The organism is Pseudaeromonas pectinilytica (assembly GCF_054780855.1).
The window spans coordinates 1-50,032 of sequence record NZ_BAAGVN010000019.1 but is presented as its reverse complement, the minus strand read 5'-3'; the positions used below and the strand labels follow the sequence as shown (position 1 = coordinate 50,032).

The window sequence follows — 50,032 nt, the reverse complement described above, 5'->3', positions numbered from 1 at the left end:
GACTTTGGCGCAGAGCTGAAAGAGTGTGACGGAGAAGCAGACCACGTTCACATGCTGATAGAGTACGGGCCGACCGTGCAGTTCTCTGTGCTGGTCAACTCATTGAAGGCCGTCACATCAAGGCGACTGCGTAATGGATTTTTGGACTTGAGGGGGGCTTACAGCAAGCCCGTGCTTTGGTCTCGCTCCTACTTTGCAAGCTCTTGCGGCGGGGCGCCGTTGGATGTGATTAAGCAATACATTCAAAACCAGCGGGGCTGACGCCCCGACGAAATTCCCCTCCCACCTACGTCGGTGGGAGCCCCCTTTCGTCAAAAAAGGTGGTGAACCAACAGCCCAGACTCCTGCAGCAAGCGGCACTGGATCTCTGGGTACTGGATCAGGGAGCTCAGACTCAGGGACCATTTACCGCTCTAGATCCCGGTTATCAACAGCAGTTATGGCAGCAACTTCGGGAGTCTTACCGGCTCGACGCAGAAGCCCGCTGGCGCATCGCACTGGACAGTGTGGCGGTGCCCGCCGCCCACACCAAGGAGCAAGTGCTGCAGCAATTAGCGCTCTTTACTCACCCGGAACAACCGCTGTCACAGTTGCTGCAGCGATTGACCCAGGAGATGACATACCCGGCACCACTTCAGCCTGTGGCATCCAAAGTCACCCCAACCGCGCCGCCAGAGTCGCTGATCTCACCAGAGCATCTTCCGCCCCCGCCAGCAGTTCCCACATGGCAATCCTTGCTCGCATTCGGCCAGCCCCAGGAACAGCGACCCTCTCGACTGGCCGAGTTGGAACAAGAACTGCGCAATCTGGAGCGCTATTTACAGCCCCTGCTGAATGCCGATGATCAAGGAGCGAGCGCATTAGCCGCCTTGCAAACCGGGGCTACACCATCGGTATTGACACAGTTTCAACAACAGGCTGTCAGTCTGCCTGCGCCGCTCGACCACTGGTTCACGGCCTGGGCACAGCAAGCCGAACACCTGTTGCATCAAGAGGCGCTACAGGCGCTGGAGCAGCAATGGCAATCCCAGGTGCTCGCCGAATATGAACAACGACTCGCCAACCGTTATCCCTTTGCAACCACAGATGCAGCAGATGTTGCCCTGGCCGATATGGAGCACTTCTTTGCGCCACAAGGCACCTTCGATCGTTTCTATCAGCAACAGCTAGCCCCTTGGCTGGCGCGCACGGGCTATGAACCGCTGCCCAGCCATCAGCAACTGACGGCAACGAAAACCGGAGAGAGCACGGATCCCTATACCGAGCTGTTGGCATCCGTCGCCCAAGTTGAGCAAATTCGACGGCTGTTATTCAACCCGGAGGGCAAACTGGAAATGAGCTTCTGGCTGCAACCCTTGCAACTATCGGCCAATAAACGGCGCAGTATTCTGGATCTGGAAGGGCAACTACTCGATTACAACCATGACGCCGGGCTGCGAACTCACCTCATCTGGCCAAATGATCCCGAGGGAACGAGTGTCAGCAAGCTGACGCTGATCCCGACCGAACGGCAACGCTCACCGCGCAGCATCCGTGCACTAGGACCCTGGGCCTTGTTTCGTTTGTTGGAGCAAGCGCAAGAAGCGTCACCTTCAGACGCAGGGGGGAGCACGGGAACCGGAATGGACGAGATGATGACCGGCTCCGACGCCGGAAACAACAGCAGTCGTGAACTAACCTTCACCGTTGATGGTGGGCAAATGCACTATCGGCTGAGCACCGAAGCCGCACCTCTGGATATGACGCTATTTCGTCACTTCCGGCTACCGGAAACCCTGAACCCGCAGCCGTGATGGATGATGTTGCCCGATGATTATTCAAGAGCCGCATCCAGCCAGATCTCAGCAACGACCCTTCTTGGCCTGTCCGGGGGGGCAAAAGCTGCCAGAACCCGAGTGGCCATCATCCACGCTGATGCGGGTATCCCCCACCTCGATATCCGCCCGACGGACTCGAACCGGGTCATCGGAAGCACAGCCGCTGATCACCACCATCAAGATGGCACAGGCTAAGAATTGAAGCGTATTCATACTACCCCCAGAAACAACAAGGCGACTCCGGAAGGAGTCGCCTTGAGTATAACCAATCAGTCGACACTCAGACTGAAAGGAGGGATCAGCGCTTCTTGGCCTTGGCGTTTGGCAGGTCGGTGATCGAGCCTTCAAACACTTCGGCAGCCAGACCGACCGACTCATGCAAGGTCGGGTGGGCATGGATGGTCAGCGCGATATCTTCGGCATCGGCACCCATTTCGATGGCCAGGCCGATTTCACCCAACAACTCACCACCATTGGTGCCGACAATCGCACCACCGATCACTCGACCGGAGGACTTGTCGAAAATCAGCTTGGTCATGCCGTCGGCACAATCCGAGGCGATGGCGCGACCAGAAGCCGCCCACGGGAACACGGAGGTCTCGTAGTTGATGCCTTGTTGCTTGGCTTCTTTCTCGGTCAGACCCACCCACGCAATTTCTGGTTCGGTATAGGCGATGGAAGGGATCACCTTGGGATCGAAGTAATGCTTCTTGCCGGCGATAACTTCGGCCGCCACATGCCCTTCATGCACCCCCTTGTGTGCCAGCATCGGCTGACCGACGATATCTCCGATCGCGAAGATGTGCGCCACATTGGTCCGCAGTTGCTTGTCGACCTCGATGAAACCCCGTTCGGTCACGGCAACACCGGCCTTCTCGGCATCCAGCATCTTGCCGTTCGGCACCCGACCAACCGCGACCAGCACGCTGTCATAGCGAACGGGTTCCGCCGGTGCATGCTTGCCTTCAAAGGAGACATACAGGCCATCGGCCCGGGCTTCAACGGCCGTCACCTTGGTTTCCAGCATCAGGTTGAACTTGCCCTCAATCCGCTTGGTGTAAACCTTGACTACGTCCTTATCGGCCGCCGGGACCAGTTGATCGGCAAACTCGACCACGTCGATCTCGGCACCCAGTGCTGAATAGACGGTGCCCATTTCCAAACCGATAATGCCGCCACCCAGGACCAGTAACTTGCCAGGAACGGTTTTGAGCTCCAGCGCATCGGTCGAGTCCCAAACGCGGGGATCATCATGGGGAATAAACGGCAACTTCACCGGACGGGAACCGGCAGCGATGATGGCGTTGTCGAAATTGACCACCGTCTTGCTACCGTCAGTGGCAGTCACTTCCAGGCTATGGGCGGCGGTAAACTTGGCTACGCCATTGACGACCTGCACCTTGCGCTGTTTGGCCATACCGGCCAGACCACCCGTCAGCTTGCCAACGACCTTTTCCTTCCACAGACGGATCTTGTCGATATCAGTATGTGGCTCACCGAAGACGATACCGTGGGCCGCCAGGGCCTTGGCTTCTTCAATCACCTTGGCCACATGCAACAGGGCCTTGGAGGGGATACAACCAACGTTCAGACAGACACCACCCAGGGTGCTGTAACGTTCGATCAATACGGTGTCGAGCCCCAGGTCGGCACAGCGAAAGGCTGCGGAATAACCGGCAGGGCCTGCGCCCACCACCACCACCTGAGTTTTAATTGGATTGCTCATCATGACCTCTTTTCACATGGGTTGCCGAGCTGAACGCCTGTTCTACCCGGCAAGCATACAGTCAGTTTGCTTGGTACGCGAAGCAAAGGGGCAGGCTCATGCCTGCCCGGTCACAGTTACAGCACCAGACGGCGAATATCCGCCAGTGCCCCACTCAGTGTGGTGATGAAGCGGGCGCCATCGGCACCATCAATCACCCGGTGGTCATAGGAGAGCGCCAGCGGCAGTGTCAGACGCGGCTCGAACTCCTTACCATTCCACTTCGGTTTGAAGTCGGACTTGGAGACCCCGAGGATCGCCACTTCCGGTGCATTGACGATCGGCGTGAAGCTGGTACCGCCGATGCCACCTAGGCTGGAGATGGTGAAGCAACCACCCTGCATGTCGGACGCGGTCAGCTTGCCGTTACGCGCCTTCTTGGAGATCTCGGCCAGGTCTTGCGACAGCTCGTAGATCCCCTTCTTGTTGACGTCGCGCACCACAGGAACTACCAGACCGTTTGGCGTATCAACCGCCACACCGATATGGATGTACTTCTTCATGATGAGCTTGCTGCCATCTTCGGACAGGGAGCTGCAGAAGCGCGGATGGGCTTCCAGCGCCTTGGCCGCGGCCTTCAGGATGAACACCAGCGGTGTGATCTTGAAGCCCAGTTGCTGCTTGTCGGCGATGACGTTCTGTTCCTTGCGGAAGGCTTCCAGATCGGTGATATCGGTCTCGTCAAACTGGGTCACATGAGGGATCATCACCCAGTTGCGATGCAGGTTCGGGCCGGAAATCTTCTGGATCCGGGTCAGTTCGATCTCTTCGACAGCACCGAACTTGGCGAAGTCCACCTTCGGCCATGGCAGTACGCCCAGACCCGAGCCGGATGCCGCACCAGCAGCCGGAGCCGATTCGGCACGCTTGATGGCATCCTTGACGTAGGACTGCACATCTTCCTTCTGGATCCGGCCCTTACGGCCTGATCCCTTGACCTTGGCCAGGTTGACGCCAAATTCCCGCGCCAGACGACGCACCGCCGGGGAGGCGTGCACATAGGCATCATTGGCCACAAAGTCACCCTTCTCTTCGGCCTTGGCGGCAACCACAGGCGCTGGCGCTGCAGTAGCGACAGGGGCCGAGGCCGGGGCCGCAGCAACCGGAGCAGCAGCCACGACAGACGCTGCACCTGCGACTTCGAAGGTCATGATGAGGGAGCCGGTGGCGACCTTATCACCAATGGCGACCTGGATAGCCTTCACAGTACCAGCAAACGGAGCTGGAACTTCCATGGAGGCCTTATCACCCTCCACGGTCAGCAGGGACTGGTCTGCCGTGACCACATCGCCAACCTTGACCAGAATTTCGGTTACAGCGACTTCATCGCCGCCGATATCCGGAACCTTGACCGCCTGCTCGGCACTGACTGCAGGAGCTGGCGCTGGCGCGGCAGCAACGGGTGCTGCAACGGCGGCGGTCGCGGCACCCGCAACTTCGAACACCATGATCAGAGAGCCGGTAGCGACCTTATCACCGGTCGCAACCTGAATGGATTTCACCGTGCCTGCAAACGGCGCCGGGACTTCCATCGAGGCCTTATCACCTTCCACCGTCAGCAGGGATTGGTCCGCCGAGACCACATCGCCAACTTTGACCAGAATTTCGGTCACCGCGACTTCATCACCACCGATATCCGGAACATGTACATCCTGCAGTGCCGCCACAGTCGGAGCAGCAACAGCCAGAGCTGCGGCTGCAGCCACCGGAGCTGGAGCGGAAGCAGCCGCAGCGGCCGCCTCGAATTCCATGATCAGGGTGCCGGTATTCACCTTGTCACCCACCGCAATCTTGATGGCTTTGACCACCCCCGCTTGCGGGGATGGTACTTCCATGGAAGCCTTGTCGCCTTCCACGGTCAGCAGGGATTGATCCGCATCCACGGTATCCCCGACCTTGACCAGGATCTCGGTTACCGCGACCTCGTCACCGCCGATATCCGGCACATAAATTTCGATAGACATTCCCATCCCCTTACGCGTACAGCGGGTTGATCTTGTCGGCATCGATGCCGAACTTGGCGATGGCTTGTGCCACCAGCGCGGCATCGATCCGGCCCAGCTTGGCCAGTTCGGTCAGAGCCGCGACCACGATATAGCCTTCGTTCACTTCAAAGTGACGACGCAGGTTCTCACGGCTGTCGGAACGACCGAAACCGTCAGTCCCCAGCACGCGGTAGCTGTCGGCCGGCACAAAGGCCCGGACCTGATCGCCGTACACCTTCATGTAGTCGGTCGCAGCAATAGCCGGAGCCTTGCCCAGTACCTGGGCAATGTACGGCACGCGAGGCTGGCTCTGCGGGTGCAACATGTTCCAGCGATCGGCGTCCTGACCATCACGGGCCAGTTCGTTGAAGCTGGTGACGCTGAACACATCGGAGCCGATACCATACTCGTCGCTCAGGATCACGGCGGCGCGGCGTGCGTAGTTGAGGATGGAACCACAACCCAACAGCTGGACGCTCAGCTCTTGGCCCGCAGTCTTGCTCTTGTCACCAGCCACGGTTTCCAGCTTGTAGATACCCTTGCGAATACCCTCTTCGGCACCGGCAGGCATCGCCGGGTGGACATAGTTTTCGTTCAGAGTGGTGATGTAGTAGTAGATGTTTTCCGGCTGGTCGCCATACATGCGACGCAGACCATCCTGAATGATGACCGCAACTTCATAGGCAAATGACGGATCGTAGCTGACGCAGTTCGGGATGGTGCCCGCCAGGATGTGGCTATGGCCATCTTCGTGCTGCAGACCTTCACCGTTCAGCGTGGTACGACCGGAGGTCGCGCCCAGCAGGAAGCCGCGGGCCTGTTGGTCACCTGCCGCCCAGCACATATCACCGACCCGTTGGAAACCGAACATCGAGTAGTAGATGTAGAACGGAATCATAGGGCAGTCGTTGGTGCTGTAGGAGGTCGCAGCAGCCAGCCAGGAGGACATGGCCCCCAGTTCGTTGATACCGTCTTGCAGGATCTGGCCCTTCTTGTCTTCCTTGTAGTAGGAGACGATGTCACGGTCTTGCGGGGTATATTGCTGACCATGCGGGCTGTAAATACCGATCTGGCGGAACAGGCCTTCCATACCGAAGGTACGGGCCTCATCGGCCAGGATCGGAACTATGCGTTGACCGACTGACTTGTCCTTGAGCAGCACGTTCAGGGAGCGGACAAACGCCATGGTGGTAGAAATTTCGCGGTTCTGTTCACCCAGCAGCGCATCAAAGGCTGACAGCTCGGGGATATCCAGCTGCACCGTGGTCTGTGGCAGACGGCTCGGCAGATAACCCTTCAGAGCCTTACGGCGTTCATGCAGATAGTTCCACTCGGCAGAGCCCTGTTCAAATGACAGGTATGGCAGCTCTTCGAGTTGCTCATCGGCCACCGGCACCTGGAAGCGATCGCGCAGATGACGCACGGAGTCCAGCTCCATCTTCTTCACCTGGTGAGCGATATTCTTGCCTTCGGCCGCTTCGCCCATGCCATAACCCTTGATGGTCTTGGCCAGAATAACCACGGGCTTGCCGGTGGTCTCGTTGGCCTTTTTGAAGGCCGCGTAGACTTTACGTGGGTCATGACCACCACGGTTCAGACTGAAGATCTGCTCATCAGTCCAGTCGGCAACCAGGGCTGCAGTTTCCGGATACTTACCGAAGAAGTGTTCGCGAACATAGGCACCATTCTTCGACTTGAAGGTCTGGTAATCGCCATCCACGGTTTCATTCATCAGTTGCAACAGCTTGCCGGAGGTATCCTTCTGCAACAGCTCATCCCACTTGCTGCCCCAGATCACCTTGATCACTTCCCAGCCTGCGCCACGGAACAGACCTTCCAACTCGTGAATGACCTTGCCGTTACCGACCACAGGACCATCCAGACGCTGCAGGTTGCAGTTGATCACGAAGATCAGGTTGTCCAGCTTCTCGCGGACCGCAACGGTAATGGCGCCCTTGGATTCCGGCTCATCCATTTCCCCGTCGCCGAGGAAGGCATACACCTTCTGTTCCGAGCAATCTTTCAGACCGCGGTCAGTCAGGTACTTGAGGAAGCGCGCCTGATAGATGGAACCAATAGGACCCAGACCCATGGAAACAGTCGGGAACTGCCAGAAGGTCGGCATCAGCTTCGGATGAGGATAGGAGGAGAGCCCCTGGCCATCCACTTCCTGACGGAAGCTATCCAGCTGGGTTTCGGTCAGACGACCTTCCACAAACGCACGAGCATAGACACCCGGAGAGATGTGGCCCTGGAAGTACACCAGATCGCCGCCATCCTTCTCGTTGCGGGCACGGAAGAAGTGGTTGAAGGCAACTTCATACACGGTGGCAGAAGAGGCGAAGGAGGACATGTGTCCACCCAGATCCAGCCCCTTCTTCGACGCCCGCAGCACTATCATGACCGCATTCCAGCGGATAATGGCGCGGATACGGCGCTCCAGCTCCTTGTCGCCCGGATAGGCCGGCTCATCGCTGGTGGCAATGGTGTTGATGTAGTCGGTGAGGATGCTGCCACCCTTGCCGGCCGCGGCCAGATCGACACCGGCCTTGCGGGCCTGCTCGGCCAACTGGTCGATGATGAAGCGAGCGCGCTCCGGACCTTCTTCACGCAGCAGTGACTCAAGGGCTTGAAGCCACTCACGGGTCTCTACCGGATCCACATCGTTTCTGAGGAGTTCAGACATGGCTGTTTCCTATCTCGTTAACGGCAATAGCTGTTTTGAATGACGATATGGGCACACTCGTGGTCAGCTCGGGCGCATCCGAACCTGGCGCGTTTGCCGCTGGGTTCGCAAATCTTCCCGCTGAATATCCAGCAAGGTGTCCTCGATAAAGGCGAGATGCTCATGACAGGCATCCCGCGCCTGTTCCGGTTGCCCGGCCAAGATCGCCGCAATCAGGTCAGACCTATGGCGGCGGATCCGGTTAACTACGCCCGGGCGCTGGTTCAACACCTCGATGTTGCGCAGAATATTGCGCTCCAGCAAAGTACGTAACGCTCGGATCAGATGGAGCAATACGGCATTATGGGAAGCCTCCATCATCACCAGATAAAAATCTGTGACCGCTTCGGCTTCACCGGCCAAGTCCGCTTGCTGCTGGGCTGCCTCAATATTGGCTTGCGCGACGCGGATACGTTCGAAGTCCACTTCGGTACCACGCAACGCCGCGTAATAGGCGGCAACCCCTTCCAGCACATGACGAAACTCTAGCAGATCAAATTGCGACTCCGGGTTGTTCAACAGCAGCTCGAACAAGGGGTCGGTCAGACCACGGTTCAACTCCTGCTGCACATAGGTGCCGCCCCCCTGCCGCCGATAGAGTAATCCCCGAGCCTCCAGGCGCTGTATGGCCTCACGCAGCGACGGACGGGATACTTGAAACTGCACCGCGAGCTCACGCTCCGGCAGCAGTTTTTGTCCGGGTTGCAGGCTGCCATCCACTATCATCTGCTCGAGTTCAGCAACGATAGCATCTGCCAGTTTGGGGGCTTGGTTCTTGCGAATGGGCATTATGGGCTGCTAATTGGTATTACCAATACATCTATATGCAACGAAAATTAGCAACTTCATTAACAAATGTCCATACAAAAAATGATCTCGGTCAACGGAATCATCCAGTTGAAGGCAAAGAGAGGATTTTTATAGTCTGACCAAGAGAGTGGCGTTGCGGGTATTACCCGACCACAAACGACAGAGCAGGGTTGAAATAGTCGCCGAGGGAGGAAGCCTCAAGCCGAGGCTAACAGTTGCCGATAATAAGCCCAATCAAAACCCGCCCCCGGATCCGTCTTGCGCCCCGGCGCTATATCGCTGTGACCAACGATCCGCTCCGGCGTCAGATCGGGATAATGCTGTAGCAACACCTGAGTCACCGCCACCAGAGTCTTGTATTGTTCGGGGGTATAGCCGCTGTCATCGGTACCTTCCAGCTCGATACCGATGGAAAAATCGTTGCAGGCCGGACGCCCGGCAAAACTGGAAACGCCGGCATGCCAGGCGCGGGCAGAAAACGGCACATACTGCACCAGTTCACCATCCCGGCGAATAAGGCAGTGAGCCGAGACCTGCAAACCGGCGATCGTGGCAAAATAGGGGTGAGCCTGAGGATCCAGTCGCCCTGAAAACAGATCATCAATCCAGGGGCCGCCGAACTCGCCCGGCGGCAAGCTGATGCCATGAATCACCAGCAGTGACACTTCATCCTCCGGTCGTGGATTCTGATGCGGGGAACAGAGGTGTCGAGCCGAAACCAGCCAACCATTCTTTATGCCAAGATTTTGAGTCATCATGTCGCAGCCTTATCCGCCATTTGTTTTGCAGAAAAATAGAAATAAGAACAGTAACTGAAGGATTTCCAACAGTTTTTCGTTACAACTCACCCACTAAGCTATCAGCTCAATCCTTCTGAATCACACAGTCCATGGGTAAAATATTCAACCGAAAAAATCAGCTCGACGCACGTCAACGTCTCCGGTGTCAAATGCCTACACCGGAGCAAATTCTTTGGCACTATCTCAAAAGAGAACAGCTTGGCGTGAAATTTCGAAGACAACACGGAATCGGCCGCTACATTGTGGATTTCTACTGTCCCGAGAAGCGGTTGGTCGTCGAAGTGGATGGCGATAGTCACTTTGCCCCTGACTCACGAAACTACGATCATTCTCGGGATGAATACCTGATGACTTTGGGGATCAGCGTATTACGTTTTACCAATCTGCAGGTCATGCAACAAACCCAGAGCGTACTTGAAGGCATCAAACAAGTGTTGGATGCCTCAATAACCCCACCCCGACCCTCCCCTTGAAAAAAGGGGAGGGAGAAAAGCAACGGCTCAAGCTAAGAGCGAAAAATCTTGCTCTCTCTTTCAAGCGGAGCTGCTCTTGCTCCTCCCCCTTTTTTTCAAGGGGGAGGCTGGGAGGGGGTTGCTCTGACTGGGAGGTCGATAGGCTTCATGCTATCCTTGCCGCTATTCGATTGCCAAGCGCCAGAGCCGTTTTGCCTTCTTGCTCCGGCCACTTGATACAGGACTCATCATGCTGCAACAGGATATTCAACGCGCCGTACGTCACGCCCTGGAAGAAGATCTGGGCGGTATTCTGGATGCCGGTGCCGACATCACAGCCCAACTCATCCCCGCCAGCAAACAGAGCAGCGCCACCGTGATCACCCGGGAGCCAGGGGTATTTTGCGGTGTCGCCTGGGTCAACGAGGTGTTTGCCCAACTCGGCGGCGAAGTGCAGGTGGAGTGGCTGGTCAAGGACGGCGAGACCGTTGCGCCGAATCAGGCGTTGTTCCGGCTGCATGGCCCGGCACGCATCCTGCTCACCGGTGAGCGCACCGCACTGAACTTCGTACAGAGCCTCTCCGGCGTGGCCACCCTGGTTGCCCGCTATATGCAGGAGCTGGCCGGGACCCGCTGTAAACTGCTGGATACCCGCAAGACGGTACCGGGTCTGCGCACGGCACTGAAATATGCCGTCACCTGTGGGGGTGGCACCAATCATCGTATGGGGCTTCATGATGCTTATCTCATCAAGGAGAACCATATTCTGGCCTGTGGGGGTATTGCCGAGGCCGTGCAAACTGCACGACAGCTCAATCCTGGCAAACGGGTAGAAGTCGAGGTCGAAGATCTCGACGAACTGCAACAAGCGTTGGCTGCCCAAGCCGACATCATAATGCTGGATAATTTCGAAGTGCCCATGATGGAGCAGGCGGTGGCTATTACCCAGGGTCGCGCCAAGCTGGAGGTCTCCGGCAACGTCAACCTGCACACCATCCGCCGCTTCGCGCAAACCGGTGTGGATTTTATCTCGGTCGGCGCCCTGACCAAACATGTTCATGCCCTGGATCTGTCGATGCGCTTTGCCGCGGAATAGCTCTAGAGCCAACCCCACCCCTGCCCTCCCCTTGAAAAAAGGGGAGGGAGCAAAGCTCTTACTCCTCCCCCTTTCTTTTCCAAGGGGGAGGTTGGGAGGGGGTTCTGGCTTTTAGAGCGTAAAGCTAACCCCGCCCCTGCCCTCCCCTTGAAAAAAGGGGAGGGAGAAAAGCTNCCCCTGCCCTCCCCTTGAAAAAAGGGGAGGGAGAAAAGCTCTTGCTCCTCCCCCTTTCTTTTCCAAGGGGGAGGTTGGGAGGGGGTTCTGGCTTTTAGAGCGTAAAGCTAACCCCACCCCTGCCCTCCCCTTGAAAAAAGGGGAGGGAGAAAAGCTCTTGCTCCTCCCCCTTTCTTTTCCAAGGGGGAGGTTGGGAGGGGGTCTGAATGCAACCATTTCATTTTTATTGCCTTTTCTGACAAAAAATCTTATTGCGTTAAGTCTCCATAGACCTTTCTTTGCTCGCCAACCCTCGTGGCTACTGCTATTTTCGTTTTTTTGCGCTTTACTCTTTGTGATGCCTCACAGTTTTGGCTTATCAGCCATCCCATGGCGCGGTAAGGGATATACCCAAGCACGCAAATGGAGCTATTATCGGCGCTGTGGTGGCATGACCACCTCGTGTTAGGAACTACAAACGTAAGGAAACCTGAAATGAAAAAGCAAACTGGTTTTACCCTGATTGAATTGATGATCGTTGTGGCCATCGTCGCTATCTTGGCTGCGATTGCCCTGCCGGCTTATCAAGATTACACCGCCAAAGCCAAAGCAACAGCAACACTCAGAATGGCTGACTCCGCAAAGACCGCAGTGGCCGTATGTTTCCAAACAACGTCTACTCTTACTGGTTGTACTGAAGGCTCAAACAATGTACCTACTATTGGGACAGAAAAAGGCACCGCCGGAAGTAAAGCTGGGCTCTTGTCAATTACTGATGGAAAAATTCAGATCGCTACTCAGTTAGGTTCTGTATGGGGCACGGTATTGCTCTCTCCAGTATCAGGAGCAACGAACCTGACTTGGGCTATCACCGCTGACAAAGCATGTTCAAAATATATCGATAAGTGCACTCCATAATAAATTAGCTTTATGGGGCTGGGATTTTATGCCCAGCCCTTCTGACTAACCGAATTTCCTCTTTAATTTGGTAATACCCTTCGATATGACAGCCTCACCTAACAGTGGTCTTGCCCTTAGTCTGGTCTCTTCTGCACTATTGAGTGATGAAGAGTCCCGCAAATATAGTGCCGAGGCCAAGCAGCAGCGCAAACCTCTGGTCACCTTTCTGGTGGAGAATAAAATTCTGGCCAGCGCCGCGCTGGCGGAGTTTTGCGAGCAAGAGTATGGAATACCTCTACTGGATCTGGACGCCTTTGATTTAGGCGAGATCCCGCAGAAGTATCTCAATAGCAAGCTCATCGACAAGCACCACGCCCTGCCCATCTATACCCAGGGGCATACCCTGTATGTCGCCATGTCGGACCCGACCAATGTTTCGGCGCTGGAGGATTTCGGCTTCAGCTTCGGTCTGCATACCGAGGCGCTGCTGGTCGACGAACTCAAGTTGCAGAAGGCCATCATCAAACTGACAGAGGGGGTCAGCGAGGCACTGGGGGTGGATAACCTCAACGACAGCGATATGGATGGGTTGGAGGTTTCTGATTCAGAAGCTCAACTGAACAGTAGAAATACAGATGACGATAGCGATGATGATGCACCCATTGTTAAATATATTAACAAGGTGCTACTGGATGCCATCAAGCGCGGCGCCTCGGATTTGCACTTCGAGCCCTACGAAACCAAGTACCGCATCCGCTTTCGCATCGACGGTATCTTGCACGAGATTGCCAGTCCACCGGTGAATCTCTCCAGCCGCTTCTCGGCGCGACTGAAAGTCATGTCACGACTGGATATTGCCGAGCGGCGTCTGCCGCAAGATGGCCGCATCAAGCTGAAAATTTCCAAGACCAAGGCCATGGACTTGCGGGTCAACTCCCTACCCACCATGTGGGGGGAGAAGATAGTGCTGCGGATCCTCGACTCCTCGGCGGCACGTTTGAATATCGATCAGCTCGGTTATGAGCCCCAGCAAAAAGAGACCTACCTCAAGGCTCTGGCCAAACCCCAAGGCATGATACTTGTCACCGGCCCCACCGGCTCGGGGAAAACGGTCTCCCTCTATACGGGCCTCAATCTCCTCAATACTGCAGAGCGCAATATCTCCACCGCCGAAGATCCGGTGGAAATCAACCTGATGGGTATCAATCAGGTACAGGTTAATCCCAAGGCAGGTCTCACTTTTGCCAGTGCCCTGCGCGCCTTCTTGCGGCAGGATCCGGATGTGGTCATGGTCGGTGAAATCCGCGATCTGGAAACTGCCGAAATCGCCATCAAGGCGGCGCAAACCGGTCACTTGGTACTATCCACTCTGCATACCAATTCGGCAGCCGAAACCCTAACCCGGATGATGAATATGGGCGTTCCGGCGTTTAATATCGCCTCCTCCGTGACGCTGATCATGGCCCAGCGCCTGGCCCGACGTTTGTGCGATAAGTGCAAGGCGCCGGAAGTGATCCCCGCCCATGAGCTGTTAGCCCTGGGCTACTCCCAGCAACAGCTGGATGCCGGATTGCAGTTGTATAAACCCGTAGGGTGCCCGGAGTGTTCCGGTGGCTACAAGGGCCGGGTCGGTATCTACGAGATGATGTCCATGTCCGAGGCCATCGCCAATCTCATCATGGAAGGTGGCAACTCCTTGCAGATCGCCTCCCTGGCGCAGAAAGAGGGGATGCGTACCCTGCGCCAATCCGGACTCGATAAGGCACGGCTGGGCATCACCAGCTTGGCCGAAATCAATCGGGTCACCAGCGGCTAGGTTCACCATGCGGATCTAGCCCCGAATCAATCGCCCTATCGATTAAGCGCCATTTAGAGACAAGGAAGCACCATGGCAGTCACCCCAAGTAGTCGCGACAAGATCGAAGCCAAGAAGTTCTACCCCTATGTCTGGCAGGGCATCAATCGCAAGGGACAAAAAATCTCCGGCGAGATGCAGGGCGAAAACCCCAATCAGGTCAAGGCCGAACTGCGCAAGCAGGGGGTCAATGTCAGCAAGATCAACCGCAAGAGCCAGTCGCTGTTCTCCAAGTATTCCGGCGCCATCAAACCGATGGATATCGCCATGATCTCCCGGCAGATCACCACCATGCTCTCGGCCGGTGTGCCCCTGGTGCAGACCCTGCGTCTGCTGGCCAGCAGCCATGAGAAGACCAGTATGCGCGATCTGCTCAGTGGCATCTGCGCCGAGGTAGAGAGTGGTATTCCGCTCTCCCAGGCGCTAAAAAAACACCCGCGCCATTTCGATGATCTCTACTGCGATCTGGTCGCCGCCGGTGAGCAATCCGGCGCCCTGGAGCAAATCTATGATCGTATCGCTACCTACCGCGAGAAGGCCGAGGCGCTCAAATCCAAGATCAAAAAGGCCATGATGTATCCGGCCGCAGTCCTGGGGATTGCCATCATAGTCACCTCGATCCTGCTTCTGTTTGTGGTGCCGCAGTTTGAAGATATTTTCAAGAGCTTCGGTGCCGAACTACCCGCCTTCACCCAGATGGTGATCGCGCTCTCCCGCTTCTTGCAACACTCCTGGTATTTCATCGCAGGTGGCGTAATACTGGCCGTCTTCCTGTTTGTGCGTGCCCATCGCAACTCGCAAACCGTGCGCGATAAGACCGACAAGGCGCTGCTGAAATTGCCAATTATCGGCATGATCTTGCACAAAGCTTGTATGGCACGCTTTGCCAGCACCCTCTCCACCACCTTTGCTGCCGGTATTCCACTGGTGGATGCCATGGTCTCGGCAGCCGGCGCCTCCGGCAATGCCCTCTATCGGGATGCGGTGATGGCAGTGCGCAACGAAGTGATGGCCGGGATGCAGATGCATATCGCCATGCGCACCGTGGAGGTGTTTCCGGATATGGTCACCCAGATGGTGATGATCGGTGAGGAGTCCGGTAGCATTGACGATATGCTGACCAAGATCGCCGGTATCTACTCCCAGCAAGTGGACGATGCCGTGGATGGCCTCGCCACTCTGATCGAGCCGCTGATCATGGTGGTCTTGGGGGTGCTGGTCGGTGGTCTGGTGGTCGCCATGTATCTGCCCATCTTTAAGCTGGGTAGCGTCATCAAGTAACAGCATCTTTTATGCATCTGGGGCACACGCTGTGGGCCCCTTTTTATTGAGAATTCCCATGCCGTCATTCCACGATCTGGCCTTAGTGGCTGCACAATTCCCCGCCCTCTATCTGGTAACTCTAACCCTGCTCGGGCTACTGGTCGGCAGCTTTTTGAATGTGGTGATCCATCGCCTGCCCATCATGATGGAACGTAGCTGGCAACAGGAGTACCGAGATTATTTTGACGAATCTTCTTCCGATGAGGAGCAATCGACTGCGGCGCCAGAGCGCTTTAATCTGATGGTTCCACGCTCGGCCTGCCCCCATTGCGGCCATGCCATCACGGCGCTGGAGAATATCCCCATCCTGAGCTGGCTGATGCTACGGGGCCGCTGCCGGGGCTGTCAGGCTCGAATTTCTGCTCGCTATCCTCTGGTGGAGTTGTGCACCGGCTTGGCGACTCTGGCTATTGCCTGGCATTTCCCGCTCGGCTGGCCGTTACTCGGCGCCCTGCTGCTGACCTGGACCCTGATCGCCTTGACGTTTATCGATCTGGACAAGATGCTGCTGCCGGATCAACTGACACTCCCCCTGCTCTGGCTGGGTCTGCTGCTCAATATCAGTGGCCATTTTGTCAGTCTGCAAGATGCGGTGTTGGGTGCGATGTTCGGTTACCTAGTGCTTTGGAGCCTGTACTGGAGCTTCAAACTACTGACCGGTAAGGAAGGCATGGGATATGGTGACTTCAAGCTCCTTGCCGCCCTTGGCGCTTGGCTGGGCTGGCAAGCGCTGCCGCTGATCCTGATCCTCTCCTCGTTAGTCGGCGCCATAGTTGGCATCACGCTGCTACTACTGCGTCGTCACCAACAAGGCAATCCCATCCCCTTTGGTCCTTATCTGGCCATGGCGGGCTGGATCGCCTTGCTCTGGGGTAACGACATTACAACCTGGTATTTGCAGAGCCTGCTATGAGGTGTCATCACCGTGAGTAACTGGATCCTCGGGCTGACTGGCGGTATCGGCAGCGGCAAAACCACGGTCGCAAACCTGTTTGCTGCCGAAGGCGTAACCGTAGTGGATGCCGACGCGATTGCCCGAGAACTCGTGGCGCCAGGCCAAACCGCGCTACAGCAGATCGCGGCACACTTTGGGTCCGAGGTCCTCAATGCCGCAGGCGAGCTGGATCGAGCCACTCTGCGTCGCCTTATTTTTGCCGACGCGCAACACAAGCAGTGGCTGAACCAATTGCTGCACCCCCTGATCCGCCAAACTCTGCTGCAGCGCTGCCAGGAGGCGAGCGGCGACTACGTGATCCTGATGGCTCCCCTGTTGTTTGAAAATGGTCTGGATCAGGCCGTCCAGCGCACCCTGTGCATTGATGTCAGCGAGCAGACCCAGATTGCCCGCACCTGTCAGCGGGATGGCAATAGCTCCGAGCTGGTTCAGGCCATCATGGACTCTCAGCTGAGCAGAGCCGAGCGCCTGCAGCGCAGCGATGACCGGATTGACAACGAAGGCAATGACTTCGATGCCTTGCGAGAGCGAGTCAGACAGCTACATATCACCTATTTATCGTTATCTGCTCAACATCCGCAGTGAATGCCATTACACTCTGCGCATCCGAGATAAGAGTCCAAGCCTAATGCTCACCTACGAATTTCCGCTGAATGAAAAGAGTCGTACCTATCTACGATTCGATGCCCTGTTCCAACAATTGAAAAACTGCCAACAACTGGAACAGTCGACCCAGTCGTTCAATTTTTTCAAGGCGCTATTTGATTTCATCGAGCTGTCCGAGCGCTGCGATATCCGCACCGATCTGATGAAAGATCTGGAAAAACAGCGGCAAAAACTGGAAAGCTGGAGCCAGTTGCCCGAGGTGGACCTGAGCAAACTGGCCAGCCTGCAGAGCGAATTAGCAACATTGATTTACGAGTTACCCCGCTCGGTTCGCGCCGGTAGCCGTTTCAAGGAAGACAAATTCCTCTGTGCCATCCGGCAACGCTTTTCCATCCCTGGCGGCCTCTGCCCCTTCGATGTGCCGATCCTGCATCATTGGCTGGGTCTTCCCCTGGAAAAACGTCTGCGAGATAGCCAGGCCTGGGTTCAAGAGCTGGATCTGCTGATGCGCGCCACAGAGCGCCTGCTCCAGCTTTGGCGCGATAGCGGCAGCTTTAGCGCTCAAGTTGCGCGGAATGGTTTTTATCAAGCCAATGCAGAAGGTACCGAGCTGATCCGGCTGCGTGTCGATCCGTCCCAGGGTCATTATCCGACCATGAGTGGCCACAAGAGCCGTTTCGCCGTGCGTTTCCTGCCGTTAGGAGAACTGGAAACCGGCGATATTGAATTTCAGCTGGCCTGCTGTTAGGAGAATGAATATGGTCACCGTAGTCCAATGCCCAACTTGTGGCAAAGCCGTCAGCTGGAATGAGGAAAGCCCGTTTCGCCCCTTTTGCAGCAAGCGTTGCCAACTCATCGATCTCGGGGAGTGGGCTAATGAGGAGAAGCGGATCCCGGCACAAAACCAGGATCCGGATGGCAGCAATAGTGCTTTTGAAGATGAGTACGAAGACTAGGCAAAGAGCCAACCCCACCCCTACCCTTGAAAAAGAAAGCGGAGGGAGTAAAAGCGCCCCCTCACACGAGCAGGGCAGGTCCCCTGACAAGAGGTCGCTTGTCTCCTCTCCCTTTTCAAGGGGAGGCAGGGAGGGGGTCGCTCTTTACAGCCCCATCACTCGTTCGGTGATTGGGCGGTTCGCTTCCGGAAACTCATATTCCAGCAATGACTGCCGATCGACCCATAGTGCGGGTTGACCTTCACGGCCATAAGGTTGGCCGCTAAATGCGGTCACCCGCCAGACATCCAGCAACACCGACTTGTCCGGATAATCGTGTTCAATTTGCAGCAGAGGCTCACTCTGCTGCACCTCGATACCTATCTCCTCGGCTAATTCACGAGCCAAAGCGGCAGGCATGGTTTCACCCGCTTCAACTTTACCGCCAGGAAACTCCCATTTCCCCGCCTGATGCTGCCCATCCGAGCGGCGGCAGATAAACACCTGCCCAGCCGTGTTTTCGACGACCCCGACTGCAACCCAGATCCGTTTCTTTTCCATATCGCCTCACTTTGACTCATAAAAAAGGCGGCCTAAGCCGCCTTTTCCAAACATGCCAATCAGTTAGCTCAATTGGCCATGACACTGTTTGTATTTTTTACCGGAACCACAAGGACAAGGATCATTCCGCCCCACCTTGTCACCACGCACGAAGGGAGTCTGCACCGCAGCAGGGCTGGCAGGCTCGCTTTCGCCCTCTTCATTCAGTGCCGCCGCATCGGCATGAGTGTAGGTGCGCGGGGCTGCCTCAGCACGTCTACGCTGCTCTTCCAACGCATCCACGTCTCGCTCCTGAACCTGAACCCGGCAGATGATAGAGACAACTTCCAGCTTCAAGGTTTCCAGCATCTGGGTGAAGAGCTCGAATGACTCGCGCTTGTACTCCTGTTTCGGATTCTTCTGCGCATAACCGCGCAGATGGATACCCTGCCGCAGATGATCCATGGCCGCCAGATGCTCCTTCCACAGGTTGTCCAGCGTCTGCATCATCACTGACTTCTCGAACTGGTTCATCACCTCATCGCCGACCAGAGCTTTCTTGGCGTTGTATAAGGTTTCAGCTTCCTGGACGATACGCTCGCGCAGCAGCTCTTCATACAATTTGTCATCTTCCGCCAGCCACTGGGTAATCGGCAGAGACAAATTGAAATCCGCTTGCAGGCGCTGCTCCAGCCCTGGAATATCCCAAGTTTCGTCCAGTGAGTGCGGTGTGATGTACTCATCAATCACGCCATCGATGACGTCGGCGCGGATCGCATTGATGGTTTCACTGATGTCGGCCGTATCGAGCAATTCGTTGCGTTGTTCGTAGACCACCTTGCGCTGATCGTTGGCCACATCATCAAATTCCAGCAGATTCTTACGGATATCGAAGTTACGAGCTTCGACCTTGCGCTGGGCATTTTCGATGGCCTTGGTCACCCAAGGATGTTCGATCGCCTCTCCATATTCCATGCCCAGCTTTTTCATCATGCCGGTCACGCGATCGGAGGCGAAAATACGCATCAGAGTATCTTCCATGGACAGGTAGAAACGGGAAGAGCCCGGATCGCCCTGACGACCGGAACGGCCACGGAGCTGATTATCGATACGCCGGGATTCGTGACGTTCAGTACCTATGATATGCAAACCGCCGGCGGCGATAACCTCATCATGGCGCTTCTGCCATTCCGCCTTGGCTGATTCGATCTGCTCGGGAGTAGGGTTGTCGAGCTTATCCAATTCAGCCTGCCAATTACCACCCAGTACGATATCGGTACCCCGACCGGCCATGTTGGTGGCGATGGTGACAGCCCCCGGACGACCGGCTTGAGCCACGATATCGGCTTCCATCGCATGGAATTTGGCATTCAACACCTGGTGCTTGATCCCTTGCTTGTTCAGCACCGAAGAAATCAGCTCCGAGTTTTCGATGGAGATGGTACCCACCAGCACCGGACGCCCTTCGGCAACCCGATCCTTGATGTCCTGCACTATGGCCGCATATTTTTCTTCGGCCGTCAGATAGACCAGATCACCGGAGTCTTTACGCACCATGGGGCGATTCGTCGGCAGCACTACGGTATTGAGGCCGTAAATTTGCTGAAACTCAAAAGCTTCGGTATCCGCAGTCCCGGTCATACCGGCCAATTTGTCATACAAACGGAAGTAATTCTGGAAGGTGATCGAGGCCATAGTCTGGTTCTCGTTCTGGATCTTCACCCCTTCCTTGGCTTCAATCGCCTGATGCAGACCTTCCGACCAGCGACGACCGGTCATGGTACGGCCGGTATGTTCATCGACGATGACGATCTCACCATCCTTGACGATGTAATCCACATCGCGTTCGAATAGGGTATGAGCCCGCAGGGCCGCATTGACATGATGCAACAGGGTTATGTTGGCCGCCGAGAACAGAGAGTCCTCAGCCGACAGCAGCCCATTTTGCTTCAACAACTCTTCCACATAGATCTGACCATTTTCGGTCAACAGCGCCTGACGAGCCTTCTCATCAACCGTATAGTGCTCCTCGCCACGATACTCCTCGCTATCTTCCTTCTCTTGCTTCTGCAGCAAGGGGATCAGCTTGTTGACCTTGATATACAGCTCGGAGCTATCCTCGGCGGCACCAGAAATAATCAGCGGAGTCCGGGCTTCATCGATCAACACCGAATCCACTTCATCGACCAATGCGTAGTACAGCGGACGCTGAACACGCTGTTCTGGTGAGAACGCCATGTTGTCACGCAGGTAATCGAATCCAAATTCGTTGTTGGTGCCGTAGGTAACATCGGCCGCATAGGCTTGATGCTTCTCAGGCGGGCTCATGCCGGGCAGATTACAACCCACGGTCAAACCAAGGAATTCCAGCAATGGACGATTCCATTCGGCGTCCCGTTTCGCCAGATAGTCGTTCACGGTGACTATATGTACGCCCCGACCGGTCAAAGCATTCAGGTAAGCAGGCAGGGTCGCAGTCAGCGTCTTTCCTTCACCGGTTTTCATTTCTGCAATCTGGTTGTTATTCAACACCATGCCGCCCATCAACTGGACGTCAAAATGACGCATGCCGAATACCCGTTTGGAGGCTTCGCGAACGGTCGCAAAGGCTTCCGGCAGCAGTTGCTCCAGCTCTTCGCCCTGCTCGATACGGGCGCGGAATTCGACGGTCTTCGCCTTCAACTCAGCGTCACTCAACGCTTCGAATTGAGGCTCCATGGCATTAATCTGCTTGACGATTTTGCGCAGTTTTTTCAGCGTGCGGTCATTGCTGCTACCAACAATGCGGGTCAGTAAATTTGTAATCATCTCGAACCAACTCTCTGGTTGTACTCTTCTTATTTCATCACAGGATGAAACAGGCCACTCAACAGAACACACGTCCTGACTCAGGACTCATGTATTGCCAAACCAAGAACCAAACTCTGGAAAATAATCAGCTCGCCGTTTTGAACACTTCGCAAGGGTATGGGGTCATTGCGTAAGGATAATCGGGCAAAACGGTGGTTATCTTAACCCATCCCCTGCGGTCAGCTTGCTTCCCCTAGACCATCAATACACGGAAAGCAAACCGATATCACACAACCAAGAGGATATGGTGACATCCGACTCATTATTCAAGTCCACGCCCCATAATAGCGGCGTCGGAAAAACCGAGTCCGACGCCGAGGGTAGCATATCTGGACCGTCGAGTCGTCAGTTGCAAAAAGCCCAAAGAAAAAGGCACCGGGGAGAGAGTCGGTGCCTTTTTACAAAAACGATATGACGCAGCTGATTTACGCGGTAACCCACTGCCCATCGAGGAAGGGGATGGGCGAGGTAACAGCGACATCTTCAAAGGTCACCATTTCCCAGGCTTCGGCATCAGCCAGCATGGTGCGCAACAACTGGTTATTCACCGCATGACCTGTCTTGAAGGCACTGAATTCGCCCAGAATACTGTGATTGCACATATACAGGTCACCCACAGCATCCAGCAGCTTGTGCTTGACGAATTCATCGTCATAACGCAGGCCCTCTTCATTCAGCACTCGATATTCATCCAGTACGACGGCATTTTCCAGACTGCCACCCAACGCCAGATTCTTGGAGTGCATGAACTCGACATCCTTCATAAAGCAGAAGGTACGAGCGCGACTCAGCTCTTTGGCAAAAGCTGCGCCGCTGAACTCCATGCTCAAAGCCTGCTTGCGCGGATCAAATACCGGATGCTGGAAGTCGATGCGCAAATTCATGCGGAAACCGCCAGCATAAGGACGCAATTCTGCCCACTTGTCGCCATCTTCGACCCGCACCGTCTTTTTGATGCGAACAAAGCGCTTCGGCGCATTGAGCTCTTCAATGCCAGCCGATTGCAGCAAGTAGATGAACGGATGGGAGCTACCATCCATCACGGGTAACTCGGGCGCATCGACTTCGACAATCAGATTATCGATACCCAATGCGGCCAAGGCAGCTGACAAATGCTCAACTGTGGAGATCCGGACCCCTTGTTCATTGACCAAGGCCGTACACAGCACTGTATCACGCACCGCAGACGCTTCTGCTTTGATGGTGACAGCAGGCTCAAGGTCGCTGCGCACATAAAGGATACCGGTATTAGCTGGTGCCGGGCGGAAGGCTACAGAAACCTTGCGTCCAGAGTGCAGACCAACGCCAGTAGCTTGTACGCTTTTCTTGAGAGTACGTTGTTTAATCATCAATTCACCTCGATCAGCCGGGTGGTCGGACCAACCCTTCGCATGCATATTAACATACGAGTTGCGCAAATGCTAATCACGTCACATTCCTGACGCATTCCGCAATTAATCTGCTTGTTTGCGCAGAAAAGCAGGAATGTCCAGATAGTCCGGCTCGGCACGGGCTTGTACCGGCTCGGCATTGACAGCTTTTGGCCGCTCATCGTACTGAGGCATAGGATTATCCTGCATCAGGGAGCGTAACGGACGCTCACTCTTCTGGGCATTCTTCACCAGCGTGATTTCCGGCTTGCGATCCTGGCCAATACCGGTCGCAACCACGGTCACACGCAGCTCATCCTGCATGTTTGGATCGATTACGGCACCCACCACCACAGTCGCATTCTCAGAGGCAAACGCCTTGACGGCATTACCCACAATTTCGAACTCTTCCATGGTCACATCCATACCAGCGGTGATGTTGACCAGAATGCCGCGAGCGCCGGCCAGATCGACATCTTCCAACAGCGGACTAGAGATCGCCTTCTCGGCTGCTTCTTCCGCCCGATCGTCACCGCGTGCATGACCGGTACCCATCATGGCGGTACCCATTTCCCGCATAACAGTGCGCACGTCAGCAAAGTCGACGTTGATCAGACCCGGACGGGTGATCAGCTCGGCGATCCCTTGTACGGCACCCAGCAACACATCGTTGGCCGCCTTGAATGCTTCGAGCAGGCTGACGCCCTTGCCCAGAACCTTCAGCAACTTGTCGTTCGGGATTGTGATCAGCGAGTCAACATGCTTGGAGAGCTCTTCGATCCCTTGCAGGGCATAGCTCATCCGCTTCTTGCCTTCAAAGTTGAAGGGCTTGGTCACGACAGCAACCGTCAGGATACCCAACTCCTTGGCGACTTCGGCCACCACAGGAGCGGCACCAGTTCCAGTACCACCACCCATACCAGCAGCAATGAACACCATGTCTGAGCCTTCCAGCATCTGGCGGATATCGTCACGGTTCTCCAGAGCGGCTTCGCGACCGATCTCTGGGTTTGCACCAGCACCCAGGCCCTTGGTGATATTGCCACCAATTTGCACTGTGGTTTCGGCGCCGGAATTGCGCAACGCCTGAGCATCGGTATTGATGGCAATAAAATGCACACCTTCGATGCTTTCACGCACCATGTGCTCAACAGCATTACCACCACCACCACCGACACCAATTACTTTGATGACGGCATCATCACCCTGGCTTCCTACCGGTTCAAAAGTAAACATGATTCTCTCTCCGCACTATTTGCTTACTCGCAAAATCTAAAACTCGCCGCGTAGCCAATTGCTGACCCGCTGGAACAAGCCACCAACGCTCGCTTTGACGTTACTATCCCTGCTTCCTTTGGACTGGTGAAGCTTGCCATATTGCAACAGACCCACGGCGGTCGAGAAGACCGGCGCCTGTACATAGTCCGTCAGGCCACGAATGTTTTCGGGTTCACCGACACGCACCTGGCACTGGAAAATCTGTTCGGCACATTCGACTATGCCCTCAATCTGCGCGGCACCGCCAGTCAAGACCACACCGGCAGCCAACTGGTGTTTGACGCCCTGCATCCGTAACTCATTTTGCATTCTGGATATTTCATCCTGCACCAACCCCAGCAACTCGCTGTAACGGGGCTCGATCACCTCCGCCAGCGTCTGCCGTTGCAGGCTGCGCGCAGGTCGGCCACCGACGCTCGGCACTTCGATGGTATCTTCTTTACTGACCAGACGACCTAGGGCACTACCGTACCGCACCTTGATGGCTTCTGCATCAACTGGCGGTGTCCCGAAGGCATAAGCAATGTCACTGGTCACAGTATTACCCGCGTAAGGGATCACCTTGCTGTAACGCAGGGCGCCACCGGTAAACATGGCGATATCCATGGTGCCGCCGCCCATATCAACGACACAGACACCTAGCTCCTTCTCATCCGGAGTCAAAACCGCATAGCTGGACGCCAACGCCGAGAAAATCAGCTGATCCACACGCAAGCCGACCCGCTCGACACATTTCTCGATGTTCTTGACCATGTCGTTGTGACAGGTGATTAGATGAACCTTGGCCCCCATCCGCACCCCGGACAAACCAATCGGGTTTTTAATCCCCTCCTGGTAGTCAATGGAGTACTCCTGCGGCAACACGTGCAACACGCGATGCTCTTCCGGCAGGCGTACCGATTTGGCGGTATGGATGACGTTATCGACATCTTCCTGGCTCACCTCTTCATCGGAGATGGGGACCATGCCCTTCTCGTTACGGCACTCGATGTGACGCCCGGAGACCCCGAGAAATACCGATGAGATATGGCAGTCCGCCATCATCTCCGCTTCATCAACCGCCCGCTGCAGTGACTTGACCACTGATTCCAGATCATTGACCCCGCCTTTATCCATGCCGCGCGCCGAGTGAGTACCCAAGCCGATAATATTGATCTCGCCATCCGGCAAAACCTCTCCCACTAATACGGCAACCTTAGTGGTGCCGATATCAAGTCCGACTATCAGGTTTCTGTCCGCGGTCTTGGTCATTGCCAGTCCCTTCAATTGGTTTCCAACCTACAGCAATTCCAGTGTCGTAGCGCATGTCCAGATAGGCGATTTGATCTCGCATCTCCAGCAAGGGATAGACATCGATAAAGCGCTGTAGACGCGCTCTTGCATCACCCCGCCCGAGTATCAATCTGGGCCCCCCCTTGACCTGCAACTCCCAGGAGTGGCGTTTGGTCAGATTGAGAGACTCGATATGATAGCCGTTCAGAGCCAAAATTCGTTCAGAACTCTTATATTCATCCCAGATCCGCTCGGCCATATCATCCGGGCCCGAAAGCTTCACCAGTGGACGCTTCAAACGCTCTAACGGCGCTTTGAAAATTCCGCCCTTGTCACTGAGCAACCGATCCTCACCCCATAACGCCAAGGGCGATTGCTCCACCACATAGACGTACAACAGAGCAGGCCAGCGTTTCCGGATCGAGGCCTGGTCTACCCAGGGCAAGTCTTCAATCCGCTGCTGGATCTGATTTACATCCAGCTTGAAAAAATTACTGACCGCAGGCTCGTCGCGCAGCGCCGAACGTACATCCTCGACCGTGACATAATCCAGCTTGCCCTGGACCACTAAGCCACTGACCGGGATCCGGTCCTCTTCAAAAAACCAGCGTTTTAAATCGGTGACCGCCGAGCTCAAGCCAAAAATAACGGCCACAAAAAACAACACGCCAAACAAAAACTCACCGCGGGTACGCATGACTGTTCCACTCATCTTGCTGCGCCTACCCCTGCCCAAGCCATTGTCGATGCCGCTTATTTGTTACGAGATGCTGCATCGCTAAAAATCAAGTGCGCCATTATATCGGCCGACCACGTCCGGTCAAAACACCACATGTAAAAACCGGGCCGAACATCAGTCATTTTGTTTCATTTGTTGCACATTGAGCTGCAAATCCGCCAAGGTACGGGCCAGAGCCCCGACATTGCCTGCCCCCTGAGTCAATACCAAATCGCCTTCAGCCAACAATCCGGCCAGCACCCCGGGAACTTCGGCGGTGGTCGCCACAAACACCGGATCCAGTTGACCGCGCTGACGAATGGAGCGACACAGAGCCCGACTGTCAGCGCCCGGGATCGGCTCTTCACCGGCGGCATACACATCCAGCAAGATCAGCACATCCACCTTCGACAACACTTCAGCGAAATCTTCGTACAGATCCCGAGTCCGGGTGTAGCGGTGCGGTTGGAAAATCATCACCAGACGCCGTTCCGGCCAGCCGGCGCGTACCGCATTGATGGTGACCCGGACCTCGCTGGGATGATGGCCATAATCGTCCACCAGCATCACCTGTCCCTGACCGGTGGCAAACTCTCCATAGTGCTGGAAGCGACGACCAACCCCCTCAAAGCGAGATAACGCTGCGGTGATGGCCTCATCGTCAATACCATCCTCGGTTGCGACGGCAATCGCCGCTGCCGCATTCAGGGCATTATGGCGACCCGGCAAATTCAGGGTAACCGCCAACAAGGAGCCATCCTGGCGTCGAACCTTGAAGCTACTGCGGTTGTGATCCTGCACGAAATCCAGAACCTGGACATCCGCATCATCGCTATAGCCATAGGTAATGGTGGCGCGACCAATATCGGGCAGCAATCCGCGGATCACCGGATCATCGATGCACACCACAGCTAGACCATAAAACGGCAGGTTATGCAGGAACTCGATGAAAGTTGCCTTGAGCTTGTTGAAGTCACCACCATAGGTATCCATATGGTCGGCTTCGATATTGGTCACGATGGAAACCATCGGCTGCAGATGCAAGAAGGAGGCATCGCTCTCGTCAGCCTCGGCAATCAGATAACGGCTGGATCCCAGACGGGCGTTGGTTCCCGCGCTATTTAGCAAACCGCCGATCACAAACGTCGGATCCCGATCCGCTTCGGCATAGATACTGGAGACCAGACTGGTGGTGGTCGTCTTGCCATGGGTACCGGCGATCGCGATCCCGTGGCGGTAGCGCATCAGTTCAGCCAGCATCTCGGCCCGACGCACCACCGGAATGCGCAGCTCACGAGCGGCAACCACTTCCGGGTTGTCGCTCTTGATGGCGGTCGACACTACCACCACGCTCGCGCCAGCTACATGGCTGGCTTCATGACCGATAAAGATAGTAGCGCCCAACTGATTCAGTCGCTGGGTCACCGCATTGTTGGCGATGTCCGAGCCAGAAATCTGGTAGCCTTCGTTGGCCAGAACTTCGGCAATACCGCCCATACCGGCGCCGCCAATACCGATAAAATGAATACGGCGCACCCGGCGCATTTCCGGGATCATGGTACGTAGTTTTGCCAGTTCAACCTTTGTCATGCTCTTCTCTCATTATTTGACTAGTTGTCTACACACGGCAGCAACCCGCTCCGTGGCATTCAATATGGCAACGCGGCGAGCCGCTTGTGCCATACCGACTAATTGTTCCCGGTGCCGGTTCAGTTCTTCGACCTTGTGTGCCAGTCGGGTTGGCGTCAGCTCCCGTTGCGGCAACAACAAGGCCGCACCTTCGCGGGTCAGACTCTCGGCATTGCGGGTCTGGTGATCATCCACCGCATGGGGCAGCGGCACAAAAATAGCAGGTATGGCTGCTGCGGCCACCTCCGCCACGGTCAAGGCCCCCGCCCGGCAGATAATCAAATCCGCCCACTGATAGGCTTGCGCCATATCGGTAATAAACTCACTCACCTCGACATCGCCGACGCCGAGATCGCGATAACGCATCTCGACTGCGTCAACATTGCCCTTGCCGGTCTGATGACGAATTCGGACCTGATCGACAACAGCCAACGCCTGGGGCACCACCTCATTGAGTACCCGGGCGCCGAGACTACCACCGATAATCAAGACCTGCAGCGGTTGTTGATGATCCGAGAGCTTCAAGGGTTGCTCCGCCAGAGCCACGACTTCGGCGCGCACCGGATTTCCCACCACATCCCCCGCTATCTGGCGTCCGAAAGCCCCCGGAAAACCCATCAGCACACGGCTGGCTAGACGAGACAACAGTCGGTTGGTCATGCCTGCGGCCGCATTCTGCTCATGCAGCACCAACGGAATGCCAGCCAGCCAGGCAGCAATGCCGCCAGGACCAGCCGCAAATCCGCCCATTCCCAACACCAGATCCGGTTGTAGGGACTTGATTACCCGACGAGCTTGCCAGATGGATTTGAGAATACGCCAAGGTGCCATGCACAGGCGTCGCAGGCCATTACCTCGCACGCCTTGGATATCGATAAACGAGATCGGATAACCATGAGCCGGTACGAGCTGCGCTTCCATACGATCGGCTGTTCCCAACCAGTGGATCTGCCACCCTTCAGCCTGCAGCTGATGGGCTACCGCCAATCCCGGGAAGACATGCCCTCCAGTACCGCCCGCCATAATCAGCAGTGTTTTGCTCATACGGCTCCCTTTTGTAACACTTGTACCCGATCCCGCCGCATCTCGAAATCAATGCGCAGTAACAGGGCGACGGCAATGCTCATCGCAATCAGACTGGAGCCACCGTAGCTGACCAGCGGCAAGGTCAATCCTTTGGTCGGCAGCATGCCAGCCGCAGCCCCAACGTTAATCACGGTCTGAAAACCAAACCAGATGCCAATCCCGCAGCCAACATAGCCCTCAAAGAACTTCTTCTCTTGCAGGGCTATGTAACCAATCTGCAAGGCTTTGAACACCAGAGCCAGTTGCAATGCCAGTACGATCAGTACTCCGAGATAACCCAGCTCTTCACCCAAAATGGCAAATACGAAGTCGGTATGCGCTTCCGGCAAATACTCGAGCTTCTGCACCGAATTCCCCAGCCCTTGGCCGAAGAAACCACCGCGACCGAAAGCCATCAAGGATTGCGTCAACTGATAGCCACTGCCAAAGGGATCGGCCCAAGGGTCCATGAACGAGGTCACCCGCCGCATCCGATAGGGTTCAAACAGGATCAGCATGACCAGCGCTGCCACTCCCATGAGGATCATCAAGGCAAACTGGATCACCCGGGCTCCCGCCAGAAACAACAGTCCCAGCGTGGTCACAAACAGCACCACCACAGAGCCCAAATCCGGTTGAGCCAACAGCAACAACGCCATGCAGAACACCAGCGCCAGGGGTTTAACGAAACCGGTAAAGCGTCCGCGGACTTCGTCAATGCGACGCACCAGATAGCCGGAGAGGTAGGTGATGAGCACCAGCTTGGCGGTTTCAGCCGGTTGCAAATTAAAGGGCCCCAATGGCAACCAGCGCTTGGCACCATTCACGCTGTGTCCAGCCACCAGCACCAGGAGCAACATCAGGATGGAGAAAATCAACAACTGGCCACCCCATTGCTGCCAATAACGAACTGGCACATACAGGGTTCCAACACCACACAGCAAACAGAGCACCAGGAAGATCAGATGCCGTTTGACGAAGAAAAATGCATCATTCTGCAACGACACCCCTTCGGTGATCGACGCAGACGCCACCATGACCAAACCGACACTCATCAGACTGAAGGCCAGTACCAACAATTGTCGATCGTAAATCGACTGCCGTTCCGGCACCAGCCATCGCCAGATCCAGGCGAACATCTGACTCATAGCGCCTCCACCAGAGCCGTGAAGCACTCGCCACGTTGCTCGAAATTTTTGAACATATCCAGACTGGCGCAGGCAGGAGCCAGCAACACCCAATCACCGGGCTGCGTCACGGCCTGGGCACGGGCCACCGCCGCGGCCAAATCCGCCACACGCTCGGTCTGCGGACCAAGAGCACACAGCAGATCAGCATCCTGACCAAAACAGAGCATCAGATCGATGCCGTGACCAAGCAGCGCTTGCAGCGGCGCAAAATCCTGTCCCTTGCCCTGACCACCAGCGATGAGGATCAAGCGACCCTGCACGGCCTCCGCCAGGCCTGCGACTGCCGCCAAGGTGGAGCCGACATTGGTGGCCTTGGAATCGTTGATCCAGCGCACACCCTGATATTCACGAACAAACTGGCAGCGATGGGGCAGGCCGCTGAAGCGACGCAGCACCGCCAGTTGCGCGGCGCGCGGTACAGCCACAGCATCACACAGCGCCATGGCCGCCAGTGCATTCATCTGGTTATGGGCACCGACAATATTCAATTCCGCGACTGGCAGTTGAGGCTCACCCTCTACCGCCAGCCAGAGTGCCCCCTGATGCTGGACTCGGCCATACGAGGCCGCATCCAGCCCGAAACTTTGCCACACGCTTCCCGTTTGAGGCTGGGTAGCATGGTCGTCCCGGTTGACCAGGATGTGCTGTGCTCCGGCATATATCCGTTGCTTGGCCGCCAGGTAGCCCGCCATGCCGTCATACCGATCCAGGTGGTCTTCGCTGAGATTGAGGATGGTCGCAGCGGCCGCACGCAGAGAATGAGTAGTTTCCAACTGGAAGCTGGAAAATTCGAGCACATACAGATCGCAAGGCTCCAGTAACAGATCCAGCGCGGGAGTGCCGATATTGCCGCCCACCCCTACGTTGATCCCGGCCTCGACCGCCATCTCCCCTACCAGAGTCGTAACGGTACTCTTACCATTGGAGCCGGTGATCGCGACTATGGGCGCCCGGGCATCGCGGACAAACAGCTCGATGTCACCGATAATCTCGACACCTGCAGCGGCCGCCGCCTGGAGCGCCGGAGTCGCCAGCGCGATCCCGGGGCTGGCGATGATGAGCTCGGCCTGAGTCAGCAATGCCACATCCAGTTCGCCACAACGCAACTCGACACCAGCAGGCAACTCCTGACGTCCCGGTGGATTGGCACGGGTATCCAGCACCATAGGAGTGATCCCCTGGCGCAGAAAGTAATGCACACACGAAAGACCCGTTTTACCCAGTCCGAGAATGACCACCTTGCTCATCTGCGTTTGTTACCTCAGTTTCAGGGTCACCAGACCCAGCAGAACCAGAACCAGCGTAATGATCCAGAAACGCACAATCACTCGCGGCTCTGGCCAGCCTTTCAATTCATAGTGGTGATGGATCGGAGCCATGCGGAAAATGCGCTGTCCGCGCAGCTTGTAGGAGCCAACCTGCAGGATCACCGATAGGGTCTCCATCACAAACACCCCACCCATGATCACCAGCAAGAACTCCTGACGAATCAAGACGGCGATCACCCCCAGCACACCGCCCAGGGCCAGCGAACCCACGTCGCCCATGAACACCTGTGCCGGATAGGTGTTAAACCAGAGGAAACCCAACCCGGCACCGACGATGGCGGTACAGACGATTACCAGTTCGGAGGCATTGGCGATGTAGGGAATATGCAGATATTCAGCAAAATTGACGTTGCCGGTCGGCCAGGCGACCAGAGCCAAGCCCGCAGCCACCATCACAGTCGGCATGATAGCCAGACCATCGAGACCATCAGTCAGATTCACTGCATTGGACGAGCCGACAATCACCAGATAGCACAGCGGGATGAACAGCAGCCCCAGCTCCGGCATGAAATTCTTGAAGAACGGCAGCACCAGCGTGGTCTGGGCATCACTGCCCGCTGAAGCGTAGAGATAGATACCGACCGCGAGCGCGACCAAGGATTGCCAGAAGTACTTCCAGCGCGCAATCAATCCCTTGGTGTCCTTGCGCACCACTTTGCGGTAATCATCGACAAAACCGATGGCACCATAACCGACGAGCACAAACAGCACGACCCAGACATAGGGGTTGCTGAGTTTGGCCCACAGCAGCACCGAGATCAGGATCGAGGCCAGGATCATCAAGCCACCCATGGTTGGCGTGCCGCGCTTGCTGAAATGGGACTCGGGGCCATCGTTACGCACCACCTGCCCAATCTGCAGCAGTTGCAGGCGGCGGATCAGATGCGGTCCCATCCACAGGGCAACACCCAGCGCGGTCAGGATCGCCATGATGGCGCGGAAGGTCAGATACGAGACCACATGAAACAGCGAAATATAGGGCGTCAGATACTCCGCCAGCCAGACTAACATGCCTGCTCCTTAATGTTTTTCACGAACTCAATCACCTCTTCCATGCGTGCACTGCGCGCGCCCTTGGCCAGCAAGGTAATCGCCGGATGTTGTAGCAACAACTCGCCGAGGGCCGCCAACAGCGCTGCTTTATCCGCAAAGTGCTGTCCCCCTGCCTCGGCAGAGGTCAAAGCCGACAACTTGCCCACTGTGTAGACGGCATCCAATTTCGCCTGCCGCGCATGTTCGCCAATCCGGCGATGCTGAGCCTCGGCCTCGAGCCCCAGCTCGCCCATATCGCCAAACACCAGCACCCGATAATCTGGCATGGCAGCCAGAGTGTCGATGGCAGCCAGGACCGATTCCGCACTGGCGTTGTAGGTATCATCAATCAGAGTGATCCCAGGCAGATGATGGACACACAAGCGCCCCTTGACCGGCTGCATCGCCTCCAGCCCCCGCTTGATCACGGTTAGCCTGACGCCCAGAGATTCGGTGGCCGCGGCGGCTGCCAGCGCGTTCGCGATATTGTGACGTCCCGGGATCGGTAGCCGCACATCCATCTCGCCCTGCGGGCTGACCAGAGTAAAACTACAGCAGCCGGAGGCATCGGTGCTGATATCCCGCGCCAAAAAATCCGCGCGGCGGTTATTCAGACCAAAGCTGAGCAGATTAGGCTCCAGATCGGCACACCAGTGGCTATAAAACTCACTATCGGCATTGACGATGGCCATGCCGCGATCATCCAGGCCATTGAAGATTTCTGACTTGGCCAGGGCCACGCCTTGCAAAGAGCCAAACCCTTCGAGATGAGCCGCGGCGACGTTGTTAATCAACGCCACATCGGGTTTCACCAAAGAGGTGGTCCAGGAAATTTCTCCCGGATGGTTGGCACCCAGCTCCAGCACGGCATACTGGTGCTCCGGTGTCAGACGCAGCAAGGTCAACGGCACACCAATTTCATTGTTCAAATTGCCCTGGGTCGCGAGCACAGGACCGCACTGACCCAGGATCGCCGCACACATCTCTTTGACCGTGGTCTTGCCACAGCTGCCGGTAATAGCGATCACCTTAGGGATTAACCGATTGCGCACCATGGCACCGAGCTGGCCCAGGGCGTAACGGGTATCGGCCACCAGCAGTTGCGGACAATCCAACGCCAGCGGCTCACTGACCAGCAGAGCTGCCGCCCCATCAGCCACCGCTTGAGGACAGAAATCATGGCCATCGAAACGTTCGCCCTGCAGGGCAACGAACAAGCAACCCGAGCTCACCTGCCGGCTGTCGGTGGTAACCGCAGTTATGGTGGCGTCATCCCCTTGGAGAGTAGCCCCCAGTGTCTTGGCGATATCCTGTAATGACAGCGGGATCATGCCTGCTCCTTCAATAATCGTGCGACCGTATCTCGATCGCTATACATCAATTTTTGCTTACCGATGATCTGGTAATCCTCATGGCCTTTGCCCGCCACTAGGATTAAATCACCGGCCTGCGCCTGCTCCAATGCTCGCTGGATAGCCAGAGGCCGCTGATGTTCGACCAGCAGACGTTCCGGATGCTGCAGGCCAGCCTGCATGTCGGCGATAATCAGCGCCGGATCTTCGGTCCGGGGATTGTCATCGGTCAGGATCGCCACATCCGCCAAGCGCTCGGCGATAGCCGCCATCATGGGGCGCTTGCCCCGATCCCGATCGCCGCCACAACCGACCAGGCAGAACAGGCGCCCGCGACAATGTAGCCGCGCCGCCTCCAGGGCTTTTTCCAGACCATCCGGGGTATGGGCGTAATCGACTACCACCAGAGGTTGCTCGCCCCCCCCGAAGCACTCCATCCGGCCGGTGACCGGTAGCAGTCTTCCCGCGACGGCCAACAGCGTCTTGATGTCGTATCCCAGAACCAGCAGACACGCCAGCGCCGCCAGGGCATTGGCCACATTGAAGCGGCCCAGCAAGGGCGCGGATAATACTCCGTTTCCCCACGAGGATCGAATCTCGGCCGAAAAGCCCCGGTCATGAAAGGTCAACGCCATGGCTTCAATGAAACGACCACCCCGAGGTGCGGATCCTGCCGTCAGGCTATAGGTCACCGCCTCCGGGATCTCGCTCAGCCACTGCTGCGCTACTTCGTCATCGGCATTGAGCACACAATCCTGTGCCGGCAGTCCACGAAACAGGCTGCGCTTGGCGGTCGCATAGGCCGCCATGGTGCCGTGATAGTCGAGATGGTCCCGACTGAGATTGGTAAACGCCGCCACCGCAAAGGGCAACGCTGCCACACGATGTTGCACCAAACCGTGAGAAGAGACTTCCATGGCCACCAGATCTGCGCCCTGAGCCAGTTGATGTGCGAGCTCTTGCTGGATAGCCACAGCGCTGGCGGTGGTATTTTCACAGGGTGCCAGTTGGCCAAACAGACCATTGCCTATGGTTCCCATCACACCGGCCACTCCGCCCAACAAGCTGCGCCAATTGGCGATCAGCTGGGTGGTGGTGCTCTTGCCATTGGTTCCCGTTACCCCGACCAGTTGCAGTTGCTGGGCGGGCTCACCGTAGAAACGCCCAGCCAAAGCCGACAAGTGAGAAGCCAATTCTGGAACCGGAATGCACGGAATGTCACAGGGGGGCAACGAGAAGGTCGCATCAGGCTGATACAACACGGCAGCGGCGCCTAAGGCAACCGCTGCCGGAATATAGTCACGGCCATCGACCGCATGTCCTTTGAGGGCGATAAACAGGTCGCCGGGCTGAACGGCCCGGCTATCGAGTTGCATCTGCCGCAGCGGGAGACTGTCTGCCAGTATTCCGAGCGGAGCAAGCAAGGCATCAAGTGTGAGGGACAACTTTAACCTCCTGACGAGCCAGGCTAATTTGGGGTTTATTGGGGTCTATGGTCTGGGGGGCATCCGGGGGCACGTTATACAACTGCAAGGCGCCGCTCATCACTTCCGCGAAGGTAGGCCCAGCCACCATGCCACCATAATAGGCGCCCGCTTGCGGCTCGTTGATGATGACGACCATAGCAAACCGGGGATTGGAGACCGGCGCAAAACCGGCAAAAGTACCGACGTAATCCTTGCCATATCCACCAGCTATCGCCACCTTGGCGGTCCCTGTCTTACCGGCAACCCGATAACCTGGAACTTCCGCCTTGGTGCCGGTACCGCCATGCTCTACCACCGACTCCAGTTGCAGCATCACCGCCTCGGCATCCTTGCGGGATACCACTTGCTCGCCCTGCGGCGCCTCATTGACCTTGAGGATGGAAATCGGCTTGCGAATGCCCTTATTGGCCAGAGTGGCGTAGGCCGAAGCCAACTGCAGCGGCGTAATGCGCAGCCCGTAGCCAAAGCCTAAAGTGGCGCGTTCAATCTCGGACCAGCGACGCCGGACTGGCAGCATACCGGAACTTTCGCCCATCAGACCGGTTCCGGAATCCACACCCAGACCAAACTGCGTCAAGGTATCCACGATCTGCTGCGGTGGCATCCGCAAAGCAATATGCGCCATGCCGATGTTGGAAGAAAACTTGAGAATATCACCCAGATTGCCCTGTGCCATGCGATGGCTATCGGTGACTCGTTTGCCACCGATATTGAACGGGCGAGTATCGAACACTTCGCTCCAGTTGGTGATGCCATGCTCCAGCGCACTGACTGCCACCAGCGGTTTGAGGGTCGACCCTGGCTCGTAGGTATCGGTCACCGTTCGGTTACGCGCACGAAAGCCTTGATATTGGCCGCGATTGTTCGGGTTGTAGGAGGGAGTATTGACCATGGCCAGCACCTCTCCGGTGGTGACGTCCAGCAACACCAAGGAGCCAGAAGTGGCCTTGTTGACCTCGGTCGCATACTTGAGCGAACTATAGGCCAGAGACTGGAGGCGCTGGTCGATACTCAGCACCAGGTTATTGGCTTTCTTGCCTTCCTTGACGATCCCGATGTTCTCAATGACTCGGCCTTGGCGATCCTTGCGGACCTTGCGCTCAGCCGGCACGCTGGAGAGCCACTCATTGAAACTGCGTTCGACCCCTTCAATGCCGGAACCGTCAATATTGGTCATGCCGACAATGTGGGCGCTGATTTCGCCCGCCGGATAGTAACGACGGGATTCCCGACGCAGATAGACGCCGCCCAGTTTCAGCTTGCTGACATACTCCGCCACGGCCGGAGTGATCTGCCGCTGCAAATACACAAAACGACGCCGGGGATCGGCGATCCGCGACGTCAGCTCTTTGACATCGATCCCCAGCACCTCGGCTAATGCCTGCCAAGCCCGGGTGTTATCCAGACTGCCGCTTTCATGTACCGCCTTGGGATCGGCCCAGACCGCTTGTACCGGCACCGAAACCGCCAACTGCTCGCCATTACGGTCGGTCACCATGCCACGTCCGCTTTCGTCCGCCGTGGTCCGCAATGAACGCAGATCACCCTCCAGACGCAGGCGATCCGGATCCACAATCTGGATCCAGCCGGTACGGACAACCAAACCGGCAAAACCCAGCAAAATAAATGCAATCACCGTCAGAAACCGCCATTGCGGTAAGCTGTGATCCGGCTTTTTGGCTTTACGTTTTACACTCATGGCTGGTTGATGATCTGTTCCTTAAGCGGCGACGGACGCGCCATTTGCAACTTGCTCTTGGCGATATCACTCACTCGGGAGTGCTCCGCCAACGCATTTTGCTCCAGTAGCAAGTGGCGCCATTCAATATCCAGTTTGTCCCGCTCATCCTGAAGTTGGTTCAGAGTGATCGTGAGCAAACGGGTCTCGTTGGTCACCACTATGGTGGTCATGGCCGATGCGATGATCGACAGCACCAGAATCACCTGAAATTTATGTCGTCCCAGATCCCGCAGGATTTCCAGTGCCAGATTGATACGGGTATCCATCCCTACTCCTGCAACCGCTCCGCCACTCGCAACACGGCACTACGAGAACGAGGATTCCCGTCAATCTCGGCGTCGCTGGGCTTCATGGCTTTGCCAATACTCTTCATGGTCCGGCCGACGGCCAGTTGAGCCTCGGTCAACGGCAGCCCTCGCGGTATCTCAGGACCTTTTTCCTGTTTACGAATGAACTGTTTGACCAAACGATCCTCGAGAGAGTGAAAGCTGATGATTGCCAGCCGTCCCGCGGGAGCCAAAACGGTCAGCGCTCCCTCCATCGCTCGTTCCACCTCTTCCAGCTCGGAATTGATATAGATACGAATGGCCTGAAAACTACGGGTGGCCGGATGCTTGTTCTTCTCTTTGTTGGGGATCAGCCGGGCAATCAGCTCTGCCAGTTGCCGGGTGCGCGTAAATGGCTTCTCCACCCGATCATGGACAATGGCGCGGCCGATCTTCTTGGCGAAACGTTCCTCGCCGAACTCCTTGAGCACCCAGGCGATATCGTCGGCCTCAGCCTTGGCTAGCCAGTCGGCGGCACTGATACCGGAGGTCGGATCCATGCGCATATCGAGTGGACCATCCTTCTGGAAACTGAAGCCGCGTTCGGCATCATCCAGCTGTGGTGAGGAGACCCCTAAATCCAGCAGCAGACCGTCGATCTTGCCCACGAGATCCCGCTCGGCCAGATAACCGACCAGTCCTGAGAAAGCGCCCGGGATCATCTCGAAACGGGGATCGTCAATCCGCTGCGCTTCGGCAATCGCTAATGGATCCCGGTCGATGGCCAATAAGCGCCCATTCGGACCTAACTTCGACAAAATAAGACGCGAATGACCACCTCGGCCAAAGGTGCCATCGACATAGATACCGTCCGGTTTGATCGCCAACGCATCAACCGCTTCATGCAACATGACGGTCACATGGCTAAAAGTCTGTTCCATGGTTACAGTGAGAAATCCCGTAAATTGTCTGATTGGGACCAGTCGGCCGCAGGCAGGGACTCAAGATCCGCATCTACCTGTGCCAACCAGCCTGCTTCGCTCCAGATCTCGAACTTGTTCAATTGCCCGACCAGCATCACCTGCTTATCCAGCGCGGCATGTTGGCGCAATGGGGCTGGAACCAGAAAACGGCCATTACCATCCAGTTCGCATTCGCTGGCATACCCCAGCAACAAGCGTTGTAACCGCCGTTCCAGCGGGTTCACATTCGAAAGAGCCTTGAGCTTTTTTTCAATCTCCTCCCATTCCGTTAATGGATAGAGGAGCAGACAGGGATGACTAATATCGATGGTGCAAACCAGCTGGTTTTGGCATTCGTCACGCAGCCATTCACGATATCGGGTTGGCAGAGCCAAACGACCTTTAGTATCGAGAGTGATGGCGTGAGCCCCGCGTAGCATAAGATGCCTTCCTGCTGATCTACTTTATTCCACAATAAACCACTTTTCCCCACGCAAGAGTGTAAGGATGCCCCCCCGGCTTTGCAAGGGAGCAAATGGCTGCAAGCCGCGATATTACTGGCGTTCCACCGAGTAAATCGCTAAAAGGCGCTTATTTTTCAGGTAAATGGCAAGCGGCAAGCAATGCCGGGAAATGCGAGAGAACTCACGAATTCTTTACATGGCCATCACCAGCTTTCCTGGATACCGCACTCAATCTGTGATTCGGCATGCTGGAAAGCCACAGTGGGACTCGTAAGGCCCATCGCGAAGCATAAAAAAACCCGGAATACGCGTCGCGTAATCCGGGTTTCCTGTTCAAGAGGGGAGTCGGCCGGTAAGCCGGGTTCTGTGCCGCTTGCGCGGTAGCAGTCATTCCTCTAGGCCAGCAATCGCTCACTGGCTCAAGCAACCTACCCGCCCCCAACGCGGGCCGCGCCAATGGGGGCCTATTTGGTCTTGCTCCGGGTGGAGTTTACCGTGCCACGAACTGTTGCCAGTCGCGCGGTGCGCTCTTACCGCACCCTTTCACCCTTACCTGATCCCTGACGGGCCATCGGCGGTTTGCTCTCTGTTGCACTAGTCGTAGGCTCACGCCTCCCAGGCGTTACCTGGCACCCTGCCCTATGGAGCCCGGACTTTCCTCTCCCCTGTCCGTCTACCCGAAGGTACAACGACAAGGCAGCGACTGCCCTGGCCAACTCCGGCGCGGATTATAGGGCTTATGTCCCTTCAGAGTAAACAGAAGCCTGCTCTAATCCCAGTTTATACAGCGCGTTCTTCTTCACTCCGTGGATCTCGGCGGTTAACGCCGCAGCCCGCTTCAGTGGCAGCTCCTTCTGTAACAGCGCCAGCGTACGCAGCACTTCGCTGGGAATGGCATCCGGATCCGGCTTGGCGCCTGCGATCATCAGCACTATCTCTCCCCGGCAGCGGTTGCTGTCCGCAGCCAACCACTCGACCATGGCCGGAGCCGGCAGCGACTGAAAACTCTCGAAGGTTTTGGTCAACTCACGCGCCACCACGATTTGTCGTTCGCCATAGAGTCGAGCCAGAGCCTGCACTGTCTCGAGCAAGCGGCGCGGTGATTCATAGAAGATCAAGGTCCGGGTCTCATCCTGCAATTGGGTCAGCCGATCATCCCGGGCCTTTTCCTTGGCTGGCAGAAAGCCTTCGAAGGTGAAACGATCGGTGGGTAAACCGGAAGCACTCAAGGCGGTGATCGCAGCACAAGCGCCCGGAAGTGGAATAACCCGGACACCCGCCTCACGGCAGCGGGTCACCAGGTGATAGCCTGGATCACTGATAAGTGGCGTTCCGGCGTCAGAAATCAACGCCACAGACTGCCCTTGCTGGACCCTGGCAATCAAGGCATCTGCACGTTGCTGTTCATTGTGATCGTGCAACGCAAGCAGATTAGCTTTAATCTGCAAGTGGTTGAGCAACACGGAAGAATGACGAGTATCTTCTGCTGCTACCACATCGACCATGGCCAGCACTTCGATGGCCCGCTGGGTGATGTCAGCCAAATTACCAATCGGGGTCGGTACTATGTAAAGAGAGGGGGGCGATTGCATGGCTTCTCCTCGCCGAACAATTGTGTCGGAAAAATGGCCCGATTACACTATGTCGCACACCACATTGCGGTCGGGGAATAATTTTGTATCGGTTCAATAAGCCATTTAGCGTATCACAGTTCCTGTCTCTGGTTCTGCTCAGCCTGTTGTTGAGCGCCTGTGCCAGCACGCCGGACAACTCCAGTAACGCGCCCACAGTGCCACCGTCCGCTTTTTCACGTCTCGAACATAAGCCGGATTGGTACTTGCAACAATTAGCCCAAGCGGATGCCGCCTATCGTTTCACTTGGGAAACACTGGCTGCTCGCAGCCTGATCGCGGCGGGCGATTTGCAACAGGCCTCCGCACTCTCCCAGCAGTTGGCTAAAGAAGCATTTACGCCCAAGCAAAAGCACGAACAGCGCATCGTACAAGCGATGATCCTGCAACAGCAGGGCAAGAGCGGCGAAGCGCTGGCACAAATCGCCGATATCGATCTGCGCCCCTTGTCCGATGATGCCACGGCCAGTTACTACAAGTTGCAGGCCAGCTTGCTCAGCCAAACAGCAAACCCGTTGAGTGCTTTGCCAGCCTATATCGCCTTGAACAATTACCTGTCGACTGCGGAGCAAAAAACTAACAACGAGACGATCTGGAGCCTGTTGCAAGCCCAAGATACCGCCCGTTTACAACAAGCCATGGCCGAGCCAGCACCAAAAGTACAAACCGGCTGGTTAGCACTGGCGGTGTTGCAACGTACCTTAGGCAATCAGCCGCAACAGTTTGCCACCCAGTACGCCCGTTGGCATGCCGAGTATCCGGATCACCCCGGCAGTCAGCTGTATCAAAAAGAGCAAACAACCAACGAGACAGCAACCACAGCCCTTGCTTCCGGCATGCCCAAACAAGTTGCCATTCTGATCCCACTCTCCGGTAATCTGGCCGCTCAGGGGGATGCCCTGCGCAACGGCATGCTCACCGCCTATAAAGAAGCCGGATTGCAAGGTGACTTACGCTTTTACGACAGCGCCAGCCAACCCATAGCTGCCCTGTACCAACAGGCCGTGAAAGAGGGTGCCGAGTTCATTGTCGGCCCTCTGCTTAAGGATCAGGTCGAGGCCTTGATCGCGTTGAAACCGCAAGTCCCCCTGCTCGCACTCAACGAAACGGATGGAAAATCCACCACCGACACCAACTTCTATTTTTCACTGTCACCCGCGGCGGATGCTGCAGAAGCGGCCGAAAAACTTCGTCAGGATGGTAAACGCCTGCCGCTGTTGATTGTGCCGCAAGGGGCCCAGGGACAACGCGTCGTTGATGGCTTCACTAATCAATGGCAGCCACAAACCGGCGGTGCGCCACTGGTGGCCCGTTTTACCGACCGCCAAAGTCTGGAAGCCATTTTGCGCCAGGCGATGGGGGTAGGAGCCAGCCAGCAGCGGATTGATGCTTTGCAAAAGAGTATTGGCCAGAAGGTGTTTGCCCAGGCATTCAACCGCCAGGATGTCGATGCTATCTATATCTACGCCTCCCCTCTGGAAGCCGGGATCATTAAATCGTTTATCGATATCTCCCAAAGCCCCTTTGCCCCTCCGCCAACCTATTACCTAGGCGCCAAGGGTAATCCGGGGCTGAATAATCCCGGAGTTGCCCAGAATGTACTGGGTATGCAGCTGGGCGATATGCCCTGGATGCTGGACTCCAGCTCGCCCCTGCGCGACAAGGTGCTCACCTTGTGGCCCCAAGCCAATAACGACCTGCTGCGATTCTTTGCCATGGGCTACGACAGCATCAGTTTGTTACCACATCTTGCCGAGCTCCGTGCCGCAACGGGGCAACAGCGCGAGGGATTAACCGGTGCCTTGAGCATCAACGAACAGGGCGTTGTACGCCGTCAGCTGCACTGGATCCGCATCGAAAAGAGCGAGCCAAGCCATGAGGTTGCGAAACCTGTTGCCGCGCCTGCGGCTCAATAACCCGAAAGGACAACAGTTTGAAGATCTGGCCCTGCACTTTCTCGACCAGCAGGGCCTAATACTCATCGCCAAAAACTTTCGCTGCCGTAGCGGAGAGATAGACCTCATAATGCGGGATGCTCACTACCTGGTCTTCGTCGAGGTTCGGTATCGTGCCTCACGTAGCCATGGTGGCGCCGCAGCCTCCATCACTCGGAGCAAACAGCGAAAACTGTGGCTTACCGCCCAAACATTCTTGCTGCAACAAGGATTAAACGAGTCAAATCAGGCATGCCGTTTCGATGTTGTGGCCTTCGATGGCAGTGATGCCTGCCAGTGGTACAAAAATGCTATTCAGGGGACCTAGAGTTGGATCGTATCAAAGAGAACTTCACCGAGAGTATTCAGACCAAGATCGCAGCCGCCGAAGCCCTGTCGGATGATATCCAGACTGCGGCCCAGATGCTGACCATCTGTCTGTTGAACGGCAACAAGATCCTGGCCTGCGGCAATGGCCCAGCCGCTGCACTCAGCCAATTGTTTGTCAGTCAATTGGTGCATCGTTTTGAGACCGAGCGCCCTTCGCTCCCGGCGCTGGCACTCTCCGCAGATAGTATCCTTCTCAGCGGAGTGGCAGCGGATAGCGGCTTTGCCGATGTATATGCCAAGCAGATACGCGCCCTCGGTCAACGTGGCGACATCATGTTGGTCTTGGCGGGTGATGGCCGGGAAAAGGCATTAGTGAAAGCCGCCGAGGCAGCCTTGAGCCGTGATATGACCATCATTGCCCTGACCGGCAGCGACGGTGGAGAAATCGCCGGTCTGTTGGGCCCCAGTGATGTGGAGATACGGGTTCCATCGGCCAACATGGCCCGCATCCTGGAAGTGAATCTGCTCTGTTTGCAATGCCTGTGTGATCTCATCGATCGCACCCTGTTCCCACAATGATGTGATTGGAGAGACACGCATGAAAAATCGACTGCTACTGGTAACCGTAGCCAGCCTGTCCTTGTTGCAAGGGTGTGCGGGAGTTTTTGTGGCGGGCGCCGCCACGACAGCATCCATCGCCAATGATCGCCGGACCGTCGGCTCGGTCATCGACGACCAGAATATTGAGCTTAAAGCCGCAAATACAATCGCCTCACGAAAGGATATGGATAAAGCAAGCCGCATCAGTGCGGTCAGCGTGAATGGCAAGGTGTTGTTGGTCGGACAAACGCCCTATGGCCAATTCAGCCGCGATGCTGAACAACTGGTTGCCAAAATCGATGGTGTCCGTCATGTGTACAATGAATTACGGATCCGTAAGCCCGTCAGTTTTGGCATTCAGAGCCAGGATTCCTGGATCACCTCCAAGATCAAGTCGGAAATGTTGACCACCAAAGGGATCGATAGCACCCACTTCAAGGTGGTGACCGAGAATAGCGAAGTCTTCCTGATGGGATTGGTAACGCGGGATGAGGCTGAAAAAGCAGTCAATCTGGCACGCCATGTCTCTGGTGTGCAGAAGGTAATCAAGGTCTTTGAATATATCCAGAATGGCAGCAAGAGCGGTTCGAGTCAGAGTTCAAGCAGCAGCTCTGTACCGGCCAACAACCCCGATGCGAGTACGGGGGGAGATGTCCAGTTGGGCAGCGCCGCCGATGAAGTTATTCAATACTAATTTAGAGATGACGGAAGTAAAAAACGCGCCCAAAGGGCGCGTTTTTATTTGTTCGTAGCCAAAGATAGAGCCATCAACTGATTCATTTGACAATACGTAGGCTGGGACGGCCTGACGGTTTCGGCGGTTCAGGTTCATCATCTGGAACTTGAATACTGACCGATTGCTCCGTTGCATCGCTCGCCAACCAAGCCTCATAGGCAGGCTCAGGCGGGAAAAAAGTGCCAAGCCCGTTTTCGCGAGCATGAATAGCAATGATAGCCGCCATCGGGATGTAAACCTGAAACGGCACACCACCAAAACGAGCATTGAAACTCAATGACTCTTTACCCATTGCAAATGACATCACAGCTTGTGGCGCTATGTTCAAAACAATCTGTCCATCCTGCACAAATTGCCGTGGCACCTGCACATGCGGCACTTCACTGTTCACCAGCAAGTGCGGCGTCATATCGTTATCGAGCAACCAATCGTAGAAAGCTCGTAACAGATAGGGACGACTGGGTGTCATCTGATGTTCCATGCTCAGAATCCATTACGTAGTTCGCGTTCAACTTCGGTCAGGGACGCCTGGAACGACTCCCGCTCAAACAGACGTGTCATGTAGTTCTTGAGCTCTTTGGCGCCCTTGCCCGTCAATTCGATGCCCAGCTGCGGTAAACGCCACAACAGCGGAGCCATAAAACAGTCGACCTGGCTGAACTCTTCACTCATAAAATAAGGATATTCGACAAAGATAGGAGCAATGGCTAGCAAGCTTTCACGGAGCTCTTTACGCGCCGATTCAGCCTCGCCACCATTCGCCATGATCTTATCCACTAGCGAGTACCAATCCAGTTCAATACGATGCATCATCAAACGACTATTGCCACGCGCCACCGGATAAACAGGCATCAACGGAGGATGCGGGAAACGCTCATCCAAATACTCCATGATGATCCGTGAGGTATACAGCACCAAATCACGATCAACCAGAGTCGGAACTGAGGCGTAGGGGTTTAACTCCAGCAATTCTTCCGGCAAGTTAGCCATGTCTACGTGGCAGATATCGACACTGACGCCTTTTTCGGCCAGCACAATACGAACTTGGTGGCTAAACATGTCGTTAGCCCCAGAGAATAGAGTCATGATAGAGCGTTTATTGGCAGCAAAAGCCATCGACCCCTCCATTTACAAGCAGAGAAAAGCAATGAAGGAATAGACCTTCATCGCCAGAAAGTTAGTTAGTCCCACCCGATACATCAGGAACCAGATTGCATCATGCAGCAATGCGTTGCTTTCAAGGCCGACCCAAAATTCAGGGCCAGTAAAGAGTCAGAAATTGACGCTTGAATCGAGCTTACGCTGCAGAATAGGTGAGCAAGTGTACCAGATCTCGGCCCGCTTGAGCAGAATCTTCAGCATTAAATTCATAGTCGACATGCCCATGGCTTCGATTGACAGCATCGGAGATGCGTATCGTCGATTAATGAGGATAATTTTGAAGACTGAAGACCACAGAACCTATCGGTTATAAGCCGCGCGAGGGGTAAATCGGAGGCATGAAAAAGCCCCGGCATGCCGAGGCTTTTAAATACCCAAGACGGATTAACGCTTGGAGTACTGCGGACGCTTACGAGCCTTGTGCAGACCGACTTTCTTACGTTCAACCTTACGGGCATCACGAGTAACAAAGCCAGCTTTGCGCAGGATTGGACGCAAGCTTTCATCGTATTCCATCAGCGCGCGAGTGATACCATGACGGATCGCCCCCGCTTGACCGGAAATACCACCACCAGCGACGGTGATGAACATATCCAGCTTATCAGTCATCTCGACCAGTTCCAACGGCTGACGAACTACCATGCGGGCAGTCGGACGGCCGAAGTACTCTTCCAGAGAGCGTTTGTTGATAACAATGTTACCTTTGCCTGGCTTTACGAACACGCGAGCGGTAGAGCTTTTGCGACGGCCAGTACCGTAGTATTGATTTTCTGCCATTTGCCAGATCCCGAATTAGATGTCCAAAACTTGAGGTTGTTGAGCAGCATGGTTGTGCTCGCCACCAGCGTAAACTTTCAGCTTACGGAACATGGCGCGACCCAGCGGGCCCTTCGGCAGCATGCCTTTAACAGCAGCTTCGATAACCATCTCAGGCTTGCGGTCGATCAACTTCTCGAAGCTGATGGACTTGATACCACCCGGGAAACCGGAGTGAGAGTAGTACATCTTGTCGGAAGCTTTTTTGCCGGTAACGGCAACCTTCTCGGCATTGATCACGACGATGTAATCGCCAGTATCTACGTGAGGAGTGTATTCCGGCTTGTGCTTACCGCGCAGACGGCTGGCGATCTCGGTGGCGATGCGCCCCAGGGTCTTACCCTCGGCGTCCACAACGTACCAGTCACGCTTTACGGTTTCTGGCTTGGCAACGAAAGTTTTCATTACAGTTAACCCAAATTACTGTTTGAAAGATAAACATTATGCTCGGCTCATGCCGCACATAACAAATTAAAGACCACCCGTATCCCTTCGAATACAAGTCAGATCGCGATTGCTAGTACCACCAGATTGGTGGCCTGTAACGTGGGCCGGGCGATTATAAGTGAAGTCGCCCAAGAAATCACCTGCAGATTTCATTGCCCGTGAAATTTGCAACACGCCCGGCCCGCCTTTGGACATGGATGCCCCCATAACCCAAAGGCGCAATATTTTGACTAACAAAAGCACACTCTGGCAAGGCATTCGTGCAATCTAGGCGATAATATTGTTCATTTCTTGCCATCTGGGCCGGCTCGAGCCTCAAGACTTGTGATCAATCAAATACCAATGATGCTGAAGAGTACCCACTAGGAAAGCTTGGCGGTATAGTGCACGGACTGAAGCATCCTTACTTGTCGTATATCAAGGTACTGTCATGACTGAATTCACCACCATTCTTTTTGTCCTCATTGGCGTCATCATTGGTTTTGTCGCTGGCAGAGCCACCTCCAGAGCCGGAGATGCAACAAAACTACACAATGAGCTAACCAAAGCCCGGAAAGAACTGACGCAATACAAGCGGGAAATGGGCGATCACTTCACCAGCACCGCAGTCATGTTCGAGCAACTAGACGAACATTACCAACGTCTCAGCCAGCATTTTGCGGAACAAAGTGAAAAGCTGGTTCCTCACGCCAGCCCACTGTTCCGACATGACACTAAAGCCGACGATGCAGAGACGACGACTGAGTCAGCTCCTGAATCCCAGCCTCTTGACTATTCCGGCGAGCGTTCTGGACTTTTGACGGACAGAACTAAACTAGGTTAGGAACTATTCATTACAACTGATAGTCATAGTGTTGTGACATTTTCATCACTTGTCTTTATTAGGAGTTGTAATCAATGACTCGATCCACACGCTTAATGTTGTCCGCTATTGCCATCAGTGTTGGTCTATCTTTCGGCTCTGCTACGGCTCAAGCCGCTCTTCCGCTCGTAATGAATGGGCAGGAGATGCCCACCTTGGCTCCGGTTTTGGAAGGCGTCACACCCGCAGTCGTTAATATCTCAGTGTCAGGGAAAAAGGTCACCAAACAAGCTATTCCGGAGCAGTTCCGCTTTTTCTTCGGCCCGGATTTGCCACCTGATCAAATACAGGAGCAACCCTTTCAGGCACTAGGCTCAGGTGTCATCATTGATTCGGATAAAGGTTATGTCATCACGAACTTCCACGTCATTCAGGAAGCAGATGAAATAAAAGTAACCCTGAAAGATGGGAGAGAGTTTACTGCGAAGAAAATAGGTGAAGACCAACAATCCGATATAGCTCTTTTACAAATTAAGGCTAAAGACCTTAACCAGGTTAAACTCGCCAACTCAGACCAACTGCGGGTCGGTGATTTTGCTATCGCAATAGGAAATCCATTCGGCCTTGGACAAACCGTCACCTCTGGCATTGTGAGTGCATTGGGCCGCAGTGGATTAAATATTGAGAATCTCGAAAACTTTATCCAAACCGATGCGGCGATTAACTCCGGTAATTCAGGTGGCGCATTAATTAATCTTCGTGGTGAGCTTATTGGCATCAACACTGCGATTTTAGGTCCCAATGGGGGAAATATTGGGATAGGTTTTGCGATACCATCCAATATGGTAAAAGATCTGACCGATCAAATTATAAAATATGGAGAAGTTCGCCGCGGAGTCTTAGGTGTCATGGGGGGCGAATTAACCACGGATCTCGCCAAAGCATTTGGCTACGATAAGCAAAATGGCGCTTTCGTCAGTCAAGTGATGCCAGGATCTGCAGCTGATAATGCAGGCATCAAAGCTGGGGATATTATCGTTAGCATCAATGACAACCCAGTCCGCTCATTCGGTGAGCTCCGGGCAAAAGTTGCGACCATGGGAGCAGGAAAGGTCGTAAACCTCGGCATTATCCGTGATGGCAAAGCCCAGACTGTGCAAGTCACACTAAAGCAATCCGATGAAATGACTACACCGGTGAAATCCATCCATCCCGCGTTGGAAGGTGCCAAATTGGAGAACACCAAGAAAGGACAACAACCACAAGGCGTTGAAGTAGCTGAAGTTGCACCCAAGTCTCCTGCGGCTGCAATCGGATTGCGTAAAGGTGATGTTATTGCCGGTATCAACCGCCTGCGGGTCAACAATATGAACGACTTCAGTAAGGCGATAAAAGGCCGCACTGACGTTCTAGCCCTCAATATCATTCGCGGTGATTCCTCTCTGTATCTAGTCCTCCGCTAACCACATATTGGCCCGATATCCACGTTGGTATCGGGCCTGCCTTTGCCTCATCCCGCTATTTCTATGTTATTCTGCTTTAATCGCTCAATGACTTCATTAACCCTATGAAAATACCATCTCCGATCAGTTACTTGGCTAAATCAGTATTATTAGGCGCAGGTGTTGCCGCCGCCTTACTGCTCGCGCTCCCTGAACTAACGCCAAACTCTGCCTCCATTCGATCAGCCGAGAGAAACCAAGCCCCTTTGAGTTACGCTACAGCCGCCAGAAATGCAGGCCCAGCTGTTGTAAATATTTATACCCGCAGCTATCAAGGCACTAATGTACGAACAGATTCACAGCTAAAACCTGAAAGTCTTGGCTCGGGCGTTATCATGACGAACAAAGGGCATATTTTAACCAACTATCATGTAATTGCCTCAGCCGATCAAATTATTGTTGCCTTGCAGGATGGGCGCGTATTCACAGCTGATTTAGTTGGCTCTGATATTCCGACAGATCTTGCTGTACTCAGTATCAATGCTGAAAATATTCCTGTTATTCCCCAAGAGGAATCACTATCTCCTCAAGTTGGTGATGTCGTTCTTGCCATAGGCAACCCATATAATGTGGGTCAAACTATTACACAAGGCATAATAAGTGCAACCGGTCGCATCGGATTAAGCACCATGGGGCCGGACAGTAATGGCCGCCAGGATTTATTACAAACCGATGCCGCAATTAACTCTGGAAATTCTGGCGGCGCCTTGGTGAACACTAATGGGGAATTAGTCGGTATCAATTCGGCATCCTATCAGCTGGGTAATTCCGATAACTCAGGCATCGGCTTTGCCATTCCGTACCGATTAGCTCATCGAATAATGCAAGACCTAGTGACACATGGCCGTGTGATGCGCGGCTATTTGGGAATATCTACCGTAGAGGTAGATACGGTCACAGCCAGGCTACTTAATTTAGGCGAACTTCGTGGGTTAGTGATTGAAAACCTAGATCCTGATGGGCCAGGATTTAAGGCTGGACTGCAGCGCGGAGATGTTCTCACGCAAATTAATGGAAAGCCAGCAGCAGGAGTTCGAGCCGCGATGGATATGATTGCTGAGGCAAAACCAGGTACAAAAATTACAGTAACAGTATTACGCAAAGGAAAGCCAATCAACAATACGGTGACAGTCGAAGAAGATCTTCGGTTTAAAAACTACAAACAATAAGGCTGCATATTTGCAGCCAACTAATAAAAACTTGAAATACAAAAAAGCCCCGATATTGCTATCGGGGCTTTTTGCTGACCTTGCGGTCTCATTGGGTGCCTGCGAAGTAATTTCCTACTCTCGCATGCGGGTCTTTCGACCAAATTGGGTGCCTGGCAGTGTCCTACTCTCGCATGGCGAATG

At 55.3% G+C, this 50,032-nt stretch carries 45 protein-coding genes, 1 other RNA gene and 1 pseudogene; 18 read left to right on the top strand and 29 right to left on the bottom strand.

Annotated elements, in window-relative coordinates; all coding sequences use genetic code 11:
* Together tnpA and ACYVG7_RS01895 are read left to right on the top strand one after the other, a co-directional pair.
* The coding region (tnpA, locus tag ACYVG7_RS01900) for an IS200/IS605 family transposase (RefSeq protein WP_460881557.1) at window positions 1–261 on the top strand (261 nt) is incomplete at its 5' end.
* Between the two features lie 62 nt (window positions 262–323).
* On the top strand, window positions 324–1,793 hold the full coding sequence (locus ACYVG7_RS01895; protein ID WP_460881556.1) for a type VI secretion IcmF C-terminal domain-containing protein: 1,470 nt from the start codon (window positions 324–326) through the stop codon (window positions 1,791–1,793).
* A gap of 48 nt (window positions 1,794–1,841) precedes the next feature.
* On the opposite strand, the gene ACYVG7_RS01890 is transcribed toward ACYVG7_RS01895, so the two are convergent.
* The 6 genes from ACYVG7_RS01890 to ampD form a co-directional block, all read right to left on the bottom strand.
* On the bottom strand, window positions 1,842–2,030 hold the full coding sequence (locus tag ACYVG7_RS01890) for a hypothetical protein (RefSeq protein ID WP_460881555.1): 189 nt from the start codon (window positions 2,028–2,030) through the stop codon (window positions 1,842–1,844).
* An 85-nt stretch (window positions 2,031–2,115) separates the two neighbouring features.
* Window positions 2,116–3,543 (bottom strand): dihydrolipoyl dehydrogenase, encoded by a 1,428-nt coding sequence (gene lpdA, locus ACYVG7_RS01885; protein WP_460881554.1) that lies wholly within the window; start codon window positions 3,541–3,543, stop codon window positions 2,116–2,118.
* Between the two features lie 116 nt (window positions 3,544–3,659).
* Entirely contained in the window at window positions 3,660–5,546 is a 1,887-nt protein-coding gene (gene aceF, locus ACYVG7_RS01880; RefSeq protein WP_460881553.1) for a pyruvate dehydrogenase complex dihydrolipoyllysine-residue acetyltransferase, read from the bottom strand.
* Window positions 5,547–5,556: 10 nt separating this feature from the next.
* Window positions 5,557–8,253, bottom strand: coding sequence for a pyruvate dehydrogenase (acetyl-transferring), homodimeric type (aceE, locus tag ACYVG7_RS01875; RefSeq protein WP_460881552.1), 2,697 nt, complete (start codon window positions 8,251–8,253; stop codon window positions 5,557–5,559).
* A gap of 63 nt (window positions 8,254–8,316) precedes the next feature.
* Window positions 8,317–9,081 carry a pyruvate dehydrogenase complex transcriptional repressor PdhR gene (pdhR, locus tag ACYVG7_RS01870; protein ID WP_460881551.1) on the bottom strand — a complete coding sequence of 255 codons (765 nt, stop codon included), beginning with the start codon at window positions 9,079–9,081 and terminating at the stop codon, window positions 8,317–8,319.
* Window positions 9,082–9,299: 218 nt separating this feature from the next.
* On the bottom strand, window positions 9,300–9,860 hold the full coding sequence (ampD, locus tag ACYVG7_RS01865) for a 1,6-anhydro-N-acetylmuramyl-L-alanine amidase AmpD (protein ID WP_460881550.1): 561 nt from the start codon (window positions 9,858–9,860) through the stop codon (window positions 9,300–9,302).
* A gap of 131 nt (window positions 9,861–9,991) precedes the next feature.
* On the opposite strand from ampD, the gene ACYVG7_RS01860 reads away from it, so the two are divergent.
* From ACYVG7_RS01860 to yacG, 9 genes are all read left to right on the top strand, one after another.
* Window positions 9,992–10,375 (top strand): endonuclease domain-containing protein, encoded by a 384-nt coding sequence (locus tag ACYVG7_RS01860; protein ID WP_460881549.1) that lies wholly within the window; start codon window positions 9,992–9,994, stop codon window positions 10,373–10,375.
* Between the two features lie 229 nt (window positions 10,376–10,604).
* Window positions 10,605–11,450: a carboxylating nicotinate-nucleotide diphosphorylase gene (nadC, locus tag ACYVG7_RS01855; RefSeq protein ID WP_460881548.1), complete on the top strand. Its 846-nt coding sequence runs from the start codon at window positions 10,605–10,607 to the stop codon at window positions 11,448–11,450.
* Between the two features lie 648 nt (window positions 11,451–12,098).
* Complete coding sequence (locus ACYVG7_RS01850) at window positions 12,099–12,521, top strand: pilin (RefSeq protein WP_460881547.1); 423 nt, start codon at window positions 12,099–12,101, stop codon at window positions 12,519–12,521.
* 85 nt (window positions 12,522–12,606) lie between these two features.
* A complete protein-coding gene (gene pilB / locus ACYVG7_RS01845; protein WP_460881546.1) occupies window positions 12,607–14,319 on the top strand; it encodes a type IV-A pilus assembly ATPase PilB in 1,713 nt (570 codons plus the stop codon).
* Between the two features lie 72 nt (window positions 14,320–14,391).
* Window positions 14,392–15,639 carry a type II secretion system F family protein gene (locus ACYVG7_RS01840; RefSeq protein WP_460881545.1) on the top strand — a complete coding sequence of 416 codons (1,248 nt, stop codon included), beginning with the start codon at window positions 14,392–14,394 and terminating at the stop codon, window positions 15,637–15,639.
* Between the two features lie 58 nt (window positions 15,640–15,697).
* Entirely contained in the window at window positions 15,698–16,594 is an 897-nt protein-coding gene (locus ACYVG7_RS01835; RefSeq protein ID WP_460881544.1) for a prepilin peptidase, read from the top strand.
* A 12-nt stretch (window positions 16,595–16,606) separates the two neighbouring features.
* Complete coding sequence (gene coaE / locus ACYVG7_RS01830; RefSeq protein WP_460881543.1) at window positions 16,607–17,221, top strand: dephospho-CoA kinase; 615 nt, start codon at window positions 16,607–16,609, stop codon at window positions 17,219–17,221.
* A 43-nt stretch (window positions 17,222–17,264) separates the two neighbouring features.
* Window positions 17,265–17,990, top strand: a complete 726-nt coding sequence (zapD, locus tag ACYVG7_RS01825) for a cell division protein ZapD (protein WP_460881542.1) — start codon at window positions 17,265–17,267, stop codon at window positions 17,988–17,990.
* Window positions 17,991–18,000: 10 nt separating this feature from the next.
* A complete protein-coding gene (gene yacG / locus ACYVG7_RS01820; RefSeq protein ID WP_460881541.1) occupies window positions 18,001–18,198 on the top strand; it encodes a DNA gyrase inhibitor YacG in 198 nt (65 codons plus the stop codon).
* A gap of 144 nt (window positions 18,199–18,342) precedes the next feature.
* Here yacG and mutT read toward each other — a convergent pair whose 3' ends face one another.
* From mutT to rsmI, 19 genes are all read right to left on the bottom strand, one after another.
* A complete protein-coding gene (gene mutT, locus ACYVG7_RS01815) occupies window positions 18,343–18,738 on the bottom strand; it encodes an 8-oxo-dGTP diphosphatase MutT (RefSeq protein WP_460881540.1) in 396 nt (131 codons plus the stop codon).
* Between the two features lie 63 nt (window positions 18,739–18,801).
* A complete protein-coding gene (gene secA, locus ACYVG7_RS01810) occupies window positions 18,802–21,525 on the bottom strand; it encodes a preprotein translocase subunit SecA (protein WP_460881539.1) in 2,724 nt (907 codons plus the stop codon).
* A 467-nt stretch (window positions 21,526–21,992) separates the two neighbouring features.
* Window positions 21,993–22,916 (bottom strand): UDP-3-O-acyl-N-acetylglucosamine deacetylase, encoded by a 924-nt coding sequence (gene lpxC / locus ACYVG7_RS01805; RefSeq protein ID WP_460881538.1) that lies wholly within the window; start codon window positions 22,914–22,916, stop codon window positions 21,993–21,995.
* A gap of 105 nt (window positions 22,917–23,021) precedes the next feature.
* Window positions 23,022–24,173, bottom strand: a complete 1,152-nt coding sequence (gene ftsZ / locus ACYVG7_RS01800) for a cell division protein FtsZ (protein ID WP_460881537.1) — start codon at window positions 24,171–24,173, stop codon at window positions 23,022–23,024.
* A 36-nt stretch (window positions 24,174–24,209) separates the two neighbouring features.
* Entirely contained in the window at window positions 24,210–25,466 is a 1,257-nt protein-coding gene (gene ftsA, locus ACYVG7_RS01795) for a cell division protein FtsA (protein ID WP_460881536.1), read from the bottom strand.
* Complete coding sequence (locus ACYVG7_RS01790) at window positions 25,426–26,199, bottom strand: cell division protein FtsQ/DivIB (protein ID WP_460881535.1); 774 nt, start codon at window positions 26,197–26,199, stop codon at window positions 25,426–25,428. The genes ftsA and ACYVG7_RS01790 overlap by 41 nt, the downstream gene beginning before the upstream one ends.
* Before the next feature lie 141 nt (window positions 26,200–26,340).
* The gene (gene murC, locus ACYVG7_RS01785; RefSeq protein WP_460881534.1) at window positions 26,341–27,795 is read right to left on the bottom strand and encodes a UDP-N-acetylmuramate--L-alanine ligase; all 1,455 of its coding nucleotides are present in this window, start codon (window positions 27,793–27,795) and stop codon (window positions 26,341–26,343) included.
* 12 nt (window positions 27,796–27,807) lie between these two features.
* A complete protein-coding gene (gene murG, locus ACYVG7_RS01780; RefSeq protein ID WP_460881533.1) occupies window positions 27,808–28,878 on the bottom strand; it encodes an undecaprenyldiphospho-muramoylpentapeptide beta-N-acetylglucosaminyltransferase in 1,071 nt (356 codons plus the stop codon).
* Window positions 28,875–30,047, bottom strand: coding sequence for a cell division protein FtsW (gene ftsW, locus ACYVG7_RS01775; RefSeq protein ID WP_460881532.1), 1,173 nt, complete (start codon window positions 30,045–30,047; stop codon window positions 28,875–28,877). Before ftsW ends, murG begins: the two co-directional genes overlap by 4 nt.
* Entirely contained in the window at window positions 30,044–31,336 is a 1,293-nt protein-coding gene (gene murD, locus ACYVG7_RS01770; protein WP_460881531.1) for a UDP-N-acetylmuramoyl-L-alanine--D-glutamate ligase, read from the bottom strand. Before murD ends, ftsW begins: the two co-directional genes overlap by 4 nt.
* A 9-nt stretch (window positions 31,337–31,345) precedes the next feature.
* Complete coding sequence (gene mraY, locus ACYVG7_RS01765; RefSeq protein WP_460881530.1) at window positions 31,346–32,428, bottom strand: phospho-N-acetylmuramoyl-pentapeptide-transferase; 1,083 nt, start codon at window positions 32,426–32,428, stop codon at window positions 31,346–31,348.
* Window positions 32,422–33,780 carry a UDP-N-acetylmuramoyl-tripeptide--D-alanyl-D-alanine ligase gene (gene murF, locus ACYVG7_RS01760; protein WP_460881529.1) on the bottom strand — a complete coding sequence of 453 codons (1,359 nt, stop codon included), beginning with the start codon at window positions 33,778–33,780 and terminating at the stop codon, window positions 32,422–32,424. The genes mraY and murF overlap by 7 nt, the downstream gene beginning before the upstream one ends.
* The gene (gene murE, locus ACYVG7_RS01755) at window positions 33,777–35,246 is read right to left on the bottom strand and encodes a UDP-N-acetylmuramoyl-L-alanyl-D-glutamate--2,6-diaminopimelate ligase (protein WP_460881528.1); all 1,470 of its coding nucleotides are present in this window, start codon (window positions 35,244–35,246) and stop codon (window positions 33,777–33,779) included. The genes murF and murE overlap by 4 nt, the downstream gene beginning before the upstream one ends.
* A complete protein-coding gene (locus ACYVG7_RS01750; RefSeq protein WP_460881527.1) occupies window positions 35,230–36,987 on the bottom strand; it encodes a penicillin-binding transpeptidase domain-containing protein in 1,758 nt (585 codons plus the stop codon). Before ACYVG7_RS01750 ends, murE begins: the two co-directional genes overlap by 17 nt.
* A complete protein-coding gene (gene ftsL / locus ACYVG7_RS01745; RefSeq protein WP_460881526.1) occupies window positions 36,984–37,295 on the bottom strand; it encodes a cell division protein FtsL in 312 nt (103 codons plus the stop codon). Before ftsL ends, ACYVG7_RS01750 begins: the two co-directional genes overlap by 4 nt.
* A 2-nt stretch (window positions 37,296–37,297) precedes the next feature.
* Window positions 37,298–38,236, bottom strand: a complete 939-nt coding sequence (rsmH, locus tag ACYVG7_RS01740) for a 16S rRNA (cytosine(1402)-N(4))-methyltransferase RsmH (RefSeq protein ID WP_460881525.1) — start codon at window positions 38,234–38,236, stop codon at window positions 37,298–37,300.
* 2 nt (window positions 38,237–38,238) lie between these two features.
* The gene (gene mraZ / locus ACYVG7_RS01735) at window positions 38,239–38,697 is read right to left on the bottom strand and encodes a division/cell wall cluster transcriptional repressor MraZ (protein WP_460881524.1); all 459 of its coding nucleotides are present in this window, start codon (window positions 38,695–38,697) and stop codon (window positions 38,239–38,241) included.
* A gap of 361 nt (window positions 38,698–39,058) precedes the next feature.
* An RNA gene (rnpB, locus tag ACYVG7_RS01730) (RNase P RNA component class A) lies at window positions 39,059–39,441 on the bottom strand.
* Between the two features lie 17 nt (window positions 39,442–39,458).
* Window positions 39,459–40,313: a 16S rRNA (cytidine(1402)-2'-O)-methyltransferase gene (gene rsmI / locus ACYVG7_RS01725; RefSeq protein WP_460881523.1), complete on the bottom strand. Its 855-nt coding sequence runs from the start codon at window positions 40,311–40,313 to the stop codon at window positions 39,459–39,461.
* Window positions 40,314–40,396: 83 nt separating this feature from the next.
* On the opposite strand from rsmI, the gene ACYVG7_RS01720 reads away from it, so the two are divergent.
* From ACYVG7_RS01720 to dolP, 4 genes and pseudogenes are all read left to right on the top strand, one after another.
* Window positions 40,397–42,268 carry a penicillin-binding protein activator gene (locus tag ACYVG7_RS01720; protein ID WP_460881522.1) on the top strand — a complete coding sequence of 624 codons (1,872 nt, stop codon included), beginning with the start codon at window positions 40,397–40,399 and terminating at the stop codon, window positions 42,266–42,268.
* A complete protein-coding gene (locus tag ACYVG7_RS01715) occupies window positions 42,228–42,614 on the top strand; it encodes a YraN family protein (RefSeq protein WP_460881521.1) in 387 nt (128 codons plus the stop codon). Before ACYVG7_RS01720 ends, ACYVG7_RS01715 begins: the two co-directional genes overlap by 41 nt.
* A gap of 2 nt (window positions 42,615–42,616) precedes the next feature.
* Window positions 42,617–43,195, top strand: coding sequence for an SIS domain-containing protein (locus tag ACYVG7_RS01710; RefSeq protein ID WP_460881520.1), 579 nt, complete (start codon window positions 42,617–42,619; stop codon window positions 43,193–43,195).
* A 19-nt stretch (window positions 43,196–43,214) separates the two neighbouring features.
* Window positions 43,215–43,787: pseudogene (dolP, locus tag ACYVG7_RS01705) on the top strand (division/outer membrane stress-associated lipid-binding lipoprotein); the annotation flags it as partial.
* Window positions 43,788–43,992: 205 nt separating this feature from the next.
* Here the strand turns inward: dolP and ACYVG7_RS01700 are convergent.
* The 4 genes from ACYVG7_RS01700 to rplM form a co-directional block, all read right to left on the bottom strand.
* Complete coding sequence (locus tag ACYVG7_RS01700; RefSeq protein ID WP_460881558.1) at window positions 43,993–44,421, bottom strand: ClpXP protease specificity-enhancing factor; 429 nt, start codon at window positions 44,419–44,421, stop codon at window positions 43,993–43,995.
* Window positions 44,422–44,435: 14 nt separating this feature from the next.
* Window positions 44,436–45,068 carry a stringent starvation protein SspA gene (sspA, locus tag ACYVG7_RS01695; protein ID WP_460881519.1) on the bottom strand — a complete coding sequence of 211 codons (633 nt, stop codon included), beginning with the start codon at window positions 45,066–45,068 and terminating at the stop codon, window positions 44,436–44,438.
* A gap of 429 nt (window positions 45,069–45,497) precedes the next feature.
* A complete protein-coding gene (gene rpsI, locus ACYVG7_RS01690; protein WP_460881518.1) occupies window positions 45,498–45,890 on the bottom strand; it encodes a 30S ribosomal protein S9 in 393 nt (130 codons plus the stop codon).
* Window positions 45,891–45,905: 15 nt separating this feature from the next.
* Complete coding sequence (gene rplM / locus ACYVG7_RS01685; RefSeq protein ID WP_460881517.1) at window positions 45,906–46,334, bottom strand: 50S ribosomal protein L13; 429 nt, start codon at window positions 46,332–46,334, stop codon at window positions 45,906–45,908.
* Window positions 46,335–46,806: 472 nt separating this feature from the next.
* Here rplM and ACYVG7_RS01680 point away from each other — a divergent pair, with 472 nt between their 5' ends.
* The 3 genes from ACYVG7_RS01680 (at window position 46,807) to degS (ending at window position 49,849) form a co-directional block, all read left to right on the top strand.
* Window positions 46,807–47,199: a Z-ring associated ZapG family protein gene (locus tag ACYVG7_RS01680; RefSeq protein ID WP_460881516.1), complete on the top strand. Its 393-nt coding sequence runs from the start codon at window positions 46,807–46,809 to the stop codon at window positions 47,197–47,199.
* A 74-nt stretch (window positions 47,200–47,273) separates the two neighbouring features.
* The gene (locus ACYVG7_RS01675; RefSeq protein WP_460881515.1) at window positions 47,274–48,641 is read left to right on the top strand and encodes a Do family serine endopeptidase; all 1,368 of its coding nucleotides are present in this window, start codon (window positions 47,274–47,276) and stop codon (window positions 48,639–48,641) included.
* A gap of 104 nt (window positions 48,642–48,745) precedes the next feature.
* On the top strand, window positions 48,746–49,849 hold the full coding sequence (degS, locus tag ACYVG7_RS01670; protein ID WP_460881514.1) for an outer membrane-stress sensor serine endopeptidase DegS: 1,104 nt from the start codon (window positions 48,746–48,748) through the stop codon (window positions 49,847–49,849).
* Window positions 49,850–50,032: the final 183 nt, after the last annotated feature.

Bases quoted from the DNA above. Each gene is read 5' to 3' on its own strand.
- ACYVG7_RS01890 (WP_460881555.1), bottom strand. From the start codon at position 2,030: ATGAATACGCTTCAATTCTTAGCCTGTGCCATCTTGATGGTGGTGATC.
- lpdA (WP_460881554.1), bottom strand. From the start codon at position 3,543: ATGAGCAATCCAATTAAAACTCAGGTGGTGGTGGTGGGCGCAGGCCCT.
- aceF (WP_460881553.1), bottom strand. From the start codon at position 5,546: ATGTCTATCGAAATTTATGTGCCGGATATCGGCGGTGACGAGGTCGCG.
- aceE (WP_460881552.1), bottom strand. From the start codon at position 8,253: ATGTCTGAACTCCTCAGAAACGATGTGGATCCGGTAGAGACCCGTGAG.
- pdhR (WP_460881551.1), bottom strand. From the start codon at position 9,081: ATGCCCATTCGCAAGAACCAAGCCCCCAAACTGGCAGATGCTATCGTT.
- ampD (WP_460881550.1), bottom strand. From the start codon at position 9,860: ATGATGACTCAAAATCTTGGCATAAAGAATGGTTGGCTGGTTTCGGCT.
- ACYVG7_RS01860 (WP_460881549.1), top strand. From the start codon at position 9,992: ATGGGTAAAATATTCAACCGAAAAAATCAGCTCGACGCACGTCAACGT.
- nadC (WP_460881548.1), top strand. From the start codon at position 10,605: ATGCTGCAACAGGATATTCAACGCGCCGTACGTCACGCCCTGGAAGAA.
- ACYVG7_RS01850 (WP_460881547.1), top strand. From the start codon at position 12,099: ATGAAAAAGCAAACTGGTTTTACCCTGATTGAATTGATGATCGTTGTG.
- pilB (WP_460881546.1), top strand. From the start codon at position 12,607: ATGACAGCCTCACCTAACAGTGGTCTTGCCCTTAGTCTGGTCTCTTCT.
- ACYVG7_RS01840 (WP_460881545.1), top strand. From the start codon at position 14,392: ATGGCAGTCACCCCAAGTAGTCGCGACAAGATCGAAGCCAAGAAGTTC.
- ACYVG7_RS01835 (WP_460881544.1), top strand. From the start codon at position 15,698: ATGCCGTCATTCCACGATCTGGCCTTAGTGGCTGCACAATTCCCCGCC.
- zapD (WP_460881542.1), top strand. From the start codon at position 17,265: ATGCTCACCTACGAATTTCCGCTGAATGAAAAGAGTCGTACCTATCTA.
- yacG (WP_460881541.1), top strand. From the start codon at position 18,001: ATGGTCACCGTAGTCCAATGCCCAACTTGTGGCAAAGCCGTCAGCTGG.
- mutT (WP_460881540.1), bottom strand. From the start codon at position 18,738: ATGGAAAAGAAACGGATCTGGGTTGCAGTCGGGGTCGTCGAAAACACG.
- secA (WP_460881539.1), bottom strand. From the start codon at position 21,525: ATGATTACAAATTTACTGACCCGCATTGTTGGTAGCAGCAATGACCGC.
- lpxC (WP_460881538.1), bottom strand. From the start codon at position 22,916: ATGATTAAACAACGTACTCTCAAGAAAAGCGTACAAGCTACTGGCGTT.
- ftsZ (WP_460881537.1), bottom strand. From the start codon at position 24,173: ATGTTTACTTTTGAACCGGTAGGAAGCCAGGGTGATGATGCCGTCATC.
- ftsA (WP_460881536.1), bottom strand. From the start codon at position 25,466: ATGACCAAGACCGCGGACAGAAACCTGATAGTCGGACTTGATATCGGC.
- ACYVG7_RS01790 (WP_460881535.1), bottom strand. From the start codon at position 26,199: ATGAGTGGAACAGTCATGCGTACCCGCGGTGAGTTTTTGTTTGGCGTG.
- murC (WP_460881534.1), bottom strand. From the start codon at position 27,795: ATGACAAAGGTTGAACTGGCAAAACTACGTACCATGATCCCGGAAATG.
- murG (WP_460881533.1), bottom strand. From the start codon at position 28,878: ATGAGCAAAACACTGCTGATTATGGCGGGCGGTACTGGAGGGCATGTC.
- ftsW (WP_460881532.1), bottom strand. From the start codon at position 30,047: ATGAGTCAGATGTTCGCCTGGATCTGGCGATGGCTGGTGCCGGAACGG.
- murD (WP_460881531.1), bottom strand. From the start codon at position 31,336: ATGAGCAAGGTGGTCATTCTCGGACTGGGTAAAACGGGTCTTTCGTGT.
- mraY (WP_460881530.1), bottom strand. From the start codon at position 32,428: ATGTTAGTCTGGCTGGCGGAGTATCTGACGCCCTATATTTCGCTGTTT.
- murF (WP_460881529.1), bottom strand. From the start codon at position 33,780: ATGATCCCGCTGTCATTACAGGATATCGCCAAGACACTGGGGGCTACT.
- ACYVG7_RS01750 (WP_460881527.1), bottom strand. From the start codon at position 36,987: ATGAGTGTAAAACGTAAAGCCAAAAAGCCGGATCACAGCTTACCGCAA.
- ftsL (WP_460881526.1), bottom strand. From the start codon at position 37,295: ATGGATACCCGTATCAATCTGGCACTGGAAATCCTGCGGGATCTGGGA.
- rsmH (WP_460881525.1), bottom strand. From the start codon at position 38,236: ATGGAACAGACTTTTAGCCATGTGACCGTCATGTTGCATGAAGCGGTT.
- mraZ (WP_460881524.1), bottom strand. From the start codon at position 38,697: ATGCTACGCGGGGCTCACGCCATCACTCTCGATACTAAAGGTCGTTTG.
- rsmI (WP_460881523.1), bottom strand. From the start codon at position 40,313: ATGCAATCGCCCCCCTCTCTTTACATAGTACCGACCCCGATTGGTAAT.
- ACYVG7_RS01715 (WP_460881521.1), top strand. From the start codon at position 42,228: ATGAGGTTGCGAAACCTGTTGCCGCGCCTGCGGCTCAATAACCCGAAA.
- ACYVG7_RS01700 (WP_460881558.1), bottom strand. From the start codon at position 44,421: ATGACACCCAGTCGTCCCTATCTGTTACGAGCTTTCTACGATTGGTTG.
- sspA (WP_460881519.1), bottom strand. From the start codon at position 45,068: ATGGCTTTTGCTGCCAATAAACGCTCTATCATGACTCTATTCTCTGGG.
- rpsI (WP_460881518.1), bottom strand. From the start codon at position 45,890: ATGGCAGAAAATCAATACTACGGTACTGGCCGTCGCAAAAGCTCTACC.
- rplM (WP_460881517.1), bottom strand. From the start codon at position 46,334: ATGAAAACTTTCGTTGCCAAGCCAGAAACCGTAAAGCGTGACTGGTAC.
- ACYVG7_RS01680 (WP_460881516.1), top strand. From the start codon at position 46,807: ATGACTGAATTCACCACCATTCTTTTTGTCCTCATTGGCGTCATCATT.
- ACYVG7_RS01675 (WP_460881515.1), top strand. From the start codon at position 47,274: ATGACTCGATCCACACGCTTAATGTTGTCCGCTATTGCCATCAGTGTT.
- degS (WP_460881514.1), top strand. From the start codon at position 48,746: ATGAAAATACCATCTCCGATCAGTTACTTGGCTAAATCAGTATTATTA.